At 72.2% G+C, this 57671-nt stretch carries 46 protein-coding genes and 1 riboswitch (1 of these 47 cut by a window edge); of the genes, 30 read left to right on the top strand and 16 right to left on the bottom strand.

What is annotated here, in order from left to right; genetic code table 11:
- Nucleotides 1-121: 121 nt before the first annotated feature.
- Nucleotides 122-2476 carry a chitinase C-terminal domain-containing protein gene (locus ACFWSK_RS21470; RefSeq protein ID WP_383788519.1) on the bottom strand — a complete coding sequence of 785 codons (2355 nt, stop codon included), beginning with the start codon at nt 2474-2476 and terminating at the stop codon, nt 122-124.
- 263 nt (nt 2477-2739) lie between these two features.
- Nucleotides 2740-2870, top strand: a riboswitch (FMN riboswitch).
- Nucleotides 2871-3029: 159 nt separating this feature from the next.
- Here ACFWSK_RS21470 and ribD point away from each other — a divergent pair.
- The 10 genes from ribD to ACFWSK_RS21520 all read left to right on the top strand — a co-directional run bounded on the left by ribD (nt 3030) and on the right by ACFWSK_RS21520 (nt 11667).
- The gene (ribD, locus tag ACFWSK_RS21475; protein WP_383788522.1) at nt 3030-4130 is read left to right on the top strand and encodes a bifunctional diaminohydroxyphosphoribosylaminopyrimidine deaminase/5-amino-6-(5-phosphoribosylamino)uracil reductase RibD; all 1101 of its coding nucleotides are present in this window, start codon (nt 3030-3032) and stop codon (nt 4128-4130) included.
- Nucleotides 4131-4751 (top strand): riboflavin synthase, encoded by a 621-nt coding sequence (locus ACFWSK_RS21480; RefSeq protein WP_383788525.1) that lies wholly within the window; start codon nt 4131-4133, stop codon nt 4749-4751.
- Entirely contained in the window at nt 4748-5392 is a 645-nt protein-coding gene (locus ACFWSK_RS21485) for a nicotinamide riboside transporter PnuC (protein WP_383788528.1), read from the top strand. The genes ACFWSK_RS21480 and ACFWSK_RS21485 overlap by 4 nt, the downstream gene beginning before the upstream one ends.
- Nucleotides 5389-6687 carry a bifunctional 3,4-dihydroxy-2-butanone-4-phosphate synthase/GTP cyclohydrolase II gene (locus tag ACFWSK_RS21490; protein WP_383788531.1) on the top strand — a complete coding sequence of 433 codons (1299 nt, stop codon included), beginning with the start codon at nt 5389-5391 and terminating at the stop codon, nt 6685-6687. Before ACFWSK_RS21485 ends, ACFWSK_RS21490 begins: the two co-directional genes overlap by 4 nt.
- A 29-nt stretch (nt 6688-6716) precedes the next feature.
- Nucleotides 6717-7202, top strand: coding sequence for a 6,7-dimethyl-8-ribityllumazine synthase (ribH, locus tag ACFWSK_RS21495; RefSeq protein WP_185301951.1), 486 nt, complete (start codon nt 6717-6719; stop codon nt 7200-7202).
- Between the two features lie 88 nt (nt 7203-7290).
- Nucleotides 7291-7563 carry a phosphoribosyl-ATP diphosphatase gene (locus ACFWSK_RS21500; RefSeq protein ID WP_173311201.1) on the top strand — a complete coding sequence of 91 codons (273 nt, stop codon included), beginning with the start codon at nt 7291-7293 and terminating at the stop codon, nt 7561-7563.
- A 65-nt stretch (nt 7564-7628) separates the two neighbouring features.
- Nucleotides 7629-8477, top strand: a complete 849-nt coding sequence (gene hisG / locus ACFWSK_RS21505; protein WP_383788534.1) for an ATP phosphoribosyltransferase — start codon at nt 7629-7631, stop codon at nt 8475-8477.
- A 40-nt stretch (nt 8478-8517) separates the two neighbouring features.
- Nucleotides 8518-8994 (top strand): PH domain-containing protein, encoded by a 477-nt coding sequence (locus tag ACFWSK_RS21510; RefSeq protein WP_383788536.1) that lies wholly within the window; start codon nt 8518-8520, stop codon nt 8992-8994.
- 205 nt (nt 8995-9199) lie between these two features.
- Complete coding sequence (locus ACFWSK_RS21515) at nt 9200-10567, top strand: hemolysin family protein (RefSeq protein ID WP_383788539.1); 1368 nt, start codon at nt 9200-9202, stop codon at nt 10565-10567.
- Nucleotides 10564-11667: a hemolysin family protein gene (locus tag ACFWSK_RS21520; protein ID WP_383788542.1), complete on the top strand. Its 1104-nt coding sequence runs from the start codon at nt 10564-10566 to the stop codon at nt 11665-11667. The genes ACFWSK_RS21515 and ACFWSK_RS21520 overlap by 4 nt, the downstream gene beginning before the upstream one ends.
- 111 nt (nt 11668-11778) lie before the next feature.
- Here the strand turns inward: ACFWSK_RS21520 and ACFWSK_RS21525 are convergent, their stop codons facing one another.
- Together ACFWSK_RS21525 and ACFWSK_RS21530 are read right to left on the bottom strand one after the other, a co-directional pair.
- Complete coding sequence (locus ACFWSK_RS21525) at nt 11779-13734, bottom strand: AAA family ATPase (protein ID WP_383788640.1); 1956 nt, start codon at nt 13732-13734, stop codon at nt 11779-11781.
- 310 nt (nt 13735-14044) lie between these two features.
- Nucleotides 14045-14674, bottom strand: coding sequence for a uridine kinase (locus ACFWSK_RS21530; protein WP_383788545.1), 630 nt, complete (start codon nt 14672-14674; stop codon nt 14045-14047).
- Nucleotides 14675-14848: 174 nt separating this feature from the next.
- Here ACFWSK_RS21530 and ACFWSK_RS21535 point away from each other — a divergent pair, with 174 nt between their 5' ends.
- On the top strand, nt 14849-16210 hold the full coding sequence (locus ACFWSK_RS21535; RefSeq protein WP_383788548.1) for a peptidase C39 family protein: 1362 nt from the start codon (nt 14849-14851) through the stop codon (nt 16208-16210).
- Nucleotides 16211-16548: 338 nt separating this feature from the next.
- Entirely contained in the window at nt 16549-17721 is a 1173-nt protein-coding gene (locus ACFWSK_RS21540; protein ID WP_383788551.1) for an acyl-CoA dehydrogenase family protein, read from the top strand.
- Between the two features lie 541 nt (nt 17722-18262).
- Here the strand turns inward: ACFWSK_RS21540 and ACFWSK_RS21545 are convergent.
- Nucleotides 18263-18661 (bottom strand): hypothetical protein, encoded by a 399-nt coding sequence (locus ACFWSK_RS21545; RefSeq protein WP_383788554.1) that lies wholly within the window; start codon nt 18659-18661, stop codon nt 18263-18265.
- A gap of 201 nt (nt 18662-18862) precedes the next feature.
- On the opposite strand from ACFWSK_RS21545, the gene ACFWSK_RS21550 reads away from it, so the two are divergent.
- The 4 genes from ACFWSK_RS21550 (at nt 18863) to fxsA (ending at nt 22944) form a co-directional block, all read left to right on the top strand.
- Nucleotides 18863-19303, top strand: a complete 441-nt coding sequence (locus tag ACFWSK_RS21550) for an Lrp/AsnC family transcriptional regulator (RefSeq protein ID WP_383788557.1) — start codon at nt 18863-18865, stop codon at nt 19301-19303.
- Between the two features lie 46 nt (nt 19304-19349).
- Nucleotides 19350-20990 (top strand): amidohydrolase, encoded by a 1641-nt coding sequence (locus ACFWSK_RS21555; RefSeq protein WP_383788560.1) that lies wholly within the window; start codon nt 19350-19352, stop codon nt 20988-20990.
- A 528-nt stretch (nt 20991-21518) separates the two neighbouring features.
- A complete protein-coding gene (locus ACFWSK_RS21560) occupies nt 21519-22286 on the top strand; it encodes a polyprenol monophosphomannose synthase (RefSeq protein ID WP_383788563.1) in 768 nt (255 codons plus the stop codon).
- Nucleotides 22287-22356: 70 nt separating this feature from the next.
- On the top strand, nt 22357-22944 hold the full coding sequence (fxsA, locus tag ACFWSK_RS21565; protein WP_383788566.1) for an FxsA family membrane protein: 588 nt from the start codon (nt 22357-22359) through the stop codon (nt 22942-22944).
- Nucleotides 22945-23055: 111 nt separating this feature from the next.
- Here fxsA and ACFWSK_RS21570 read toward each other — a convergent pair whose 3' ends face one another.
- The 4 genes from ACFWSK_RS21570 to ACFWSK_RS21585 form a co-directional block, all read right to left on the bottom strand.
- Nucleotides 23056-23430 carry an RNA polymerase-binding protein RbpA gene (locus ACFWSK_RS21570; protein WP_031146696.1) on the bottom strand — a complete coding sequence of 125 codons (375 nt, stop codon included), beginning with the start codon at nt 23428-23430 and terminating at the stop codon, nt 23056-23058.
- A 273-nt stretch (nt 23431-23703) separates the two neighbouring features.
- Complete coding sequence (locus ACFWSK_RS21575) at nt 23704-25068, bottom strand: MFS transporter (protein ID WP_383788568.1); 1365 nt, start codon at nt 25066-25068, stop codon at nt 23704-23706.
- Between the two features lie 46 nt (nt 25069-25114).
- Nucleotides 25115-25879, bottom strand: coding sequence for a glycerophosphodiester phosphodiesterase (locus ACFWSK_RS21580; protein WP_383788571.1), 765 nt, complete (start codon nt 25877-25879; stop codon nt 25115-25117).
- Nucleotides 25876-26544: a YitT family protein gene (locus ACFWSK_RS21585; RefSeq protein ID WP_383788574.1), complete on the bottom strand. Its 669-nt coding sequence runs from the start codon at nt 26542-26544 to the stop codon at nt 25876-25878. Before ACFWSK_RS21585 ends, ACFWSK_RS21580 begins: the two co-directional genes overlap by 4 nt.
- Before the next feature lie 101 nt (nt 26545-26645).
- Between ACFWSK_RS21585 and ACFWSK_RS21590 the strand changes: the two genes are divergently transcribed.
- Nucleotides 26646-28145, top strand: a complete 1500-nt coding sequence (locus ACFWSK_RS21590; RefSeq protein WP_383788577.1) for a PLP-dependent aminotransferase family protein — start codon at nt 26646-26648, stop codon at nt 28143-28145.
- Nucleotides 28146-28220: 75 nt separating this feature from the next.
- Here ACFWSK_RS21590 and ACFWSK_RS21595 read toward each other — a convergent pair whose 3' ends face one another.
- Both ACFWSK_RS21595 and ACFWSK_RS21600 read right to left on the bottom strand, forming a co-directional pair.
- The gene (locus tag ACFWSK_RS21595) at nt 28221-29840 is read right to left on the bottom strand and encodes a hypothetical protein (protein WP_383788579.1); all 1620 of its coding nucleotides are present in this window, start codon (nt 29838-29840) and stop codon (nt 28221-28223) included.
- A 37-nt stretch (nt 29841-29877) separates the two neighbouring features.
- Nucleotides 29878-30072, bottom strand: a complete 195-nt coding sequence (locus ACFWSK_RS21600) for a hypothetical protein (protein WP_185301971.1) — start codon at nt 30070-30072, stop codon at nt 29878-29880.
- A 315-nt stretch (nt 30073-30387) separates the two neighbouring features.
- On the opposite strand from ACFWSK_RS21600, the gene ACFWSK_RS21605 reads away from it, so the two are divergent.
- The 8 genes from ACFWSK_RS21605 (at nt 30388) to ACFWSK_RS21640 (ending at nt 46414) form a co-directional block, all read left to right on the top strand.
- Complete coding sequence (locus ACFWSK_RS21605; RefSeq protein WP_383788582.1) at nt 30388-30780, top strand: ankyrin repeat domain-containing protein; 393 nt, start codon at nt 30388-30390, stop codon at nt 30778-30780.
- A gap of 276 nt (nt 30781-31056) precedes the next feature.
- On the top strand, nt 31057-32475 hold the full coding sequence (locus tag ACFWSK_RS21610) for a HEAT repeat domain-containing protein (protein ID WP_383788584.1): 1419 nt from the start codon (nt 31057-31059) through the stop codon (nt 32473-32475).
- A gap of 116 nt (nt 32476-32591) precedes the next feature.
- Nucleotides 32592-33746: a glycosyltransferase family 4 protein gene (locus tag ACFWSK_RS21615; RefSeq protein WP_383788587.1), complete on the top strand. Its 1155-nt coding sequence runs from the start codon at nt 32592-32594 to the stop codon at nt 33744-33746.
- Nucleotides 33743-34918: a glycosyltransferase gene (locus ACFWSK_RS21620; RefSeq protein ID WP_383788590.1), complete on the top strand. Its 1176-nt coding sequence runs from the start codon at nt 33743-33745 to the stop codon at nt 34916-34918. Before ACFWSK_RS21615 ends, ACFWSK_RS21620 begins: the two co-directional genes overlap by 4 nt.
- A gap of 188 nt (nt 34919-35106) precedes the next feature.
- Nucleotides 35107-38748 (top strand): hydantoinase B/oxoprolinase family protein, encoded by a 3642-nt coding sequence (locus ACFWSK_RS21625; protein ID WP_383788593.1) that lies wholly within the window; start codon nt 35107-35109, stop codon nt 38746-38748.
- Between the two features lie 127 nt (nt 38749-38875).
- Nucleotides 38876-40402, top strand: a complete 1527-nt coding sequence (locus ACFWSK_RS21630) for a hypothetical protein (protein WP_383788595.1) — start codon at nt 38876-38878, stop codon at nt 40400-40402.
- 196 nt (nt 40403-40598) lie between these two features.
- Nucleotides 40599-41504 carry a hypothetical protein gene (locus ACFWSK_RS21635; RefSeq protein WP_383788598.1) on the top strand — a complete coding sequence of 302 codons (906 nt, stop codon included), beginning with the start codon at nt 40599-40601 and terminating at the stop codon, nt 41502-41504.
- Between the two features lie 80 nt (nt 41505-41584).
- On the top strand, nt 41585-46414 hold the full coding sequence (locus tag ACFWSK_RS21640; protein WP_383788601.1) for a hypothetical protein: 4830 nt from the start codon (nt 41585-41587) through the stop codon (nt 46412-46414).
- Between the two features lie 109 nt (nt 46415-46523).
- Here the strand turns inward: ACFWSK_RS21640 and ACFWSK_RS21645 are convergent, their stop codons facing one another.
- Complete coding sequence (locus ACFWSK_RS21645) at nt 46524-46964, bottom strand: hypothetical protein (RefSeq protein ID WP_383788603.1); 441 nt, start codon at nt 46962-46964, stop codon at nt 46524-46526.
- A gap of 474 nt (nt 46965-47438) precedes the next feature.
- On the opposite strand from ACFWSK_RS21645, the gene ACFWSK_RS21650 reads away from it, so the two are divergent.
- The 4 genes from ACFWSK_RS21650 to ACFWSK_RS21665 are packed head-to-tail and all read left to right on the top strand — an operon-like array spanning nt 47439 to nt 51683.
- A complete protein-coding gene (locus ACFWSK_RS21650; RefSeq protein WP_383788606.1) occupies nt 47439-50210 on the top strand; it encodes a nitrate- and nitrite sensing domain-containing protein in 2772 nt (923 codons plus the stop codon).
- Complete coding sequence (locus tag ACFWSK_RS21655; RefSeq protein ID WP_383788608.1) at nt 50207-50650, top strand: roadblock/LC7 domain-containing protein; 444 nt, start codon at nt 50207-50209, stop codon at nt 50648-50650. The genes ACFWSK_RS21650 and ACFWSK_RS21655 overlap by 4 nt, the downstream gene beginning before the upstream one ends.
- A 9-nt stretch (nt 50651-50659) precedes the next feature.
- Nucleotides 50660-51097, top strand: coding sequence for a DUF742 domain-containing protein (locus ACFWSK_RS21660; protein ID WP_383788611.1), 438 nt, complete (start codon nt 50660-50662; stop codon nt 51095-51097).
- Nucleotides 51078-51683, top strand: coding sequence for an ATP/GTP-binding protein (locus ACFWSK_RS21665; RefSeq protein WP_383788613.1), 606 nt, complete (start codon nt 51078-51080; stop codon nt 51681-51683). Before ACFWSK_RS21660 ends, ACFWSK_RS21665 begins: the two co-directional genes overlap by 20 nt.
- Before the next feature lie 88 nt (nt 51684-51771).
- Here the strand turns inward: ACFWSK_RS21665 and ACFWSK_RS21670 are convergent, their stop codons facing one another.
- The 4 genes from ACFWSK_RS21670 to ACFWSK_RS21685 form a co-directional block, all read right to left on the bottom strand.
- Nucleotides 51772-52962 (bottom strand): lipid-transfer protein, encoded by a 1191-nt coding sequence (locus ACFWSK_RS21670; protein WP_383788616.1) that lies wholly within the window; start codon nt 52960-52962, stop codon nt 51772-51774.
- Complete coding sequence (locus tag ACFWSK_RS21675) at nt 52959-53435, bottom strand: Zn-ribbon domain-containing OB-fold protein (RefSeq protein WP_383788619.1); 477 nt, start codon at nt 53433-53435, stop codon at nt 52959-52961. Before ACFWSK_RS21675 ends, ACFWSK_RS21670 begins: the two co-directional genes overlap by 4 nt.
- Before the next feature lie 49 nt (nt 53436-53484).
- Nucleotides 53485-53832, bottom strand: coding sequence for an Mpo1-like protein (locus ACFWSK_RS21680; RefSeq protein WP_383788623.1), 348 nt, complete (start codon nt 53830-53832; stop codon nt 53485-53487).
- Nucleotides 53833-53951: 119 nt separating this feature from the next.
- Nucleotides 53952-54758, bottom strand: a complete 807-nt coding sequence (locus ACFWSK_RS21685) for a M15 family metallopeptidase (protein ID WP_383788625.1) — start codon at nt 54756-54758, stop codon at nt 53952-53954.
- Between the two features lie 141 nt (nt 54759-54899).
- Here ACFWSK_RS21685 and ACFWSK_RS21690 point away from each other — a divergent pair, with 141 nt between their 5' ends.
- Complete coding sequence (locus tag ACFWSK_RS21690) at nt 54900-55358, top strand: NUDIX domain-containing protein (RefSeq protein ID WP_383788642.1); 459 nt, start codon at nt 54900-54902, stop codon at nt 55356-55358.
- A 28-nt stretch (nt 55359-55386) separates the two neighbouring features.
- Here ACFWSK_RS21690 and ACFWSK_RS21695 read toward each other — a convergent pair whose 3' ends face one another.
- Nucleotides 55387-57671, bottom strand: partial view of a glycoside hydrolase family 31 protein gene (locus ACFWSK_RS21695; protein ID WP_383788627.1) — the 3' portion only. It continues 55 nt past the right edge of the window; only the last 2285 of its 2340 coding nucleotides appear in the window; the start codon falls outside the window, past its right edge — the gene reads right to left on this strand; its stop codon occupies nt 55387-55389.

The following is a 57671-nucleotide window of genomic DNA, read 5'->3' on the forward strand; positions in this document are numbered from 1 at the left end:
GCGGCGCCGCCCTTGCGGCGGGTGCCCCGGGGGGGGCCCGCGGCTCCTGGGTGCGGGGCCGCCTTCGGCGGGTTCGGTCTGGGGGCCGTCCCGGCCCCCCCCACGGCGGCCGGGGCTGGCTTCAGCAGGCCCCGAGGTCCTGCCAGACACCCCATTCACCGGTGGTGCCGGGCGTTTCCCCCTTCGTCCACCACTTGGCCTTCCACTGGTGGGAGGCGTGGCTGACGGTCGCGCCCGAGCCGTACTCGGCGGTCGCGCTCCAGGCCGCGGCGGAGCAACCGCCGCCCGGGGGAGGGGTGGTGGACGGACCCGGCGTCGGGGTCGTGGACGGGCCGGGCGACGGGCTGGTGCCCGTGCCGGGTTCGACCACCGTCGTGCCGCGTGCCAGGTCACCGGCGAGGGAGTACGAGGTCCCGCCGAAGGTCACCGTCCAGTTCGACGGCGTCGAGGTCGGCAGGTAGTAGACGAAGTCGAGCTGCACCGAGGCCCCGGGGGCCAGGGTCTGCCAGGCCGGGAGCTTCAGCGAGACGCGGTTGTAGTCGCCCTTGAGCCCGCCGATGTTGTTCGCGGCTGTGTGGTCGCTGCGGATGATCGTCGTGCCGAAGCCGGACTGGTCCTTGGCGTTGGCGGGCGCCGATGTGGCGTAGTCGAACCGGAACTCCGTACCGCCGGGCAGCGTGGTCCTCGTGTTGTTGGTGATCTTCAGCTTCGGGCCGATGGGGTAGTTGGAGTCACCGAGCGGGAACTGCTCGAAGGCCACGTCGATGTCCAGCGCCTCGGCCGGCAGGTCGATCGTGGACCGCTTGGCGCCGTACGGGGTGGCCGACTTGAACTTCTCGTACATCGCCGACGTGAGCGTGGACCCGGGCTCGTACTGCCCCTTGGCGGAGTTGAACGCGTAGTCGCCCGCGAGCTCCCAGATCATCGTGCCGCCGATGCCCCGGTCGACGACGTAGTCCGCCTTGGCTGCGACGGACTGCTCGTCCTCGGTGGAGAGGAAGACCTTCTTCTCGGCGTTCCACAGCCACGGTGCGACCAGCGTCGAGTCGTACTTACGGGCGTAGCTGCCGGTCAGCTTCGTGCCGGCGGGGAATCCGTACTGGGTGACGTAGTCGCCCACCACGCCCTTCTCCAGGTTCTTCGCGTGCCACATCGGGTTGGAACCGGCGGGTGATTCCTTGCCGTTGGTGTCCAGGTCGTGCCAGAGGTTGTCGATGCCGACGGCCCCGTCACCGCACTTGGTCAGACCGGCCCCGGCCGGGCACTCGGTCGTGGCGGCCCTGCCCCAGAGTCCGTCCGTACCGCCCTGCACGTTCTTGAAGCCGCGGGTGTAGTACGGCAGACCGATGTTGATACGGCCGGCCGGCATCGAACCGCGGAAGTAGTGGTAGGCCCAGTCGGTGTTGAGGTAGCCGACCCCGCCGTACTGCGAGGTCGAGTACACGCCGCCCTGGGCGAGTTCGGCGTCCTTGCCGTCGTCGAAGAGCGAGGCGTTGGGTCCGACGTACTCGTTCCAGGCGCCGTGCAGGTCGTAGGACATGATGTTGACGTAGTCCAGGTACTTCTGGACCTGGAAGGTCTCCATGCCGCGCAGCAGGTAGCCGGAGGACGGCGCCGCCACGGTCAGCAGATAGTGCTTGCCGTCGGCCGCCGCGGCCCGGTCGAGCTTCTCGCGCAGCGTCTTCATCAGCGCGGCGTAGCCCTTGACGAGACCGGCCCTGCGCGCGTTGGCGAGGGTGTGGTCCAGCGGGTTGCCCGCGTCCTTCATCGTGGTCGGGTACTCGTAGTCGATGTCGACGCCGTTGAAGCCGTACTTCTTGATGAAGGCGACGGTCGAGTCGGCGAAGGTGTTGATGCCGGCCTGGTTGACGGAGCCGTCGGCGTTGGTCGCCATCGAGTAGAAGCCGCCGGAGTTCACCCGGTCGCCGTTGTCGCCGAAGTACCCGCCGGTCTCGGCCCAGCCGCCCACCGACACCAGGGTCTTCACGTCGGGGTGCTGCTTCTTGAACTTGCCGAGCAGATTGAAATGGCCCTTGTAGGGGAGTGCGGGGTCCATCTCGGCTCCCGCGACGCCCGGCCAGGTCATCCCGGTGGAGGCGTTCTGCGGGCTGTCGGAACCGACGGAGATCTTGTTCTGGCCGTCGATGTGCGCGAACGCGTAATTCAGATGGGTGACCTTGTCCCACGGGATGTCGGACGCGAGGTAGGCGGCCTTGCCGTCCTTGCCGGTGCGCCAGCTGGTGAAGTAGCCGATGACGCGCCGCTGGTGGTCGGCGCCCATCTTCTCGCGGCCGTCACTGTCGTAGACCGAGCAGTACGGGACGTCCACGCCGGGGGTTTCGTACAGCCCGTCCGGGCGACAGGACTCCTGGTCGGCGGCGGCCGACGGAGTGGCGGCGAGGCCGCCCACGAGCAGCCCGGCGACGGCCGCGCAGGCTGCGAGCAGGGTGGCTCTCGCACGAGTGGGGGACAGCATTTGTCGTTCCTCCTGGGGAGGTCGGCAGAACACAACTGACAAGGGGGGTGGGTCGTGTTGGGGTCCGGGCGTGCGCACACCCGGACCGAACCTCGGAGGTGACGCAGAGATTAAGAGGACTAGACCAGTGAGTCAATAGGTCTGGACCATCCGCCCCGACTGTCCCGGTGCGTACCCCTCCCGCAGGATCCTGTGAGTTACCCCACAGGTACTCGCCCGTATGGCCGGCGAGCGACCGTGGCAGACTGGTCCTGTACCAGCAGCAGCGCACTCCGGGGTCGGTGTAATTCCGAACCGGCGGTTATAGTCCGCGACCCGTCCGCATCCAGCGGCCGGTTGACCAGGTGAGATTCCTGGACCGACGGTTAAAGTCCGGATGGGAGGCAGTGCGCGGCGGGCGTCTACAGGTACGCCGCCGTCGGCGGATGCATCCGGGATCTCCCGGGACACGTGCATCCGTGTCTTCGGTTTTGGCGTTCCCCTGTTGCGTTCCGCTTCATCTGTCGTCATCGACAGGCCCCGGAGTCCGTGCCCGAAGAGGCAGGAGGACCCGGTGGACACCGCAGCCGACATCACCGCCATGCGGCGAGCCATCACGCTCGCAGCCCGCGGTCTCGGCTCCACCAGTCCCAACCCGGTCGTCGGATGCGTCGTTCTCGACGCGGCCGGGGCACCGGCAGGCGAAGGCTTCCACCAGCGGGCCGGCGGCCCCCACGCCGAGATCCACGCCCTGCGCGCAGCCGGCGGGCGCGCCCGTGGCGGCACCGCCTATGTGACCCTGGAACCCTGCAACCACACCGGCAGGACCGGACCCTGCGCCCAGGCGCTGGCCGAGGCCGGGGTGAGCCGGGTCGTCTACGCGGTCGGGGACCCGAACCCGCAGGCCACCGGCGGCGCGGACACCCTCCGCGCAGCCGGGATCGAGACCGTGCAGGGGCTGCTCGCCGACGAGGCCGAGGCGGGCAACGCCGCCTGGCTCACCTCCGTACGCCTCGGCCGTCCGTACGTCCTGTGGAAGTACGCGGCCACCCTCGACGGCCGGATCGCGGCCGCGGACGCCACCAGCCGCTGGATCACCTCTCCCGAAGCCCGCGCCGACGTCCACCGGCTGCGCGCCGAGGCCGACGCCGTGATCGTCGGCTCCGGCACCGCGCGCACCGACGACCCGCAGCTCGGCGTGCGCGGCATCGACGGCGCGCACCAGCCGCTCAGAGTGGTCGTCGACACCGGTGCCACCGCCGTACGGCCCGGCGCCCGCGTTCTCGACGGCACCGCTCCCACCCTGATCGCCGTCGCCGAGGACGCCGACACGGCCCACCTCCCCGCAGAGGCCGTGCTCCGGCTGCCCCGCTCCGCCGCCGGCACCGGTCTCGACATCGAGGCCCTGCTCGGCGCCCTGTACGCCCGTGACATCCGCTCCGTACTCCTCGAAGGAGGCCCGACCCTGGCCGGTGCCTTCGTCGCCGCGGGAACGGTCGACAAGGTCGTCGGCTATCTCGCCCCGGTCCTCCTCGGCGCGGGCCCCGCAGCCCTCGCCGACGCCGGAATCTCCACCATCTCCCGGGCGTTGCGCCTCGATGTGACCGAGACCGAACGCATCGGCCCCGATCTGCGCATCACCGCCGTCCCCGTTCCTGCTCGGAAGGGAAACTGAGTGTTCACCGGAATTGTCGAAGAACTGGGTGAGGTCACCGCCGTCGAGGAGCTGGACGACGCCTCCCGCTTCCGGCTGCGTGGTCCCGTCGTCACCGAAGGTGCCAAACACGGCGACTCGATCGCCGTCAACGGCGTCTGCCTCACCGTCGTGGACCTCGGCGAGCACGAGTTCACCGCCGACGTGATGGCGGAAACCCTGAACCGCTCCAGCCTCGGCGCCCTGGCCGTCGGCTCCCGGGTCAACCTGGAGCGGCCCATGGCCCTCGGCGGCAGGCTCGGCGGGCACATCGCCCAGGGGCACGTCGACGGCACGGGCCGCATCGTCGACCGTGAGGTCTCGGAGAACTGGGAGATCGTCAGGATCTCGCTGCCGCGGGACCTGACCCGGTACGTGGTGGAGAAGGGCTCGATCACCGTCGACGGCGTGAGCCTGACCGTCGTCGAGGCCGGGCCCGACTACTTCACCATCAGCCTCATCCCCACCACCCTCGCCCTGACCACGCTCGGCCTCAAGCAGCCCGGCGACCCGGTCAACCTGGAGGTGGACGTCATCGCCAAGTACGTCGAGCGCCTGCTCGGCGACCGCGCGGCCCAGGAGCCCGAGGAGCCGGTGAAGTGAGTGCCCTGACCTGGCTGAACTCGGAGGCGTTCACCGCCTTCGGCCAGCACATCATCTGGTCCGACCTGATCGGCAACACCATCGGTCTGATCGCCCTGACGCTGGGCTGGCTCCGCTCCGTCTGGACCTGGCCCGCCCAGCTCCTCTCCGGCCTCGTGCTCATCGCCGCCAACGTCTCCGTCCAGCAGGCCGGCAGTGTCGGCAAGCAAGTGATCGTCGTCGCCGTCGCCGTCTGGGGGTGGCAGCAGTGGACCCGCGGCAGGCAGCAGGCGCAGGACGGCTCGATCGCGGTCCGCTTCGCCACCTGGCGCGAGCGCGGCTGGCTCATCGGCGGCGCCGCACTCGGCACGCTCGCCGTGGGCGGACTCTTCACCGCGTTCCCCTCGCTCTCCTGGAGCCCGTGGGCCGACGCGTACATATTCGCCGGAACCCTCGTCGCGATGCTCGCCCAGGCGCGCGGCATGGTCGAGTTCTGGTTCGCCTGGCTGCTCGTCGACCTGGTCGGCGTACCGCTGAACTTCCACAGCGGTCTCGCCTTCTCCGGTCTCATCTACGTCGTATACGGCGCCCTCGTCCTGTGGGGCATGCGCGACTGGTGGCTGCGTACGCGGACACCCGCTCTGGAAGGAGCCACGGCATGACTGCCCAGCCCACCTGGTTGCACCCGGAACACGGGCCCCACGTCGTCGACCTCTCCCTCGACCCCGTCGAGCAGGCCATTCGCGACATCGCCGCCGGACGCCCCGTCGTGGTCGTCGACGACGAGAACCGCGAGAACGAGGGCGACCTCGTCATCGCCGCGGAGAAGGCCACCCCGGAGATCATCGCCTTCATGATGAGCGAGTGCCGCGGCCTGATCTGCGCACCCATGGAGAGCAGCGAGCTGGAACGGCTCGAACTGCCGCAGATGGTCGACCACAACACCGAATCCATGAAGACGGCCTTCACCGTCTCCGTGGACGCGTCCGCCGCGTACGGCGTGACCACGGGCATCTCCGCAGCCGACCGCGCCACCACGCTCCGCATGCTGGCGGCCGGTGAGGCGGGCCCCGGCGACTTCGTGCGCCCCGGCCACATCTTCCCGCTCCGTGCCCGCTCCGGCGGTGTCCTGGTCCGCAACGGCCACACCGAGGCCGCCGTCGACCTGGCCCGTCTCGCCGGGCTGCGGCCCGCGGGCGCCATCGTGGAGATCGCGGGCGAGGACGGCGTGATGCTGCGCCTGCCCGAGCTGGTCCCCTTCGCACGCAAGCACGGCCTCACGATCATCTCCATCGAGGACCTGATCGCCTACCGACGGAGCTCCGAGCCGACGGTCCGCCGCGAGGCCGAGGTCCGGCTGCCGACCGCGTTCGGCGAGTTCACCGCGTACGGCTACCGCTCGATCATCGACGGCGTCGAGCACGTGGCCCTCGTCCACGGTGACATCGGCGACGGCGACGACGTCCTGGTCAGGGTCCACTCCGAGTGCCTGACCGGCGACATCTTCCAGTCCCAGCGCTGCGACTGCGGCCCCCAGCTGCACGCCTCCATGGAGCGCATCACGCAGGAGGGCCGCGGCATCGTCATCTATCTGCGCGGCCACGAGGGCCGGGGGATCGGCCTGCTCTCCAAGCTGCGCGCGTACGAGCTCCAGGAACAGGGCGTCGACACCCTGGACGCCAACCTCGAACTCGGCCTGCCCGCCGACGCCCGGGACTACGCCGCGGGTGCCCGCATGCTCCTCGACCTCGGCGTCCACAGCGTGCGGCTGATGACGAACAACCCCGACAAGACCGCGGCGGTCCTGCGCCACGGTCTGGCGGTGACCGGCCGCGAGCCCATGCCCGTCCAGGCCGGCGAACACAATCTGCGGTACCTGCGCACCAAGCGCGACCGGATGGGGCACGACCTGCCCTGGCTCGACGCGATCCCCGCGTCGACCTGCGGCAACCAGTAACGATCACGGAACGAGCAGGAGAGAAAGACATGAGCGGCAAGGGCGCACCCGAACTGTCCGTACGCAACTGCGGTGACCTGCGGGTCGCGGTGATCGCGGCCCAGTGGCACGAGAAGGTCATGGACGGCCTCGTCGACGGCGCGCTGCGCGCCCTGCACGACCTCGGCATCGACGAGCCGACGCTGCTCCGCGTCCCCGGCAGCTTCGAGCTCCCGGTCGTCGCGAAGGTCCTGGCCGGCCGCGGTTACGACGCGATCGTCGCCCTCGGCGTGATCATCCGCGGTGGCACCCCCCACTTCGAGTACGTGTCCCAGGGCGTCACCATGGGCCTCACCCAGGTCACCGTCGACACCGGGGTCCCGGTCGGTTTCGGCGTCCTCACCTGTGACACCGAGGAGCAGGCGCTCGACCGGGCCGGCCTCGAAGGGTCCAACGAGGACAAGGGCCACGAAGCGGTGACCGCCGCCGTCGCGACCGCCGCGACGCTGCGCACCGTCAGCGAACCCTGGCGCTGAGTTCCCGCCCGTCGCCCGTCGCCCGCCGCCACCCTCGACCGAGGCGCTGCGCGCCCGTCTCATTGGACCCCGTATTCTAAGGACCATCATGGCGAACAAAACCTTCGAAGAGCTCTTCGCCGAGCTGCAGCTCAAGGCCGCCAACGGCGACCCCACCACCTCCCGCACCGCCGAGCTGGTGGACAAGGGAGTGCATGCCATCGGCAAGAAGGTCGTCGAGGAGGCCGCCGAAGTCTGGATGGCCGCCGAATACGAGGGCAAAGAGGCCGCCGCCGAGGAGATCTCGCAGCTGCTGTACCACGTCCAGGTGATGATGGTCGCCCGCGGAATCTCCCTCGACGACGTCTACGCCCACCTCTGAGCCGACGCACCGTCCCGCACCGCACGCCCGCAGAACACCCCTTCGCACAAAGGAAACCTGACCTCATGCTGCGCATCGCCGTCCCCAACAAGGGTGCACTCTCCGGGCCTGCGATGGCGATGCTCCATGAGGCCGGCTACCAGCAGCGCAAGGAGTCGAAAGAACTCGTCCTGGTCGACCCGGAGAACGAGGTCGAGTTCTTCTACCTGCGACCGCGCGACATCGCGATCTACGTCAGCTCCGGCCGCCTCGACATCGGCATCACCGGCCGGGACCTGCTCCTGGACTCCGGCGCCGACTCCGAGGAGATCCTCCAGCTCGGCTTCGCCCGCTCCACGTTCCGCTACGCCACGAAGCCCGGCACGGCCGAGGGCCCGCAGGACTTCGACGGCATGACGATCGCCACGTCCTACGAGGGCATCGTCGCCAAGCACCTCGCCGAAGCCGGCGTCAACGCCTCCGTCGTCCACCTCGACGGCGCGGTCGAGACCGCCGTCGAGCTGGGCGTCGCCCAGGTCATCGCCGACGTCGTGGAGACGGGCACCAGCCTGCGCAACGCCGGACTCGAAGTCATCGGCGAGCCGATCATGACGTCGGAAGCCGTCGTCATCCGCCGCACCGGCGCCCCCGACGACGACCCCAAGGTCCAGCAGTTCCTCCGCCGTCTCCAGGGCGTCCTGGTCGCCCGCAGCTACGTGATGATGGACTACGACTGCCGCGTCGAGCACCTGGAGCGCGCCGTGGCCCTCACTCCGGGGCTGGAGTCGCCGACCATCTCCCCGCTGCACCACGAGGGCTGGGTCGCCGTCCGTTCCATGGTCGCGGCCAAGGAAGCCCAGCGGATCATGGACGACCTGTACGAACTGGGTGCCCGCGCCATCCTCACCACGGCCATCCACGCCTGCCGCCTCTGACGGCCGGGGAACCACCGAACACCGGAAGACAGAGAACCTGATGACCGCCCCCGCGCCCCGGCCCGAACTGCCCGCCCTTCCGGTCACCTTCAGGCCCACCCTCACCCGGGTGGTCCTGCTGACCGTCGGTCTGGCGATGTTCGTCGTCATCACCGTCGTCGCCCTGGCGCTGGAGAAGCTGAGCGCGGCGGAGCGGACCAGCTTCGTCTTCGTGGCGCTGCTCTTCTTCGGCGTCCTCGCCCTGCTCAGCCGGCCCAAGGTAGTCGCCGACGAGGCCGGGGTCACCGTCGTCAACCTCACCCGCACCCGCAGGCTGGCGTGGGCGGAGATCCTCCGCGTCAACCTGCGGGTCGGAGACCCCTGGGTCTTCCTCGACCTCAGCGACGGCACCAGCCTGCCAGCCCTCGGCATCCAGCCCGGAATCGCCAAGGCACAGGCCATCCGAGACACCCGTACGCTCCGCGCCCTCGCCGAATCCCACGGCACCGGAGCGGACGCCGGTACGGAGAACGGCTGAGCCCCCTGCCCCGTACGGCCCCTTCTTGACTACTCTTGAGGGCGGCGGCGCCCTGTGCGCCCCGCCCCGCACGAGAGGTCCACGAGGCCGGCGGGGCTTTCCTGCGACCCAAGGAGTGACTCCCTCCAGCAATGGACGGATCGTCCGGTAGTACCTGCGCCGCCCCAGCAGAGCCTGAGTCCACGCTCTCCCCGGAGGCGGCGGTATGACCACCCCCCTGCTGCTGCTCGCCGCGGCATTCCTTCTCATCCTCGCCAACGGATTCTTCGTGGCGGCCGAATTCGGGCTCGTCACGGTGGAGCGGCCGGACGCCGAACGCGCCGCCGCCGAAGGCGACCGGCGGGCCCGTACCGTCGTCGCCGCCCTGCGTGAACTCTCCTTCCAGCTCTCCGGCACCCAGCTGGGCATCACCATCACCTCGCTGGTCGTCGGCATGCTCGCCGAACCGGCACTCGCCCAGCTGCTCGCCGGACCGCTCACCGCAACGGGACTGCCCGCCGGGGTCGTACCCGGGGTGGGCATGGTGATCGGCATGCTGCTGGCCGCCGCCGTGCAGATGGTGATCGGCGAACTCGTACCGAAGAACTGGGCGGTCTCACGGCCGCTCCAGGTCGCCCGGTTCGTCGCCGGTCCCCAGCACCGCTTCGCCACGGTCTTCCGGCCGGTGATCACCGCGCTCAACACCGTCGCCAACCGGCTCGTACGTCTGCTGGGTGTCGAGCCCACCGACGAACTGGCCTCCGCCCGCACCCCGGGCGAACTGGTCTCGCTGGCTCAGCACTCCGCGGAGGCGGGCACCCTGGAACAGGACACCGCCGACCTCTTCGTACGCACCCTGTCGCTCGCCGGACTCACGACGCAGCACGTCATGACCCCCCGGGTGAAGGTCAGCGCCCTCCAGTCCTCGGCGACCGCCGCGGACGTCCTCAACCTCACCCGCGCCACCGGCCTCTCCCGCTTCCCCGTCTACCGGGAGCGCATCGACGAGGTCGTCGGCATGGTCCACCTCAAGGACGCCCTCGCGGTCCCCGCCCGCGACCGGCTGCGCACGCCCGCGGGCCGGATCGCCGTACCGCCGCTCCTGGTACCCGAGACGCTCCCAGTGGAGCAGTTGCTGCACCGGCTGCGCAACGAGCAGCCGATCGCCGTGGTGGTCGACGAGTACGGCGGGACCGCCGGTGTCGTCACCCTCGAGGACATCATCGAGGAACTCGTCGGCGAGGTCAGGGACGAGCACGACGCCGTCGGCTCCGACCGGCCCGAATTCGTACCCGCCGTCGCCGAGGACGGACGCCCCGCCTGGGACGTCGAAGGCAGCTGCCGGGTCCTCACCCTGCGCCGGATCGGTCTCGACGTGCCCGACGGGCCGTACGAGACCGTGGCCGGTCTGGTCGCCGGCCTGCTGGGGCGCATCCCCGCCCCCGGTGACCGTGCCGAGCTCCCCGGCTGGCGGATCGCCGTCCGCCAGGTCGGCCACTACCGGGCCGAACAGGTCCGCTTCGTGCGTCTGGCCGAGGCGCCGGGACAGTCCGCCGAAGCGTTCGCCCACAGCCGGCTGGAGGCCGTGCGATGAGTCTCGTCCAGCTGCTGTTCGCCGCGCTGCTCGTGCTCGCGAACGGGTTCTTCGTCGGCGCCGAGTTCGCGCTCGTCTCCGTACGCCGCAGTCAGGTCGAACCGCTCGCGGCGAGCGGTTCGAGCCGGGCCAAGCAGGTGCTGTACGGACTGGAGAACCTGCCGCAGATGATGGCGGCCGCCCAGTTCGGCATCACCCTCTGCTCACTCACCCTCGGAGCCGTCGCCGAACCGACCGTCGCCCGTCTTGTGGAGCCGGTCTTCCACGCGACGCACGTCCCCGAAGGACTCATCCACCCCCTCGGATACGCGCTGGCCCTGGCCCTCGTCGTCTTCCTCCATCTCGTCATCGGCGAAATGGTCCCGAAGAACCTGGCGATGGCCGCCCCCGAGAAGACCGCGCTGTGGCTCAGCCCCGGCCTCGTCGGCTTCGCCCGGCTCTGCCGCCCGGTCACCGCCGCCCTGGGCGTCTGCGCGCGCCTCGTCCTGCGGCTCTTCAAGGTCGAGCCCAAGGACGAGGTCGAGGCGGTGTTCACCAGCGAGCAGCTCAACCGGCTCGTCGAGGACTCCGGGCAGGCCGGGCTGCTGGAACCGGCAGCGCAGGAGCGTCTGGAGGACGCGCTGGAGATGGGCAGCAGGCCCGTCACCGATGTGCTGCTCGACCGGGGCTCCCTGGTGACGGTCGACCCCTCGGTCACCCCGCGCCGGCTGGAGGAACTGACCGTACGGACCGGCTATTCGCGCTTTCCGGTCTGCGCGGAGGGCGGCGGCCCGTTCATGGGTTATCTCCACGTCAAGGACGTCCTGGACCTGGAGGACGTCGAACGCGCCGTCCCGCAGCAGATCTGGCGCCCGATGGCGACGGTACGCGCGGAACTCCCGCTCGACGACGCCCTGACCGTGATGCGCCGGGCCGCGACGCACCTGGCGCAGGTCGCCGACGCCTCGGGCCGGGTACTCGGCCTCGTCGCCATGGAGGACGTCCTGGAGATGCTGGTCGGCGAAGTCCGGGACCCGGCCCACCGGGTCTCGGTGCCACGCCGCCTGGTGGACGTCCCGACGGACCGGAAGGAACCCAGGGCAATGGCGGGCCGCCCCTGACACGGGGGAGAACACCTCAAGCGGCGAGCGGCGCCGTACCCCTTTCGCCGGGCGGGCACATCAAACCCGTCCGGCGGAAGAGGACGCCCCGGCGCGCCGGCGCGCACCCCGTCACACCGCCCCCGGCTCCTGAGGCCCCCGGTTCACCGGCCCCCGCCCGGACAGCACCTCGCCGTACGCCTGCATGAGATCCGGCAGCCGCAAGGTAGCGAGATCGTCCCGGGTGGGCACCGCCGCGTACCCGGAAAGACGCAGATCACGGTAGGCGCAGCTCTTCTCGTACAGGGTCCGCAGGAACCGGCCGTTGCCCAGTTCGTCGATCCACCCCTGGGCCACGACGTGCCCGCTGATGCTGCGCAGCTCCTCCAGGGACTCCTCGTCCCACACGTCCCCGTTCTCCGTGGCCAGCACCCCGCCGATCGCGGTCAGCTCCAGCGGGCGGTAGCTGGGGAAGTCGACGCGGCTGGTGAACCGCGACGAGAGTCCGGGATTCGTGGCGAGCAGCCGGTCCATGCCCTCCGGGTAGCCCGCGAGGATCACCACGAGATGGTCCCGGTTGTCCTCGGCCCGCTTGAGGAGGACCTGCAGCGCCTCGTCCCCGTACGCGTCACCCTTGCTGTAACCGGAGTTGGAGAGGCTGTACGCCTCGTCGACGAAGAGCACCCCGCCGAGCGCCGAATCGATCAACTCGTTCGCCTTGACCGCGGTCTGGCCGAGGAACTCACCGACCAGATCGGCCCGTTGGGCCTCCACCAGATGGTCACCGCCGAGCAGACCCAGCGCGTAGAAGACCCGGCCCAGAATGCGGGCGACCGTCGTCTTGCCGGTTCCGGAGGGGCCGGAGAAGACGAAGTGCCGCTTGGGCGGCTGGACGGGCAGCCCCTGCTCGGCGCGCAGACGCGCCATGTTCAGCTGGGCGGACAGGGCCTTGACCTGGCGCTTCACCGGTTCGAGGCCGACCATCCGCTCCAGCTCGGCCAGTGCCTCGGCGAGGAGTGCCGGGTCGCTGGGTCCCGCCGGGAAGACCGGGGGCCCCGACCGGCCGCCCACGGGCGACTTCTCCCGCACCCCGTCCACCGGCGGCGGCGCGACGGTCCCGGCCAGGCCCTGCGGATCGCCGCCGAGCCACGGCTCCCGGCCGTCCACCAGATCGGTGCCCAGCAGCGCGTCACCGTCGATCTGCGTCTCCGTTCCCGCACCGTCCGAGCCGAAGCCGGTCAGCGCCACGGAGGCCAGGTCGGCCGAATCGTCGTAGCCGTCGCCTTCGGAGATCGCGGCGAGCCGGGCCGAGGTGTCCATGAACGCCGGGTCGACCCGGTGCACCGCCCGGTAGAGGGGCAGGGCAGCGGCGCTGCGCCCCGTACCCTCGTGGGCCCTTGCCAGCCAGTAGCGCAGCTCCTTGCGCTGCGGCTGCTCACTGCGGCAGCGCATCAGGGCGGCCGAGAGCAGCGGTTCGGCCTGCCCGTACATCTCCAGACGCACCCGGGCCATGCCCCCGAACAGCCCCGCCTCGATGCCGAGCAGCGGGTCCTCGACGAGCTGTTCGGTGTTGCGTACGAGCTGCTCCCAGTCCTTGACCAGGTACGAGCGGCAGGCGTGCAGGAACCGTACCTGCGGGTCCGCGTCGACCGGCGGCAGCCCGGCCAGGGCCCGGTCGAGCTCGGGCACGTGCCGGCCGTCGAGCCAGTGGGAGGCGTGCGCGAGCAGCAGGTCGCGCGGACTCTCCAGTACGGGCTGCACCCACCAGCCCAGCCAGTACCAGGAGTTCAGGGTGCGGCGATGCCGGGCGCGCTGTTCGCCGAAGCGTTCGCGATGGCGGTACATGCGCAGCAGCGCCGTGGTCGTGTCGACCCGCAGGGCATGGAGGCCGAGCCAGCCGTCCGCCATGCCGGGATCGAAGCGCACCGCGGTTCTGAACTCCTCCTCGGCCTGCGGGTACGCGCCCATGGTGTAGGCGTCGACGCCGCGCAGCCAGGCTAGGTCGGCGGGGGCCTGAGCGCCCTGCGTGCCGATGTCCATCAGGTCCCCCACAAACCGTGCCCCCAGGATGTCCCGCCCGCACAGCATGCCCACCTGGGCACGTCGAATCACCGTGCCGGGGACGGGAATTGACCGCACCGCAGTGCATCGTACCCGCGAAGGCAGCAGGCGGCTGCGGGTGTGGCCGACGGCTGGCCGTGACTGTGGGTGAGTAAAAAGCTCTGTGCGGGGTCGCCGGAAGAGGGTGTGAGCGCAGAACGAAGCCCCCGGTCACGGGGGAACAACCGGGGGCTTCGCGTCTACGGGGGCTCCGAAAAGCCGCACATTGAGAACGTAGGACCTGTACGGCCCCTCGGTCAAGCCGAGTTGAGGCACTTCCGGACCGATTCCGGACCGCTCAGGGGGACGGCGCCACGCCTTCACCGTGAGTGATGAAAAGGTTCACCCCTGTGGTGGCCCGGGGTCCCTTCAACCACTCGTATCCCACCGGCAACTGCCGTATCAGCGCATCGGCGAAGGGCCGCGAGGGGTCGTCGGCGAAATGCCGTTCCTCGGCGGCCGTCCAGCCGTCCCAGAACTCCCTGAGCTCGGGGCCGTCGCGGTGCCGGCCGCGTTCCCAGGACGGGCCGCTCGCCAGCTCCATCCACAGGAGCCCCGCGAGCAGCGGCCGTACCTCCCGCCGCCCCGATCCCACGCCTTCCAACAGCACCACGGGCGCGGGCTCCAGTGTCCGCGCGGGGCCGAAGCGCCGCCCCGTCCAGTCGTACGGCGCGTAGAGCGCGCGCTCGCCGCGCGAGAGCGGGAGGAGCACCTGCTCGCGCAGTCTGTCCGTCCACGCGAAGAGCTCGTCGTGGGTCGCGAGGTCGTCCAGGTGCAGTACCGGCGCGTCGTCGAGCGCCGCCGAGAGCCGGGCCGCGAACGTGCTCTTGCCCGAACCGGCATGTCCGTCGACCGCGATCAGCCGCACCGGGCCGCAGGACGGGGGCAGGGCCCGCAGGGCGCGGGCGTGCTCAGCGAGGTCGTTCATCCGCCCATCCTACGAGCCCGGCCGGAGCGGCCGCAGGTCACGCCAGTGGACCAGACCAATATTGGTCCGGCGGCGCGAGCGGAATCGCTGGCCGAACGGTGCCGCGACCCGCGATAGTTGCCCCACCGATCGGCACCCGCAGCCCCATTCCGCTCACGACCGGGGGTCTCGCCCATGACCAGACCGACTTCGCGCAGAACCGTGCTGACCGCCGCGCTCGCGGCAGCGGCGGCCGGCGGCGCGGTGACCTCAGCCGGGCCCGCGACGGCCGCTGTCCCCGGCCCCGTCGCCCCCACCGCGGCGGCGCCGCAGGTGGACAACCGCTTCTGGAACACCTACACCGACTGGCGCTGCGGCTCCGGATCGGGCACCCGCGTGGTCGCGGGCCGCAGGCCGGGGCTCGTGATCTCCGCCCCCACCGGGCTCCGTGACTACACGGACCCGCACACCGGGACGACCAGCTCCTGGGAGTACGCGACGTGGACCTCGCCGGTCCACCGCTCCAAGGTCCCGGCCACCGAAGTGATCGCCTCCTGGAACGCCGACGCGCCCGCGGGCACGTGGATCCAGATCGAACTGCTCGGCAGTTACTCCGACGGCACCGACACCCCCTGGTACGTGATGGGCCGCTGGGCGGCGGGCGACGGCGACATCCGCCGCACCTCCGTCGACGACCAGAGCGACGGCAAGAGCTCGATCTGGACCGACACGTTCTCCGTCGACGACGCCGCGAGCGGGCTCCGGCTGGTCTCCTACCGGCTGCGCCTCACCCTCCACCGCGCGCCCGGGACCAGCCTCACGCCCACGGTCCGGCGGATCGGCGCCATGGCCTCCGACATCCCGGACCGCTTCACGGTCCCCGCCACCGCGCCCGGGCTCGCCCGTGAACTGGCGGTGCCGCGCTACTCGCAGAACGTCCACGTGGGGGAGTACCCGGAGTACGACAACGGGGGCGAGGCGTGGTGCAGCCCCACCTCCTCGCAGATGATCATCGAGTACTGGGGACGCAGGCCCACGGCCGAGGACCTGGCCTGGGTCAGGCCGGAGATCGCGGACCCGCAGGTCTGTCACGCGGCCCGGTACACGTTCGACTACCAGTACGAGGGCTGCGGCAACTGGCCCTTCAACGCCGCTTACGCCGCCACGTACAAGGACATGAGCGCCGTGGTCACCCGGCTGGGCTCGCTGACGGACCTGGAGAAGCTGATCGGCGCCGGCATCCCGGTCATCACGTCGCAGTCCTTCATCAAGGAGGAGCTGACCGGAGCGGGCTACGGGACCTCGGGCCACCTGATGACGGTGATCGGCTTCACCGCCGAAGGCGACGTGGTCGCGAACGACCCCGCGTCGCCGTCCAACGAGGCCGTACGCCGTGTCTACCGGCGGCGTGAGTGGGAGAACATCTGGCTCCGCACGAAGCGCTACGACGCCACCGGCCGGGTCAGGGGAGGCACGGGCGGGGTCTGCTATGTCTACTTCCCCGCCGTTCCGACGGCGGCACAGAGCCGCGTCCTGAAGGAGCTGGGAATCCACTGACGGCGTACGGGGCGGAGAGCTCACCCGGCTCCCCGCCCCACCGGCCCGACCGGACGGTGCGGCGCCGGGCGGATCCCCCGGACGGACCGGACCAGTTGGGTCAGAGGTTCGGACCATAACCAGGACCGCCGGGCCCGCCGTGCACTCCGTGACGGCAGCGCTCCGATCGGGCATACTCAAGCCGCCACAGCCGCTGGCCAGCGCCTCTTGTGATCCGAGAGGGCAGGATCGGTTGGGGAGTCATGTATTTCCGGGCGATGCCCGGGATCACCCGGCGGCGCCGCTCCTACCCCGCGCGTGCGACCGCCGCTACGCCCGACAGGGAGGAGAGCGCTGTCATGTCCGACCGTGCCCCGCAGCTGGTGGAACGCAGCCTGCCCACCGAGGAGTCCCGGCAGCTCGTCGCGCTCGTCCGCGACATCGTGTCCAGGGAGATCGCGCCCCGCGCGGCCGAGGAGGAGGAAGCGGGCCTGTTCCCGCGCGAGGCCTTCACCCTGCTCTCCGAGTCCGGACTGCTCGGACTGCCCTACGACTCGGACCACGGCGGCGGTGACCAGCCGTACGAGGTGTACCTCCAGGTCCTGGAAGAGCTCGCCGCGGCCCGTCTCACCGTCGGCCTCGGCGTCAGCGTCCACTCGCTGGCCTGCCACGCCCTCGCCGGATACGGCACCAAGGAGCAGCAGGCCGCACACCTCCCGGCGATGCTCTCCGGCGGCCTCCTGGGCGCCTACTGCCTCTCCGAGCCGGCGTCCGGCTCGGATGCCGCCTCGCTGCGCACCAAGGCCGTGCGCGACGGCGAGGACTGGGTGCTCACGGGCACGAAGGCGTGGATCACCCACGGCGGTATCGCCGACTTCTACACGGTGCTGGCACGCACGGGCGTCGACGGTCCCCGTGGCATCACCGCCTTCCTCGTCCCGGGTGACGCCGAAGGTCTGAACGCGGCCCTCCCCGAGAAGAAGATGGGCATGAAGGGCTCGCCCACCGCCCAGCTGAACTTCGACGGCGTCAGGATTCCCGGCTCCCGTCGCATCGGTGAGGAGGGGCAGGGCTTCGCCATCGCCCTGTCCGCGCTCGACTCCGGGCGGCTGGGGATCGCGGCCTGCGCCATCGGTGTGGCCCAGGCGGCCCTCACGGAGGCGGTCGGATACGCCACCGGGAGGCGCCAGTTCGGCCGGCCCATCGCCGATTTCCAGGGGCTGAGGTTCATGCTCGCCGACATGGCCACCCAGATCGAGGCTGGACGGTCGCTCTACCTGGCGGCTGCCCGCCTGCGCGACGCCGGCCGGCCGTTCTCCCGGGAGGCGGCGATGGCGAAGCTGTTCTGCACGGACGCGGCCATGCGGGTGACCACGGACGCCGTCCAGGTGCTCGGCGGCTACGGCTACACGCTCGACTTCCCCGTCGAGCGCCTGATGCGCGAGGCCAAGGTGCTTCAGATCGTCGAAGGCACCAACCAGATCCAGCGCATGGTCATCGCACGTCACCTCGCGGGACCCGAGACGCGCTGACGCGAGCGGGGCGGTCCGACCACACGGGCGTCGTCATGATCCGGTTCCACTCCGTGTCGTTGCGGCCCGGCAGTGTCCGCCCCGCACTCTCCCAATGACGCAGCATGGCCCGGTAGATGGGCGGGTCGGCCGAGTACGGCAGACCCGACCGGCCGGTCGCCCGGGTCGTGGGCTGGGGCTCGGGGCGCTGTTGCGGCTGCTGCTCCGGCCGGGGCAGCGGTGTCGGGCCGGGCTGCGGGCCGGGCTGCGGAACCGATTCTTCGGGAGCCGGAGCGACGAGACGGCGTCGACCGGGGCCGGCCGTGGAATGCAGCATGGTCATGCAGGACCAACGCCGGAAGCCGGGGACGGGTCACTGCCAGGCCTGTTAGAGCGCCCGTTCGCCAGGTGGATGTGCCGCTCCGGGCTGTCGCGTCCGGGCTCTTCGCCGTGCCGGCCCGATGGGGACCGGCCGGTGAGTGGCTGTCGCCGCGCGGCTGCCGGTGGTGGCTGCCGGCACCACGGCGGCCGGGCCGTCGTGGTGCGGTGCGACAGGGGTGCGTCAGGCGGCGTGACGCCGCATCTGGGGAATCCGCAGCGGGCGCGAACCGACGCCGCCGGCGTGCGAGAACGGCTGCATCCGCCAGTCGAGACCCTGGGGGAGCGTCAGCAGCAGCGCCGTTTCCTGCTCCTGGGCGTCGAGCGACTCGTCGGCGGGCCGCGCCTTGGCCGCGGAGCGGCCCGTGCCCGCGCAGACCGTGAGGACGAACGGGTTCCACGGGCTCGGGCACAGCGCGTGCTCCGGCAGGATGTCCTCGTCCGCCAGGAGCGCGATCGGCTGCGAGCAGTCCGGGCAGATCACCCGGTACATCTCGAATGTGTCGTACGCGTCGAGTGCGGCGTCGTCATCCGGATCAACAGGTTCCGGTTCGGTACGTCCGGTGAGCTTCAGGCTCTGCATGGGAATTCCCCCCTCGGGTGGGCCGGCGAGGCGCCGTGGCCTCGGCCACAGCAAGCACTTCCCGCCGTGCGCGGGCCGTAACCGTGAGGCCGTCCGCTACCCATCCGTAAACCTGTGGCATTCGTCACATGCCCGCCGCAGGTGCCCTTCCAGAGCTTTTACGGCTGTGCCGGAAGGGGCCTGGGGCATAGGTTGATCCGCATGGAGGAGCTGGACCGTCAGATTGTGGAGTTGCTCGTCAAGGACGGGCGGATGAGCTACACCGACCTGGGCAAGGCCACGGGCCTGTCCACCTCGGCCGTTCATCAGCGTGTCCGCCGGCTGGAGCAGCGCGGGGTGATCCGGGGCTATGCCGCGGTCGTCGACCCCGAGGCCGTCGGCCTGCCCCTCACCGCGTTCATCTCGGTGAAACCGTTCGACCCCAGCGCACCCGACGACATCTCGGAGCGGCTCGCCGAGGTGCCGGAACTCGAGGCGTGCCACAGCGTGGCGGGCGACGAGAACTACATCCTCAAGGTACGGGTGGCGACCCCCCTCGCACTGGAGCACCTGCTCACCCGCATCCGCACGCTGGCGGGCGTCTCGACCCGCACGACCGTCGTCCTCTCCACCCCGTACGAGGCGCGGCCGCCGCACATCTGAGGGGGCCGCGGACGGGCGCGCGCCGGACAGGCGCGAGACTGGTCCCATGACCGAGAGCACCGCCCCCCAGAGCGACCACCGCACCGTGCTGCTGCGCGGTGGAGACGTCCACAGTCCAGCCGACCCGTTCGCCACCGCGATGGTCGTCGAACGCGGGCACGTCGCCTGGGTGGGCTCCGAAGGGGCGGCCGACGCCTTCGCGAGCGGCGTCGACGAGGTGATCGACCTCGACGGGGCCCTGGTCACCCCTGCCTTCACCGACGCCCACGTCCACACCACGTCCACCGGCCTGGCCCTCACCGGACTCGACCTGTCCGGCGCCCGCAGCCTCCCCGACGCCCTCGCCCTCGTCCGCGCGTATGTGAACACGCACCCCGGGGACCGGGTTCTGCTCGGCCACGGCTGGGACGCCACGCGCTGGCCCGAGCAGCGTCCTCCCTCGCGCACCGAGCTCGACGCCGCGGCCGGCGGCCGGCCCGTCTACCTGCCCCGGATCGACGTGCACTCAGCGGTCGTCACGACCGCCCTCCTGGACCTGGTTCCCGGCGTCACCGAACTCGCCGGATACCACCCCGACGCGCCCCTCACCGGCCCCGCCCACCACGCCGTGCGCTCGGCGGCGCACGGCGCGCTGTCGTCGCGCCAGCGCACGGAGGCCCAGCGCGCCGCCCTGCGGCACGCCGCCTCGCTGGGCATCGGCACGGTCCACGAGTGCGCGGGACCCGACATCTCCGACGAGGACGACTTCACCGGACTGCTCGCGCTCGCCGCCGAGCAGCCGGGGCCGAGGGTGCACGGCTACTGGGCCGAGCGCATCAGCGACGAGAAGGGCGCCCGTCGTATCCGTGAGCTCGGGGCGATCGGGGCGGCCGGTGACCTCTTCGTCGACGGCTCCCTGGGCTCCCACACCGCCTGCCTCCACGAGCCGTACGCGGACGCCCCGCACACCGGCAGCGCCCATCTGGACGCCGCCGAGATCGCCGCCCATGTCACGGCCTGCACCGAGGCCGGACTCCAGGCCGGATTCCACGCCATCGGGGACGCGGCCGTCGCCGCCGTCGTGGCGGGCGTCAGGGCCGCGTCCGAGACCCTCGGGCTCGCCCGCGTCCGTGCCGCCCGGCACCGCGTCGAGCACGTCGAGATGCTCACCCCGGAGACCATCGCCGGCTTCGCCGAGCTCGGCCTCACCGCCTCCGTACAGCCCGCCTTCGACGCCGCCTGGGGCGGCGAGGACGGGATGTACGCCCAGCGCCTGGGCGTCGAGCGGGCCAGGACCCTGAACCCGTACGCGGCGCTCCTGCGCACCGGCGTCCCCCTGGCCTTCGGCTCGGACAGCCCGGTCACCCCCCTCGACCCGTGGGGCACCGTCCGGGCGGCCGCGTTCCACCGGACGCCCGAGCACCGGATCTCCGTGCGGGCCGGATTCACCGCCCACACCCGCGGCGGCTGGCGGGCCGTCGGCCGCGACGACGCCGGCGTTCTCGTGCCCGGCGCCCCGGCCGACTACGCAATCTGGCGTACGTCCGAACTGGTGGTCCAGGCCCCCGACGACCGGGTCGCCCGCTGGTCGACCGACCCCCGGTCCGGCACCCCTGGCCTGCCGGATCTCACTCCCGGTGCCGAGCTTCCGGTCTGTCTGCGCACCGTGGTCTTCGGACAAACTGTCTACGTACGGCCGAACGAGTGACGTGCGGACATTTCGTACCGCCGACCGAAGGCCGGTCCGCTCTGCCGCGACCTGCGGATCTTCGTCACTGACCAGCCGGTTTGGTTAAAAGGCGCAGGTCAAACGGCTATTGACAGAACGCGCCCACCGGCCGGTAGGTTCGGCCGAGTCCACCACAGGACGTCCGTCCGGTTAAACGTCCACGCAGTCGTCGAACGCCGCTGGGTCATGAGGTGGTGTGCCGCACCGGCGCACCATCACTGACAGCCAGGTTCAGCGCCCGCGCCTCGGGGGCGAGGGAAGGTTTCAGCCGGACGGAGGGTGCGACCCGGGTGGGGCCCGGACGTTCAGTAGACAACGGCTTTCGGTCGACCCGCAGCCAGCGGGTCCCAGGCCGGCCCGAAGGACACCGGGCCCCGATCCGCAGTTCTGTCCGTAGTTCCGTGCTTCTGTCCGGTCCCGCGTTCCGGCGCCCCGCGACCGCGTCGGCGCCCGGCGCCGGGGCGCTGGATATGGTGGTCACCTGCGTACGGACTTTAAGGGGCAGTTGTGAACGACGGCGGTCAGCGGCAGTACGGCCCGCTCGGCAGAGTCCTGGTCATCATTCCGACCTACAACGAGGCCGAGAACATCGGGCTCATCGTTGGCCGGGTGCGCGCCGCCGTTCCGGATGCCGACATCCTGGTCGCCGACGACAACAGCCCCGACGGCACCGGCAAGGTCGCCGACGAGCTCGCGGCGGGCGACAGTAACGTGCACGTCCTGCACCGCAAGGGCAAGGAAGGGCTCGGCGCCGCCTATCTGGCGGGTTTCGGCTGGGGCACCGAGAACGGCTACGGCGTCCTGGTGGAGATGGACGCCGACGGCTCGCACCAGCCCGAGGAGCTGCCCCGGCTGCTCACCGCGCTGAAGGGCGCCGACCTCGTCCTCGGTTCCCGCTGGGTGCCCGGCGGCCGGGTCGTGAACTGGCCCAAGCACCGCGAGGTCATCTCACGCGGCGGCAGCCTCTACTCCCGGATGCTGCTGGGGCTGTCCGTGCGGGACGTCACGGGGGGCTACCGCGCCTTCCGTACGGAGACGCTGGCCGGCCTCGGACTCGACGAGGTCGCCTCGCAGGGCTACTGCTTCCAGGTCGACCTGGCCAGACGCTCCGTCGAGGCGGGCTATCACGTCGTCGAGGTCCCGATCACCTTCATGGAACGCGAGATCGGCGACTCGAAGATGAGCCGCGACATCCTCGTCGAGGCGCTGTGGCGGGTCACCGGCTGGGGCATCACGAGCCGGGCGAACAAGGTCCTGGGCCGCAAGGCAACCTGACCGCACGCCGTCGCGGCGTCATGATCACCCCCTTACGCCGTTTGCACGTCCGTACGGGCACACTGGGGGCATGACGACCGGCACACCGCCCCCCAAACGTCCACGGCGCTCACGCGCCCGCACGCTGCTGCCCCTGGCCCTCGCCGCCTGGGTGGTGCTGGAGATCTGGCTGCTGACCGTGGTCGCGGAAGCGGCCAGCGGTTTCGTCGTGCTACTGCTCCTGGTGGCCGGGGCCGTGTTCGGTGCCGTGGTGATGAAGAGCGCGGGCCGACGCGCCTTCCGCAGTCTCACCGAGACGCTCCAGCAGGTGCCCGGCGGGCCGGGAGCCTCCGCCGTGACGCCCGGCCCCGCCCCGGGCCGCAAGGGCAACGGCTTCCTGATGCTGGGCGGGCTGCTCCTGATGATCCCGGGCATGATCTCGGACGTGGCCGGCCTCCTCCTGCTGCTGCCGCCCGTCCGGACCGCGCTCGGGCGCTACACGGAGAGGTCCCTCGAACGCCGTATGCGGGCAGCGTCTCCGGGCAGCCTCTCGGACGCCTTCCAGCAGGCCCGGATGCACCGGCCGGACGGCAAGGTAGTGCAGGGCGAGGTCATCCGTGAGGACGGCACTCGGGCCCGGCCCCGCGACGAGGGGCCCAGGCCGCCGCTGACTCCCTGATCCCCTCACTGCCCGGCCCCCCGGGGTGTGGGCAGCGCCAAGAGCCGAGGGCCCGGACACACACTGTGTGTCCAGGCCCTCGGCTCTTGCTATCTGTGCGGCTGTACGCGGTCAGGCAGACTTCCTGCTGTCCCGCGGGTGCACGGCAATGTTCATGGCTCCGGAGCGCAGAACCGCCAGCCTCTCGGCCAGCACCTCCTCAAGCTCCTCGCGGGTGCGCCGCTCCATGAGCATGTCCCAGTGCGTACGCGCAGGCTTGCCCTTCTTCTCCTCGGGGCCATCCCCGTCCACCAGGAGTGCCATGGCGCCGCACGCCTTGCACTCCCACTCCGGCGGAATGTCCGCCTCTACCGAGAACGGCATCTCAAATCGATGTCCGTTCTGGCATGCGTACTCCACCGCCTGGCGCGGGGCCAGATCGATGCCGCGGTCCGTCTCGTAGCTGGTAACCACGAGTCGCGTGCCGCGGAGAGCTCGCTCACTCATGAATCGTGCCTCCCGGGCTTGTCGCCCACAGGACAGGTGTCGCTGTCGTCGTCATCCGGTCAACGTCCGGTCGGCGGTAAAGATTCCCGTTGCCGGTCTGCGTCGCCCGTCGTGCCGCTGCTTGTACTGGGTTTCCAGGGTTTAGGTACCCACCAATGCCCGGTTTGTCACATCTGGCAGAAGTTGTCACCCAACAGTTTGGCTTCTTCCGCTCGCAGTAACGGTCCTCCGGGCAGGCCAAAGGCGTACACTACCGGCCTTTCACTTCAACGTCTAAATCCTGGCCGGAACGGGGTTGCCCGCCGCCGCCACAGCGGCCCGCACCGGCACCCGCGCCAACAGCACCGTACCGAGCGCGAAGAAGATCAACAGCGAGAGCAGCGCATCCCGATAACTGCCGGTCAGCTGGTACGCGAGGCCGAACACCAGGGGCCCCAGCCAGCTCAGCCCGCGGTCGCTCATCTCGTACGCGGAGAAGTACTCGGCCTCCTTGCCGCGCGGCACCAGGTGGGAGAAGAGCGAGCGCGACAGGGCCTGGCTGCCGCCGAGAACCAGGCCGATGGTCGCCGCCAGGGAGTAGAAGAAGACCGGTTCACCCGCCGGAAGGACATACGCGGCGAGAAGGATCAGCGTCCAGACGATCAAGGAGGCGAGGATCGTGCGCTTCGCGCCGTACACCCGGGCGAGCCGCCCCATCCCGAGCGCGCCCGCCACCGCCAGTACCTGCACCAGCAGTACCGCCGTGATCAGCGTCGTCTGGTCGAGGCCCAGCTCCTCGGAGCCGTACAGCGACGCCTGCGAGATCACCGTCTGGATTCCGTCGTTGTAGACGAGATAGGCGAGCAGGAACGACAGCGTCATGGGGTGCCGCCGCATGTCGCGGAGCGTCGCCAGCAACTGCTTCCAGCCGGAACCGACCGCGCCCCGGCCGTCGGGGCGCACCTGCCGGTCCCGCAGCCGCCGCAGGGGTACGACGGTGAAGGCGCCCCACCAGACACCGGCGGAGGCGAGGCAGATCCGCACCGCCTCGGACTCGGAGAGGCCGAAGGAGTCGTGCCCCGTGTAGAGGACGAGATTCAGCACCAGGACGAGTGCGCCCGAGGTGTACCCGAAGGCCCAGCCCCGGGAGGAGACGGCGTCCCGCTCGTCGGGTTCCGCGATCTGCGGGAGGTAGGAGTTGTACAGCACCATCGACACCGAGATCGAGGCGTTGGCCACGATCAGGAGGAACGCCCCGAGCAGATAGCGGTGGCCGTCCAGGAAGAACATGCCGGCCGTGGCCGCCGCGCCCGTATAGGCGGCGACGGCCAGCAGGGGCTTCTTGCGGCCCGTGCGGTCCGCTGCGGCACCCACCACCGGCATCAGCAGGACGGCCACGACCACGGACACCGAAACGGCGTACGCGAACAGCGACCCGGCCCGCACGGGTATGCCCAGCGGGTGCACGTAGCCCTCGGCATCGGAGGCCGCCTTGGCGACCGACGTCAGATAGGGGCCGAGGAACACGGTGAGGACGCTCGTCGAATAGACGGAGCAGGCGAAGTCGTAGAAGTACCAGCCGCGTTGCTCGCGGCGACGGTCCTCGGCCGCCGCGGGCCGCTCCGCCGGATCGGCCGTTCCTGCGGTACCGGTGCTCACACCGCGCCCCCTCGCTCGTCGCCGTGCCGTCGCGGACGGCCCGGCGTCAGGCCCAGGCCCCCCGCTCGCTCAGTACCGTGCGCAGCGTCTCGATGTGATCGGTCATGATGCCATCCACTCCGAGGTTGAGGAGAGCCGCCATCCGTTCCGGGGCGTTCACCGTCCACACGTGCACCTGGAGCCCTCGCGCGTGCGCCGTCCGGACGAAATCGCGGTCCACCACCCGGATGCCGTACTGGCTCTCCGGGACCTGCGCGCACACGGCGCCCGCCCGGAGCGCCGCCGGGATCCCGTACGAGAGCAGCCGCAGGCCCAGGATGCCTCGCACGCCGTACGAGGTCGCCAGGCGCGGGCCCGCCAGGCGGTGCGCCCGGGCCACCCGGGACTCCGAGAACGAGCCGACGCACACCCGGTCCCAGGCGTCGGTCCTGCGGATGAGGTCGATGAGCGGGACGAGGGCGGGTCCGGCCTTGATGTCGACGTTCCACCGGGCGTCCGGGAACTCCTCCAGCAGGTCCTCGAAGAGCGGCAGGGGCTCGCGGCCCGCCACGCGGGCCCGGGACACCTCGCTCCACGGCAGCTCGGAAATCCGCCCCCTGGTATCCGTCACCCGGTCGAGCGTGGCGTCGTGGAAGGCCACCAGCCGGCCGTCCGACGTGGTGTGCACATCCGTCTCGAAGTAGCGGTAGCCCGCGTCCGCGGCCCGGCGGAAGGCCGCCACGGTGTTCTCCAGGCCCTCCGCCGCTCCGCCGCGGTGGGCGAACGGAATCGTCGAGGGATGGTCCAGGTAGGGGTGGCGTCCTTGGGTCACTGCGGCAGTATCGCCTGCTCGGGTGACGGCTCGGCGGCCCCGGTGGTGACCTTGGTGGGCTCGGGGGTGGCGAACAGGCCCAGGAAGAACTGGGCGAGCGGGCCGATCGCCAGGGCGTAGAGGACCGTCCCGGCACCCAGTGAGCCGCCGAGCAGGAATCCGGTCGCCACGACGGCCACCTCGATCGCCGTACGGACCAGCCGGACGGAGCGCCCGGTGCGGCGGTTGAGGCCGGTCATCAGCCCGTCGCGCGGGCCGGGGCCGAACCGGGCGGCGATGTACAGCCCCGTCGCCACACCGTTGAGCACGATGCCGGCGGCCATCGCCGGGATCTGGGCGCCGAGCCCGTGGATCGACGGAACGACGGCGAGCGTGCCGTCGATCGCGAGGCCGACGACGAGGACGTTGGAGACGGTGCCGAGGCCGGGGCGCTGCCTGAGCGGAATCCACAGGAGCAGCACGACCGCGCCGACGACGATCGAGACGACGCCGATGGAGAGGCCGGTCAGCTCGTTGAGGCCCTGGTGCAGCACGCCCCACGGTTCCAGACCCAGTTCGGCACGGACCAGGAGCGCCGAGCTCGCCCCGTACAGGGCCAGACCCGCGTACAGCATGAACAGTCGCCGAGCGATATGGGTGCGGCTCCGGCCGGTGGTACTGGACAAGTGGTGCCCCTGGTGTGGTGGAAGTGGACTGCTGCATGTCACTCTGTGGCGAGGGATTGGCTGCCAACTATGGCCAATCTGAGGAAGGTGGACTGATTTCCATGGCGCAGTGGACCTCAACGGTCGGCGCGGCGCAGCTCGCGCGGCAGCTTCAGGCCCAGCATGACCGGCCCGCCGGGCCCGGCAGCCGCAAGCAGCCCGCCTACCGCGCGCTCGCCGACGGCGTACGGCTGCTCGTCCTCGAAGGCCGGGTCCCGGTCGCCGCGCGTCTGCCCGCCGAACGGGAACTGGCGCTCGCCCTCTCCGTCAGCCGCACGACCGTCGCCGCCGCCTACGAGGCACTGCGGGCCGAAGGCTTCCTGGAGTCCCGCCGCGGCGCCGGCAGCTGGACCGCGGTGCCCGCGGGCAACCCGCTGCCCGCACGCGGCCTCGAACCGCTGCCCCCGGAGTCCCTCGGCTCGATGATCGACCTGGGCTGCGCCTCGCTGCCCGCGCCCGAGCCCTGGCTGACCCGGGCGGTGCAGGGCGCCCTGGAGGAACTGCCGCCCTACGCGCACACCCACGGCGACTACCCGGCGGGGCTGCCCGCCCTGCGTCAGATGATCGCCGCCCGCTACACCGAGCGCGGCATCGCGACGATGCCCGAACAGATCATGGTCACCACCGGGGCGATGGGCGCCATCGACGCGATCTGTCACCTGTTCGCCGGGCGGGGCGAACGGATCGCGGTCGAGTCGCCCTCGTACGCCAACATCCTCCAGCTGATGAGGGAGGCAGGCGCCCGGCTGGTGCCGGTCGCCATGGAGGAGGGCCTCGGCGGCTGGGACATGAACCGCTGGCGTCAGGTCCTGCGCGACGCGGCGCCCCGCCTCGCGTACGTGGTCGCGGACTTCCACAATCCGACCGGGGCGCTCGCCGACGAGCAGCAGCGGCGCGACCTCGTCGACGCGGCACGCTCCGCCGGTACGGTCCTCGTCGTCGACGAGACCATGAACGAGCTCTACCTCGACGCGGACGTCGACATGCCGCGCCGGGTCTGCGCCTTCGACCCGGCGGGCAGCACCGTCCTGACAGTCGGTTCCGCGAGCAAGGCGTTCTGGGCCGGGATGCGGATCGGCTGGGTGCGCGCGGCGCCGGACGTGATCCGCAGTCTCGTGGCGGCCCGCGCCTACGCGGACATGGGCACCCCGGTACTGGAGCAGCTCGCCATCAACTGGCTTATGCGGACGGGCGGCTGGGAGCAGGCCGTGGAGGTCCGGCGCGCTCAGGCCCGGGAGAACAGGGACGACCTGGTGCGGGCCCTGCGCCGGGAGCTGCCCGAGTGGGAGTTCGAGGTGCCGCGCGGCGGGCTCACCCTCTGGGTGCGTACGGGGGGACTCTCCGGATCGCGGCTGGCCGTGGCGGGGGAGCGGGTCGGCGTGCGGGTGCCGTCCGGGCCCCGGTTCGGGGTCGACGGTGCCTTCGAGGGCTATGTGCGGCTGCCGTTCACCGTGGGTGGTCCGGTGGCGGACGAGGCGGCCCTGCGGCTCGCGGCGGCGGCGGAACTGGTCGGCTCGGGCGCGAGTGCGGGGGCCGAGGCGCCGAGGACGTTCGTGGCCTGAGGGGCGGGAACGGCCGGTGGGCGGGTGGCGGACACACGGTCCCCACCCGCCCACCAGCCGTTCGTCGTGCCTGCGTCACCCCTCGGCGATCGCCGGCGCGCCGATCAGCGGGTCCCGGGGCGCGGGCTCGGCGGGGGCAGCCTCGACGGCCACGGGGACGGCCGCGGTCGCGGACTCGTCGTCGGCGGCGGACTGCCGGCCGGGCAGCAGGCCGAGTACGGCCTTGCGATGGGCCTCGCTGGTGGCGTCGTCGTACGGGTCGGGCGTGGCGGGCACCTGGAGCCGCAGGACCGGTCCCGTACCCAGACGCACGTAGCCCCGGCCCGGGGGGACGTCCGGGGTCGGGGTCGTGTGCGGCTCCGCGCCGAGTACGGCCTCGATCTGGTCGCGCGCGGCCGGGCCGAGGACCGCCCTGGCGCGGGTATGGGTCCGTACGGTCTCGGACAGTGAGCCGGTGCTGTCGAACTGGTCCGCCAGGACGACGGTGACCCCGGCGGCCCTGCCGTGCCGGAGCGGTACCTGAAGGAGCTCCTGGGGGTCGGGCCTGCCGTCGGCGGCGGCCAGATGGCCGAGGACGCTCGGCCGGTCCAGCAGGATCCACAGCGGACGCTTGGTGTCCTCGGGTGCGGGATGTCCGGCCTGGCGGGCCCGGTTGGCGGCGATCAGCCGCCGCTCCGTCTCGTGGGCGGCCCATTCGAGCGTCGCGAGCGCCCCGGCGAGGCCGCACTCCACGGCCAGCACTCCGGTGCGCCCGGCCAGGCAGCCGTACTCGCCGGTGCCGCTGCCCTCGACGACGATGAGGTCGCCGTGCTGGAGCGCCTGGAGCGCGATGGAGCGCATCAGGGTGGTGGTGCCGCTGCCGGGCTGTCCCACAACGAGGAGATGGGGCTCGGTGGAGCGGGCTCCGGTGCGCCAGACGACCGGTGGCGCGTCCCGCGTGCCGTCGCCGTCCTGCACGGGCACGGTGCGCTGCACGGAGTCGGCGTCGGTGAAACCCAGCACGGTCTCACCGGGTGCCGTCACGAAGCGCTGGGCGGCGATCGAGACGGGCAGGGCGTCGAGCACGGTCATGACGAGGTGGTTGCTCTCCTCGTCCCAGGCGAAGTGGTATTCGCGGCCGCGGCCGGACTTGGCCTGGAGCAGCTGCTCGATCCGGGTGCGGGAGGCCGGCTCGCTGTCGGTGAAGTACGGGGGATAGTTCACCTGGAGGCTGGTGAGGCGCCCGTCGGCGTCGAAGGTGTGACTGCCGAAGCCCTTCTCCCAGTCGCCGCCGTGGGAGAACAGCGGACTGGGGTCGTCGGCCGTCGAGAAGTACGGCACGAGCGCCTCGTACAGGGCCTGGAGCCGGCCGGCCTCCGCCTCGTCGGGGCCGGTCTTCGCGGGCGCACGGTCCCGCCCCTTCCACGCAGCGGCGCTCATCACCGTGATCACGGCCAGCAGAGGCCCGTACGGGATGAGCGCCACCACGAGTACGCAGGCCGCGGCGAGGAACAGCGTGGGACCACGCCGGTCCTTGGGAGTCGCGGCCCACTTGTGCCGTCCTGCTGCGGCCAGCAGCCGCAGACCACGAGCGATCGTGATCAGCGGATGGAGGACGTCGGTGGCGTTGTCGGCGGCCGTACGCGCGATCTCTCGACCGCGAGTGATCGATGCGCTGCCGCTGCTCAGAATGCGGGGGAGTGGTCGCCGGGCCACGTCGGTCTCCTGAAGGGGTGGGAACGGTCGCTGAGCGTCAGAACTTGATCCCGCCGAGCAGGCCGGCGAGGCTCGCCCCGCCCGCCGTGATGCTCGGTGCGATGGCGGTGCCGGCCAGATAGAAGCCGAACAGGGCGCAGATCATGGCGTGCGATGCCTTGAGGCCGTCCTTCTTGAAGAACAGAAAGACGATGATGCCGAGCAGTACGACGCCCGAGATGGAAAGGATCATGAGTCGTTCTCCTGGTTGGAGGGGACAGTCACCATGAGTCCTTCCAGGATTACGGGAAGTATCTATACGATAAAAGGTGCAATTGAGTGAAAAGCTGGCATTTTCACTTGACTGGCGGACAAGAGATGGTTCTCCCCGCGGAACACATTGACGTTCCGTGACCGAAACGGGCCGCTCACGGTGATCCTTTGCCTCATGGGGGCCGGGTCATGTCGGCACGGGAGCAGTACCCTGTCGATTCACTCGTACGGCCCCCCGCCGTACTCCCCACCAGGTCAACGGCAGTGACAACGGTTATGGAAGGCGGTCCGTCCGATGAGCGAAACCCCCGATCCCGAGGTGGTCGAGCTGGCGGCCAAGGTCTTCGACCTGGCCCGCCGCGGTGAGACCGACGCGCTCGCCGCGTACGTCGACGCGGGCGTGCCCGCGAACCTCACCAACGACCGCGGTGACTCGCTGCTCATGCTCGCCGCCTACCACGGGCACGCCGACGCGGTCACCGCCCTCGTCGGCCGGGGCGCCGACCCGGACCGGGCCAACGACCGGGGGCAGACCCCGCTGGCGGGCGCCGTCTTCAAGGGCGAGAACGCCGTGATCGAGGCACTGCTCGAGGCGGGGGCGGACCCGGCGTCGGGCACACCGTCCGCGCTCGACACGGCGCGCATGTTCGGCAAGGCCGACCTGCTGGAACTCTTCGGGGCCCGCTGAGGTGAGCGCGCAGGTGCCTGCCGGGGCGCTCACCGGCGCATTCGACGACCGTTGCGCCGTAAATGTGGTCGCGGTGGCGAAATGGCTGGGTCATCATGACGTCGCGGGTCCGCTCAGGACCACCGACGAGAGGCAGAGGAAGATGGTCTACACCAGGCAGAAGACGGCGGTCGGCCGATCATGTTGCTGCGCGGCCTAGGGCCGGCCCCGGTGCCCCCCGGCACCTGGAACTGCACAGTCCCGGTTGCGTCGACAGCTTGATGTGAGGCTTTTTCCATGTTTGATCCGTTCATAGCGCCGAGCGGCACCCTGCTCGGCCTGCTGCAGAGGGGCCGCGGCGACGGCACGCTCCACGCACTCGCCGCACCGCGGCCCGAGGCCCTGGCGGCTCTCAACCACTGTGTCCTGAGCGATCCGCGTCACGACTGGCAGGTCGAGAACCGCTCCCTCTACTACGCGCGCCTGTACCTCGACCTCGACGGCGGCATCGAAGAGATCGAACGGCACCTGTGCGATCTCGAGGACCACCTCGACACCGATGACTCCCGCACCGGCCTGGCCCTCGCGGTCCTCGGCCACCTCGCCTCGTACGGACGCGAGGACGCGCTCGCCCTGCTGCGGCGGTACGCGGCCACCGGCTCCAACTGGGCCTGGGCACTCGACGAGCTCGCCCTGCGCGACGACGACGCCGGGCTGCGCTCCCTCGCCGTGCCCGTACTCGGCCGCTTCCCCACCACCCCCGAGGGAACCGCCGAACTCGCCGCGGTCGTCCGCGACGCCTTCGAGCCGCGCCCCTGGCGGCTGTGGGCCGACGACCCGCGGGACGAGGTCGGCGCCCGGGTCCGGGCAGCCTCCGAACAGGGCTCGTTCGACCGCTGGCAGCGCCAGATGCGACCCGGCGGCCCCCGCCCCGGCTGGAGCGTCCAGGCCGTGTTCGACTGGGCCCAGCAGGGCCTGGAGCGGGGCAGCGTCCTCCACGTACCGGCAGCCCGCTGCCTGTCCGCCGTCGCCGGCCCCGACGACCGGTCCCTGATCGTGGAGGCCGCCCGCAGCGGCCCCGAGGGCGCCCGCTGCGCCTCGCTCCACTACCTCGCCGAGGCCGGGGACCCCGCCGTCCTCGACCTGATCGAGGCCGCCGCCGCCGACCCCTCGCGCACCGTCGCCGAAGCCGCGGTCGGCGCCTTCGAGCGGATGTGCGGCGAAGCGGCGGTGGGCCGGGCCCGCCGCTGGGCACACCGGCCGGACGCGCTCGGAGCCTCGGCCGCCGGAGTGCTCGCCTGCCGCGGCGGGTCGCAGGACGCCCCGTTCGTCCTCGGCGCCCTGCGCGAGGCGGTACGGGGCGAGGGCCCCGACACCCCGCGCCTGTGGACCCTCGTCGACGGCACCGGCCGGCTGGGCATCGCCTGCGCCGCGCCCGTACTGCGCCACGTCTACCGCGAGACGTCCTCCTCGCACCTGCGCGGACGGGCCGCCCGGGCCCTGGCCGCGACCGACCCCTCCTTCCCCACCGGCTTCGCCGTCGAATGCCTGTGGGACTGCGAGGAGACCACCCGGGAGGTCGCCGCCCTGCACGCGGAGACCGGTGACATCAGGGTGGCCGAACGCCTGCGGCGGCTGGCCGCTGACCCGGCCGAGGAGGCCGAGGTGCAGACGGCGGTGCGCAGCAGGATCGGGCCCGACGCCCCCGCCGTCTGACGGAGCACCCGCCGGCGGGCGCGTCGGCGGGGCGCGGCGCAAACGCTCATAGGACGTTCCCCGGGCGGAAAGATCCAAGTCGGCCCAGGCACGTCCGGCGCGGCGACAACACGGGTATGCGTGTCGTCATCGTCACCGAGTCCTTCCCGCCCGATGTCAACGGGGTGGCCCACAGCACCCTGCAGACCGCACGGCACCTCGCCGCCCGCGGTCACCATCCGCTCGTCATAGCCCCGGCCACGCCCGGGGCGACGGCCTCCGCCAGGAACCCGGCGGAGCCCGGCACGCACGAGCCCGGCCCGCCGTGCCCCGTGGTGAGCGTGCCCTCCCTGCCGCTGCCCGGCTATCCGCAGGTCCGGGTGGCCCTCCCCAGCCGCCGCCTCGCGGCCGCCCTCACCGCGCACCGCGCCGAACTCGTCCACCTGGCCGGGCCGTTCGTGCTCGGCGTGCGGGGCATGGCCGTCGCCACCCGGCTGGGGCTTCCGACCGTGGCCGTCTACCAGACCGACCTGGCCGGCTACGCCCGTACGTATCTGGGCACCGGCGAGAACACCGCCTGGCGCCGGATGCGCGCCGTGCACAGCGCCGCCGACCGTACCCTCGCCCCCTCCACCGCCGCCCTGCGCGACCTCACCGAGCACGGAGTGCCCCGGGTGCACCTGTGGCCGCGCGGCGTCGACACCGTGCGGTTCCGGCCGGAGCTGCGGGACGAGGCACTGCGCCGGACCCTCGCTCCGGCCGGCGAGAAGCTCGTCGGGTACGTCGGACGGCTCGCCCCGGAGAAGCACGTCGAACTCCTCGCCGGGGCCTGTGCCCTGCCCGGCGTCCGGGTCGTGGTCGTCGGCGACGGACCGAGCGGGGCGTCGCTGCGTACGGCCCTGCCCGGCGCCGCGTTCCTCGGCCGCAGGACCGGTGACGAGCTGGCCCGGCTCTTCGCCTCCCTGGACGTCTTCGCGCACACGGGTCCGTACGAGACCTTCTGCCAGACGGTGCAGGAGGCCATGGCCTCCGGTGTACCAGTGGTCGCACCGGCGGCGGGCGGGCCGCTCGACCTGGTCGACCACGGGCGCACCGGGCTCCTGGTCCCGCCGCACGACGCCGGCGCGGTCGCCACCGCGGTCCGCTCACTCCTCGCGGACCCCGTACGCGCCGCGGCCTTCGGACGGGCTGCACGGGCCACCGTCGAGGGCCGCACCTGGGAGGCCGTAGGCGACCGGCTCCTGGGCCACTACGACGAGGTGCTGCGCGAGCGGACTGCGGTGGCCGCGTGAACTCCCGTGGCGCACACGGCCCCGAAGGACTGAGGATCGTACGGCTGGCCAACTTCGTCACGCCCGCGTCCGGCGGTCTGCGCACGGCCCTGGAGGAACTGGGCCGTGGCTACCTCGCCGCCGGACACGAGCCCGTACTGATCGTGCCGGGCGCCGCCACCCGCGACGAGCGGACACCGCAGGGCCGGGTGATCACCCTCCCGGGCCCCGTCCTGCCGGGCACCGGCGGCTACCGCGTACTGGCGGGCCGCCGACGCCTCACCGGCCTGCTGGAGACCCTGCGCCCGGACCGGCTGGAGGTGTCCGACCGTACGACGCTGCGGTGGACGGGCGAGTGGGCGCGGCGAGCCAGGACGCCCGCCGTGATGGTCTCCCACGAGACGGCGGACGGGGTCCTGCGCACCTGGGCCGTCCCCGCCGCGGCGGCGGCACGCACGGCCGACGGTCTCAACGCCCGCAGCGCCCGCGCCTACACACGGATCGTCTGTACCACGCGATGGGCGGAGCGCGAGTTCGTCCGGATCGGCGCACGCAACGTGGTGCGCGCCCCGCTCGGTGTGGACCTGCTGCGCTGCCGCCCGGAGCGGCGGAGTACGGCGGTGCGTACCCGGCACCTGCACGGCCAGGACGTACTGCTGCTGCTCTGTTCGCGCCTCTCGGTGGAGAAACGGCCCGGCCGGGCGTTGGACGCACTGGCGGTGCTGCGGGACCTCGGTGTGCGGGCGGCGCTGCTCGTCGCCGGAGACGGGCCCCTGCGGGCGGGGCTGGCACAGCGGGCCCGGACCGAGGGCCTGCCGGTCGAGTTCCTGGGACACGTGTCCGACCGGGAGCGGATGGCGGACCTTCAGGCCGCCGCCGACGTCTGCCTGGCGCCGGGCCCCGCCGAGACGTTCGGCCTGTCGGCGCTGGAGGCACTCGCCTGCGGCACCCCGGTGGTGGTGAGCGCCGCCTCCGCCCTGCCGGAGGTGGCCGGCGCCGCCGGACCGGCCGCGGCGGACACGGGTGAGGCATTCGCCGGAGCGGTTCGCGCCCTGCTGGCCGGCCCGGAACAGGAACGCCGTGCGGCGGCCCGCTCCCGGGCCGAACTCTTCGGCTGGGACCGCTCGGTGGCCGCCTTCCTGGCGGCCCACGAGGTGCCGGGGCACCACGAGCGCGCCGGGGCGCGGCGGTGAGCGGGGCGGCCGGGCCGGTCTCGGGGAGGTGAGGGCGGGCGCCCTCCCGGTGCCGCGGGACCCGGGCCCCGCCGCTCGGATCGTGCCGGGGCGGCGGTCTCCGGCACGCACCTCCGGAGCGTCGTCCCCGCCCGGATGGCTGCCGCGCCGCCCGCCCCCTCGCGCGTGCCGCGCGCCAGAATGGAGGGATGACCGGACGCTGGGAGTTCTGGATCGACCGGGGCGGCACCTTCACCGATGTGGTGGGCCGGGACCCCGAGGGCCGCCTGATCAGCCACAAACTCCTCTCGCACGACCCCGGCCGCTACCGGGACGCGGCCGTGGCCGGGATCAGACGCCTGCTCGGCCTGGGGCCTGACGAACCCGTCCCTGCGGACCGGATCTCCGTCGTGAAGATGGGCACCACCGTCGCGACCAACGCGCTCCTGGAGCGGACCGGCGAGCCGACCGTCCTCGTCATCACGGAAGGCTTCCGGGACGCTCTGAGGATCGCGTACCAGAACCGGCCCCGCCTCTTCGACCGGCGCATCCTGCTCCCTGAGGCCGTGTACGAGCGGGTGATCGAGGTGCCGGAGCGCGTCGGCGCACGCGGCACGATCGTCGAACCGCTGGACCTCCCGGCCGTGACCGAGCGGCTGAGGGCCGCGAAGGACGACGGGATCACCAGCGCGGCCGTCGTGCTCATGCACGGCTACCGCCACCCCGGTCACGAATCGGCCGTCGCCGCCGCCGCCCGCGGCCTGGGCTTCACGCAGGTCAGCTGCTCCCACGAGGTCAGCCCCCTGATCAAGCTCGTGCCGCGGGGCGACACCACGGTCGTCGACGCGTACCTCTCACCGATCCTGCGCCGGTACGTCGACGAGGTCGCCGGTGAACTCCGGGGCATCCGCCTGATGTTCATGCAGTCCAACGGCGGACTGCGGGAAGCCGCTCACTTCCGGGGCAAGGACGCCGTGCTCTCCGGCCCCGCGGGAGGTGTCGTCGGCATGGCCCGCACCTCCGAACAGGCCGGGCACGACCGCGTCATCGGCTTCGACATGGGCGGCACGTCCACCGATGTGTCGCACTACGCGGGCGAGTTCGAGCGCGAGCTCGGTACCCAGGTGGCCGGTGTGCGGATGCGCGCACCCATGATGAGCATCCACACCGTCGCCGCGGGCGGCGGTTCCGTCCTGCACTTCGACGGCCGTCGCTACCGGGTGGGACCCGACTCCGCGGGCGCCGACCCGGGCCCCGCCTGCTACCGCCGCGGCGGACCCCTCACCGTCACCGACGCCAACGTGATGCTGGGGCGAGTGCAGCCCGCGCACTTCCCCGCCGTCTTCGGACCCCGGGGCGACCAGCCCCTGGACACCACGGCCGTGCGCGAGCGCTTCGCGGCACTGGCCCGGGACGTGGCGCGGGACACCGGGAGCAGGCGGACGGCGGCCCAGGTCGCGGCCGGCTTCCTGGAGATCGCCGTGCTGAACATGGCCAGCGCCGTCAAGAAGATCTCCGTACAGCGCGGCCACGACATCACGCGCTACGCCCTGGCCGCCTTCGGCGGTGCGGGCGGCCAGCACGCGTGCGCGGTGGCCGACGCCCTGGGCGTCGACACCGTCCTCGTGCCCCCGTTCGCCGGGGTGCTCTCCGCGTACGGCATCGGTCTCGCCGACGCCACCGCGATGCGTGAGCGGTCCGTCGAGGCGGAACTCGACGAGGAGTCCCTCACCCGTCTGGAGACCCTCTGCGAGGAACTGGCCGGCCGGACCAGGGACGACCTCCGCGCCGACGGCGTACCGGATCGTGCCGTCACCACCCGGGCCCGCGTGCTCCTGCGCTACGCGGGGACGGACGCGAGCCTCCCCGTCGACTTCGGCACGGTGCCCGCCATGACCGGGACGTTCCTCGCCGCACACCGGGCACGCTACGGCTTCACGATGGACAAACCGCTGGTCGTCGAAGCGGTCTCGGTGGAGGCCACGGGAACTGCAGGCCCCCGCCCCACCGCACACCCCGGGGACCCGGCACACCCGGCGGACCGTGGTCAGGGGGCGCAACCCCACGACACCGTGAGGATGTTCACCGAAGGACGATGGCAGGACGCCCGTCTGTTCCGTCGTACGGAGCTCCGCACGACGGACACCGTCACCGGCCCCGCGATCATCGCCGAGAACGACGCCACGACCGTCGTCGACCCCGGCTGGCAGGCGTCTCCCGGCCCCACCGGACACCTGGTGCTGACCCGGGTCCGGCCGCGCCCCGACCGCACGGCCGTGGGGACCGGAGTGGACCCGGTCATGCTGGAAGTGTTCAACAGCCTCTTCATGTCGATCGCCGAGCAGATGGGCGTACGCCTGGAGAACACCGCCCACTCCGTCAACATCAAGGAGCGGCTGGACTTCTCCTGCGCCCTCTTCGACGCCGACGGCAACCTCATCGCCAACGCCCCGCACATCCCGGTCCACCTCGGCTCGATGGGGGAGTCCATCAAGGAAGTGCTGCGGCGCAACGGGAGCACCATGCGCCCCGGCGATGTGTACGCGATCAACGATCCGTACCACGGCGGAACCCACCTGCCCGATGTGACGGTGGTGACGCCCGTGTTCGACGAGCCGCCCGGGGAACCCGGGAGCGGGCCGCGTTTCCTGGTGGCCTCACGCGGCCACCACGCCGAGATCGGCGGCATCTCCCCCGGTTCCATGCCCGCCTTCAGCCGCACGATCCACGAGGAAGGCGTCCTGTTCGACAACTGGCTGCTCGTACGCGACGGGAGGCTGCGGGAGGCCGCGACGAGGGAGCTGCTGACGACCGCCGCGTACCCCTCGCGCGACCCCGACACCAACCTCGCCGATCTCCGCGCCCAGATCGCCGCCAACGAGAAGGGCATCAGTGAACTGCGGCGCATGGCGGACCGGTTCGGACCGGCCGTCGTCGAGGCGTACATGCGTCACGTGCAGGACAACGCGGAGGAGTCCGTCCGCCGCATCGTCGCCGGTCTGGACGACGGCTCGTACCGCTACGAGACCGACAACGGCGCGGTGATCGAGGTGAAGCTGACCGTGGACCGGGCGGCCCGCAGTGCCGTACTGGACTTCGCCGGCACCTCGCCGCAGCAGCCCGGGAACTTCAACGCACCGAAATCCGTGGTCATGGCCGCCGTCCTCTACGTCTTCAGGACGCTCGTGGCCGAGGACATCCCGCTCAACAGCGGCTGCCTCAAGCCCCTGGACGTCCGCGTGCCCGAAGGATCGATGCTGGCCCCCGCCCACCCCGCGGCGACCGTCGCGGGCAACGTGGAGACCTCCCAGGCCGTCACCGGCGCCCTCTACGCGGCGCTCGGCGTCCAGGCCGAGGGCTCCGGCACGATGAACAACCTCACCTTCGGCAACGAGCGCGTCCAGTACTACGAGACCGTCGCCTGCGGATCGGGAGCGGGGGACGGCTTCGACGGCACCGACGCCGTACAGACCCACATGACCAACTCCCGGCTCACCGACCCCGAAGTGCTGGAATGGCGCTACCCGGTCCTGCTGGAGAGCTTCGCCGTACGGACGGACAGCGCCGGGGCGGGCCGATGGCACGGGGGCCAGGGAGTCGAGCGCCGCATCCGCTTCCTCGAACCGGTCACCGTGGCGCTGCTGTCGAGCCACCGCCGCGTGCCCCCGTACGGAATGGCCGGCGGTGAACCGGGCGCGCTGGGCAGCCAGCACATCGAGCGCGCCGACGGTACGACGGTGACCCCCCTGGAGGGCTGCGACACCACCGGTCTGGCGGCCGGGGACGTACTGGTGCTGCGCACTCCGGGCGGTGGCGGTTACGGGCTCCCCGAACCACCGCAGGACCGCTGATCCGGGTCCTGGCCCACGGGACGGGGCCCCGCACAGGGACCTCCGGAGGCTCCCGGCCGCCCCAGGACGGTCGGTCGCTTCTGCGCCGTTTCGACCGTTGTCGGTGCGAGGACCTAATCTGTGCAACGTGACTTCGCCTGCCTACACGGACAACGCTGCGCCCCAGCTCAGCGGGGGACCGCGGCCCGCCCCGGGCCCCGCCGCCGATGAGGGGCTCTCGCGACGGCTGCGCGCGCTCGCCTGCACGGCGCCGCTGCACGACCTCGACGTGCGCAAGGCGAATCTCGCCGGTGAGTACACGGTCTACTCGATGGCCGAGGTCGCCCTCGCCGCCATCGACCTGGTCACGCTCAACATGGACTTCGACACGGGCGCCGACCACGAGCAGATAGTGGCCAGACTCCTGCCGCGGGTCGGGGCACAGGCCCCCCGGCGCCCGGTCGCCGAGCACGAGCGGGTCGCCCGCTGGGTGCTGGAGAACCTGATCAACGTCGGGAGCGTCGACCGCGGCTTCCGCGCGGTGTACGGCACGTTCGGACCCGACGGGGTCTACGTCCGCAGGGACTACGACTTCAAGCTCATCGAAGAAGTCCCCGGTTACGGCGGCAGCGTCTACCTCCGCGCCACCGACGAGGCGGTCAACGTCCTGGTCGGCGCCCTCGACACGGACGTCACCAGCGCACAGATCGCCGCGGAGGTGAAGCTGGAGGTCCTGATCAGCCGCGGGCGTCTCGCCGACGCGCAGCTCGCCGCCGAACAGGCCCGCTACCGCACCGTGCAGTACGCGGAAACGCTCCGCAGGACCCTGGAGGCGACCCGGCGCAACGTCCGCGCCGTCGACTGGCTGAACACCGTCCCCGACATGATCGCCGAAGCGCTGGACCACGTCGCCGACCGCTACCGCCACGAGAACGCGATCCTCACCAACATCCGCAAGTCGCGCGACGAGGCCGAGGACCCCGAGCACAAGCGGCGCGCCGCCGAGCTCGTCGACATCGTCAAGGACTGCATCCGCCGCCACACCCAGCTCCAGTCCAGGCTGCTGGAGGCCGGGCCGCTGTTCCGCGCCGAGCAGGACCGGCAGGCTTTCGCCGCCCCCACGGCACGGACGGGCCTCGATCTGTACGGACAGCTGGTTACGCCGCTGCTGCCGCTCCCCGTCGAACAGGCCATCCGCGCCACGGACGCCTTCTTCGCGAACGGCACAGGGCTGCGTACGCCCACGTCCGTGCGGGTCGGTGACCTCGTGGACATGCTGCTCTCGCCGCCCGTGGAACGCGAACACCTGGGCGCGGAGATGCCCGAGCCGGACCTGATCGCCACCCCCGACGACAGCAGGTTCAGCGAGGAGCAGCTCGCGCACGCCATGGCGCTGCTCGACCTGGAGCACGACGCACCCCGCAGGCTCTCCGGACTCCTGGCCGAGGCCCGGCTCAGCGATCCCGAGCTGCCCTATCTGGTCGCCCTGCTCGCGGTGCACGCGGCGAGCCCTCCTGTCGGCACCGCCTACCGCCAGGGCGAACGACGACTGCTGTTCGCGGTGGACGACGGTACGGAGCTGGACGACCCGGAGTTCGGCGGCGCCGACCTGATAGTGGGCACCGCGCTGCTGGACACGGCCGCGGCGACCGCGGAACGCAGGGAGGCGTCATGAACGCCCGCGCCATGCCCTGCGTCCCGGCCCGTCTCCCGGTCCGATTCCCGCCCCGCGCCACGACTCCGTCGGCCCCGGCCTTCGCGCGCCGGCAGCGCACCGGCACCCTCCCCGGCGTCCCGGACCCACGGGCCGACGGCCGCCACCCCTCCGTACCCCGGAGTTTCCGCAGTTTCCGCACCGAGGAGCCCCAACCGTGAGCGAGTACCACGCCGAGCACACCGACGCGTGGAGCGAGACGGCAGACCCGGCCCCGGCGGCCGGGACGGGCGCCCCGGCATCCGTAACACCGGCCGACGCAGCCGACGCCGCGCGCCTCGTGTCCTTCGGGCTCCAGCCCAAGCTGCTGCCCGCCCGCGACGCCGAATACGCCGAACTGCTCCGCCGCTACCGGGAGGAGCCCGCCTTCGCGCGGCTCGCCGACGCCGTGGCCACCGGGCTCGGACTGATCGTCATGGAGGTGTCCACCCGCGCCGGGATGGCCGTCACCGCGGGCGAGGACTCGGTCTTCGCCGTACGCATGGGCGACTACGCCCGACGCGCCTCGTCCGACTCCGCCGACCGCTTCCTGCACGGCCTCGCCCACCTCGCCGTCGCCGCCATGGCCTTCCCGCGCCCCGAGGACCTCGCCGACAACGGGTACATCGGCCGCATCACGGTCAACGGCGTCGACGCGTTCGTACGCCAGGCGTGCCACCGCCTGGAGGAGCGGGCGGAGGAGGAAGGCGACAACACCGACCCGGCCACCGACGCCCCCGGCCTCGAAGCCGGGTGGCGGGTCTACGCCCGGCGCAGTGCCACCGGCGCGACGAAGGACGCCCGGCGGCTGGCAGGCTCCACCACCGGCATCATCGGCAAGGCCGTCGCCTTCCTCACCGACTCCGGCTTCCTCCAGCGCACCGGCGACGACGCCGGAGGCGCGTACCGCACCACCGCCCGCTACCAGCTCCAGGTCCGCGACATGGCGGGCAGCGCCGCCATGGCCGAACTGCTGGAGCTCGGAGTGGTCCCGGTCTCGGACGGCACGGCCACCCTGCTGCCCCCACCGGACGCCGACAGCCCCGAGCTGGCCGCCGACGAGGGCCTGCCCTTCCACGCCTGACCCGCCCGCGGACCCGGCCCCCACCGGGCCCCGCCCCCGACGTTTCCCTCCCGCTGCCTGAACGACGAGAGTCCGCCGCCATGTACGAGTTGTCCCGGGTCCGCCTCTACTCCATCGGGCCCGCCGGTGCGCGCTACGCCGACACCGTGCTTGACCTGCGCGGAGTCGGTGAGCCCGTACCCAACCCCGCGCCGGCCCAGGCGGAGTTCTTCGAGGACGAGCCGGTCGGCCCGCCACGCCGCCCCGCGCCCGCCGGTGTGCTCTTCCTGGAGAACGGCGGCGGCAAGTCCGTCCTGCTCAAGCTGATCTTCTCCGTGATGCTGCCCGGCCACCGCAACACCCTGGGCGGTGCCAGTTCCGGCGTCCTGCGCAAGTTCCTGCTCGCCGACGACTGCGGCCACGTCGCGCTGGAATGGCAGCACACCCTGACCGGCGAGTGCGTCGTCGTCGGCAAGGTCAGCGAGTGGCGTGGACGCCAGGTCTCCAGCGACCCCCGCAAGTTCGCCGAGGCGTGGTACTCCTTCCGCCCCGGGCCCGGCCTCAGCCTCGACTCGCTGCCGGTCGCCGAGGCCACCTCCGTCGGCCGTCCCTCCGAAGGCGTCTCCGGGGCGCGCGGCAGGCGCCGCACCATGAAGGGCTTCCGCGACGCCCTCACGGACGCCGGCAAGTTCTACCAGCACCTCGACGTGCACTGGGAGGAGATCCACGACCGGTGGAACGAGCACCTCGGCGACCTCGGGCTCGACCCCGAACTCTTCCGCTACCAGCGCGAGATGAACGCCGACGAGGGAGAGGCCGCCGGTCTCTTCGCCGTGAAGAAGGACTCCGACTTCACCGACCTGCTGCTCCGGGCCGTCACCGACACCCGTGACACCGACGGACTCGCCGACCTGGTCAGCGGCTTCGGCAACAAGCTGGGCCGCCGTGCCGAGCTCACGGCCGAGCGCGACTTCACCGCGGGCTCCGTCGATCTGCTCGGCCGGATCGTGGACGCGGCCGACACCCGCGCACGCAGCAGGGACGTCCACGCCGGCGCCGAACGCCGTACACGCACGCTCGCCCGCAGGCTCTCCGCCCGCGCCACCGAGGAACGCGCCCGCACCGGCGAGCTCGCCCAGCAGGTCACGGCCGCCGCCCACACCGTCACCGAGGCCGAGAAGGCCCGCGGCAGCCGCGCCCTGATCGCCGCCGAACTCGCCTACCGGCACGCCTCGCTGGCCCTGACCGCCGCAGAGAAGAGCGCGGCCGCCCAACGCCGCGAACTGGCCGAAGCGCGGACGCTGCACTCCGCCTGGCAGGCCGCCGAAGCGGTGCTGCGCCACCGTGCCGCGGCCGACCGCTCCGCACGGGTCGCCGTCGCCATCCGCGAGGCCGAGCGCGACGCCGCCCCGGCCCTCGCCGCACGGGCCACGGCCGCCGCCGACCTCGTACGCGCCCTGCACACCGCCGCGGAGGCGGGGGAGCGAGTGGCGAACGAGGAGGAGGAGCGCTCCGACGTCCTCCAGGAGACGGGCGAGCGGGCGCACCGAGACGCCACCACCGCCGCCACCGAGGCCCAGCGGGCCCGTAGCGAGGCGGGCCACCTGCGTCAGCGCCTGGCGGAGGTCGAGCAGGAGACCGCGGAAGCCGTACGAGCGGGCTGGCTCGACAACACGGCGCCCGACGCGGACCCGGCCCGCGCGGCCCTGGCCGCGAGCGAGTCGGAGCAGGCGGCCGTCGCCGCCTGGGACACCGCCAGGGAAGCGGCCAGGGCGGCGGCGGACCGCGCCAGGGAAGCGGGGGCGGCCGAGAGCCGGGCCGAACTCGCCGCCGCCCGGGCCTCCGACGGGGCGCAGGCGGCCGAGCAGTCGTACGAGGCGGAACTCAGGGCGGCCGAGTCCATCGCCGCCGACCACCGCCTCGCCGATCTCCTCGGCCTGCCCTCGGCGCAGTCCGCGGGCGTGCCCAGGCCGCGTCAGGGAACCGGCGGCGACGCCTCCGAGCCGGACGAGTCGCACGGCAGCGGTACACAGGAAGGCCGTCCGGTTCCCGGGGACGCCTCCCACCCCGCCGCGTCCGGCCCCGGCGGGCAGGTCGCCGTCGCCGAACCCGTCACCACCGGACAGGTCCGCGCCACCGGACAGGCCCTCACCGCCGAGGACTTCGACGGCAGCGCGGACGAACTGCGCGAGCTGCTCGATCAGGGCATCACCGCCGCCGAACGCAGGCTCTTCGAGCTCCGCACGGCAGCCGCCGACGACGCGCGGATTCTCGGCGCGCTCGGCGACGGAGGTCTGCTGCCGCCCGGCCCCGACGTTCTGGCCACCGTCGAGTACCTGGGCGAGCACGGCATCCCCGCCCTCCCCGGCTGGCGCTACCTCGCCCAGGCCGTCGACCCCGCCGACCACGCGTCGGTTCTCGCGGCCCGCCCCGAACTGGTCGACGGCGTCGTGATCACCGACCCCGAATCCCACGCCCGCGCCCGCGAGGTGCTGGGCGCCGCCGCCCTGCTGCCCCGCTCGGCGGTGGCCGTCGGTACGGCCGCCGCGCTCCTCGCCCCCGTCCCCGCCCCGGGAGCCGGCGACGCCACGGACGGGGTCTTCCTCGTCCCGCCGAACCCCGCGATGCACGATGAGCACGCGGCGGACGAGGAGCGGCAGGCGCTCAGGCACCGGACCGCCGCCCGCGACGAGGACATCCGGACCCTGGCGGCCCGGCTCACCGCCGACCGTTCCCTCGCCGCCCGCATCGGCTCCTGGCGGTCCGACTGCCCGCCCGGCAGGCTCACCGAACTGGCCGAGGCCGCACACACGGCCCGTACGGCCGCCGAAACCGCCCAGGCCGCACTCGCCGAAGCCCGCGCGGTCCGCGCAGAGGCGGACGAAGCCGCCGCCGACACCGCCCGCGTCCGTGAGGAACGCCAGGAGACCGCCCAGCGCGCCCGCCGGGCGGCCGACGCCCTCGCCGGCCTCGCCCACCGCCTGCGCGAACGCGCCCGCTGGCAGACCCGGCTGCGTGAACTCGTCGACGAGGCAGCCGAATCCGAGGCCCGGGCCACGACCTGCCTGGACCTGGCACGCGCCGCCGACGAGGACCGCCGCGCTGCCCAGCGCGCCGGCGACGACGCCCGGCGTACCGCCCGCGCCCTGCGCGCCGAGCGTGCCGAGATCGCCGGTGCGCCGGAGCAGCTCCCGGAACCGGAGGGCGAGGCCGCCCGTGCCTCGCTGCCCGCCCTGCGCGAGGCGTACCGCGCGGCCTCCCAGCTGTACGAGAAGGTCGGCGTCGGCGCCGATCTGCGCGCCGAACAGGCCCGCGCCGAGAGCGACGAGAGTGCCGCGCTCGCCGAGCTCGACCGCCTCACCAACAAGGTCCGTACCCGCGCCGCCCAGCTCCTCGAAGGCACCGACGGCGCCGACGGCCCGTCCCGGCAGGCCGCGGCCTCCCGCGCCGAGTCCCTGGTCCAGCTCCTGGAGACCCGGGCGTCCGCGGCCAGCGAGCAGCTCGGCCGGTTCCGCGGCGAGGCCGAACGGCTCGCCCCCGTCGACGAGGAGCCCCACCACACCGAACTGCCGGACGAGCTCGTCCCGGCCGATGCCGAACAGGCCCAGAGCCTGCTCCGCACGGCCACGGCCGAACTGGCGTCCGCCACCGGCGCCCTGGACACCGCCCGCGCCGCCCACTCCGAACTGCTTCACGCGCACCGCACCGCGGAGGACTCGGCCGGCGGTTTCGAGGAGACGGCGGCCCTCCTGCGCGACCTGCTCCGGGACCACGGCACCGACGACGAGACCGACGGCCCCGAGCCGTACCCCGGCACCCTCGACGAGGCCCGGCAGTCGGCCGCCGAGGCCCGCCGCTCCCTGCGCGGCTGCGCCGCCGACCTGTCGGCCGCCGAGACCGCCGTACGGGAAGCGAGCGACGTGCTCGTACGGCACGCCAACTCCACCCGGTACGAGCAGGTCCGCACCCCCGCGCGCCAGCAGATCCGGGAACTCCCGGCTTCGGCCCTGCCCGAGCACGCGGAGAAGTGGGCCGCCGCCTTCGCGCCCCGTCTCCGCGTCCTCACCGACGAGATGGCCCAGCTGGAGCGCAACCGCGACTCCATCGTCGACCGCCTCCGCGGGCTCGTGGAGTCCGCCCTCGCCACCCTCCGCTCGGCGCAGCGGCTGTCCCAGCTCCCCGAGGGGCTGGGGGAGTGGTCGGGCCAGGAGTTCCTGCGGATCCGCTTCGAGGAACCCGACCAGGCCACACTCACCGAACGGCTCGGCGAGGTCATCGACGAGGCCACGCACGCCGCTCTCAAGAAGAACTCCGACCTGCGCCGGGACGGCATGTCCCTGCTGCTGCGCGGAGTTCAGGCAGCCCTCGAACCCAAGGGCATCGCGGTGGAGATCCTCAAGCCGGACGCCGTGCTGCGTGCCGAACGCGTCCCGGTCGGACAGATGGGCGACGTCTTCTCCGGGGGCCAGCTGCTCACGGCGGCGATCGCCCTGTACTGCACGATGGCGGCGCTCCGCAGCAACGACCGGGGCCGGGACCGCCACCGGCACGCCGGCACCCTGTTCCTCGACAACCCCATCGGCCGCGCCAACGCCACCTACCTGCTGGAGCTCCAGCGGGCGGTGTCGGACGCGCTGGGGGTCCAGCTGCTCTACACGACCGGCCTGTTCGACACCACGGCGCTCGCCGAATTCCCCCTGGTCATCCGTCTCCGTAACGACGCCGACCTGCGGGCGGGGCTGAAGTACATCAGCGTGGAGGAGCACCTGCGGCCCGGACTGCCGCAGCAGGACCCGGACGTGGAGACGGTCCACGGCGAGATCACCGCGACCCGGATGTTCAAGCGCAGCCCGCAGGCCGCCGAGGCAGCGGCCCAGGCACAGGCGATCCGGGCCGAAGCACGGAAGGAAGCCCTGAAGGGCTCCGCCTAGTCCCGGAAGGGCTCCGCATACTCCCGGCCCGGCCCGGCCCGAAACTCGGCCGGGGCCCGTGGCCCGGGGCAGGGGGTCCGAGGCCCGGGGGCCCGGGGGCCCGGGCCCGTCAGGCCCGGGAAAGGCCGCCCGCGCCCCGGCGGCGTATCCGCGTGGCCTGTCGCGCCGCGCTCCTGGCCGTCCGCCGGGCCCGGCGCCGCTCACGGCGCATCCGCCGCGCCGTGCTGCTCGGCACGGACACCACACCGTTGCGCTGGTTCCACACCTGCCGCGTGACCCACACGTCCAGGACCGACCACGTCGCGACCACCGTGCTGCCCACACTGCTGAGCATCATCGGGAAGGCCAGCCAGGAGCCCGTCATGGTGCTCAGGAACGCCACCATCGCTTGTATGAGGGTCACCGACGTGATGAGCACGGCCCGCACGGCAGCCGCGCGCACCGGGTCCGGCATTCTCCGCCGCACCGCGGGCTCCTCCACCCAGAGCTGCCGCGGAATCCGAGCCGACCGCTCCGACGACTGCTCGCTCCGACGCTCTTCCGTGTCCAAGAAACCTTCAACTCCCCACCGCTGTCCGACTTCAGGGTGGCTGCCCGGATCACGGACGTTCTACGCGGGCGGAACCTGCTGCCCTGCCGTACGCACCCATATAACTCCCTGCCCCGTACAGAGGGACGAATGCCAGGCCGTGAAGATTCCCGCGGAAGTGAGTCATCAGGCCCTGGAGGCCGGGAAACGAAGAATTCCAGCCAACTGCCCGTGTCGCGCACGGGTCGGTCCACACGGGGCCAGCTGTCGCTTTCGTGAATTCCATCTCCGGGAATACCAGGACAACTCATGATCAAGTCATGTTAGGGCGGCCGAAATTCGTCCGGACACGCCTTCGAGTTGTCAGGGTGTCAGTAGTAGGCTCGCGCCGTTTGTTGACGGATGCCGACGGAACGCCGACCGGTCAGCGACAAGGACCTGGCGAGCCACCGACGTAAACCACCCCCGCGACGCGGGGCCGAGCTGGGGGAGGCCATGCGCTTTCGCGGGAAGTCCATCCGCAGGAAGATCGTGGCGTTGCTCATGGTGCCGCTCGTCTCCCTCACGGGCCTCTGGGTGTTCGCCACCTACATCACGGGCCGTGAAGCCGGCGAGCTCATGGGCGCCGGTTCCATCATGGAGAAGGTCGGCCACCCGCTGGAGGACACCGTCCGTGCCGTCCAGAGCGAACGGCGCCAGACACTGATCTTCCTCGCCGATCCCCGGGCCTCCGACGCCCTGCCCCTCCTGCGCCGCCAACGCGCCGCCACCGACCGCGTCGTGGCGGACGTCAGGGAGAGCGCGCACGAGAAGGACATCCGCGACGCGCTGCGCCCGGACGCCGAGAACAGGCTCGACTCGATCCTCAGCGCCGTCGACGGCCTGGACGCCCTGCGGCAGTCGGTCGAGCGGCGCACCATCGACCGCGACCGGGCCCTGGACTTCTACAACCGGCTCATCGACCCTTGCTACCGCTTCCTGAACGGTCTCCACACGATGGAGAACGTGTCGATGGACAAGCAGGTCAGGGCGCTGATCGGGATCTCCCGCGCACGCGAAATGCTGTCCCGCGAGGACGCGTTGATCGCTTCCGGACTCATCGCGGGCCGGCTCGACGCCGGAGAGCTGCGCGCGGCCTCCGACCTGGTCGCCGGCCGCAAGCTGCTGTACGAGGTGAACCTCGAACTCCTGCCCTCTTCCGAACGCCGCCGCGTGGAGCAGTACTGGGGCAGCCCCGGCACCGAACCCCTGCGCAGCGCCGAGAAGACGCTCATCGGCGCGGGCCCCTTCAAGCGGCCGGGCAGCGTCGACGCGGAGCGGTGGCAGCAGGTGGCCGAGCCGGTGCTGGACCGGCTCGGCAACGACACCACCGAGATGACCAACCGCTTCCAGGACCGCGCCGAACCCGCCGGCTACCGGGTCCTGATCCAGGCGGGGATCGCCGGTGTGCTCGGCTTCCTCGCGCTGCTCGTCTCCGTCTTCGTCTCCGTACGCATCGGCCGCGAGCTCGTCCGCGACCTCTCCCGGCTCCGCAAGGACGCCCACGAGGTCTCCGGTGTGCGACTGCCCAGCGTGATGCGCCGGCTCGCCGCGGGCGAACAGGTGGACGTCGAGACCGAGGCCCCGCACCTCCAGTACGAGCGTGACGAGATCGGCCAGGTCGGCCAGGCGCTCAACACGCTCCAGCGGGCCGCCGTCGAGGCCGCGGTCAAGCAGGCCGACATGCGCCGCGGCGTCTCCGAGGTCTTCGTAAACCTCGCCCGCCGCAACCAGGTCCTCCTGCACCGCCAGTTGACGCTCCTGGACGCCATGGAGCGCCGCACCGAGAACAGCGACGAACTCGCCGACCTCTTCCGTCTCGACCACCTCACCACCCGCATGCGGCGGCACGCCGAGGGCCTCGTGATCCTCTCCGGGGCCGCCCCCTCCCGCCAGTGGCGCAAGCCGATCCAGCTGATGGACGTGGTACGGGCGGCGGTCGCGGAGGTGGAGGACTACGAGCGCATCGAGGTCCGACGACTGCCGCGCATCGGCGTGGGCGGCCCCGCGGTGGCCGACCTCACCCACCTGATCGCCGAACTCCTGGAGAACGCCACCGTGTTCTCGCCCCCGCACACCGCGGTCCAGGTGCACGGCGAGCGCGTCGCCAACGGCTTCACGCTGGAGATCCACGACCGGGGCCTCGGCATGGCACCCGAGGTCCTCCTGGACGCCAACCTCCGGCTGGCCGAGACCCCCGACTTCGAGCTCTCCGACACCGACCGGCTGGGGCTCTTCGTGGTCAGCCGGCTCGCCCAGCGGCAGAACGTACGCGTCTCGCTCCAGCGGTCCCCGTACGGAGGGACCACCGCGGTCGTGTTCATCCCGGCCGCCCTGCTGACCGACGCACCGGACACCCACGGCACCGGATTCCGCCTCGACCGCCGGGCGGAGCGGGCGATCGGCGCCGGGCGCCCGCGCATCGACGCCGCGGGCGATGGCCGGTCCCCCAAGGACGGCGCACCGCAGGACGACGTCTCCGGCAGCGGTACGAAGGAGGGCGCCCGCTCCTCCGCCCTGTCCCCCGTACCCACCGGACTCACCGGACCCTCCGTCCTCGACGGCCCCGTGGAACTCGAAGGACCGCTCGACGCCCTGGGCTTCCCGCAGGGGCCCGGCCGGGCCGTCGACCCGGAGTACGATCCGGCCCTCGGCCCCGTACTCGACGGCGTCGCCGACCTGGAGGACACCGAGAGCGAACGCGGCGGCATCTTCCGGGCACGGGACCTGCGCCGCGACGCCGACCGCGAGCAGCACCAGCAGGCCGCCGACCAGACCGGCACACGCGAGGCCGATGTCCGCCCGATGCGCCCGGCGGGCCCCGTCCCCCTGCCGCGCCGCAAGCCGCCGACCCTGGTCACCGACCGGGGCCGCCTGGTGGATGAGGAGGGCCGCTCCCACCCCGACGGCTTCCCCGCACCGCCCCCGACGACGGACCGGCCGGCCGCCCCGGCGGCGGAACCGGTGCGGGAGACCGTGGGCGGTCTGCCCCGCCGGGTCCGGCAGGCCAGCCTCGCCCCCCAGCTCCGGGAGGAATCCGGGCACCGGACTCCCGGCCACGCCCCCGCGGACGCCGCCGACGATCTCGAACGCGACGCGGAAGAAGTACGCAATCGCATGGCTTCGCTACAACGTGGCTGGCAGCGTGGCCGGCGAGAGAACGCCGAAGACGTGGCCGGCCGCGGCGAGGCAGCACCAGGAACCACTCCGGGAGGGGACGGTCCATGACCGCACCGAACGCCGCAGCATCCAACGGGAGCCGCCACGGCTCCGGCGAACTCAACTGGCTCCTCGACGAACTCGTCGATCGCGTCGGCAGCATCCACAAGGCGCTGGTGCTCTCCAGCGACGGTCTCGCCACCGGCACGTCCAAGGACCTGACCCGTGAGGACAGCGAGCACCTGGCAGCGGTCGCGTCCGGGTTCCACAGCCTCGCCAAGGGCGTGGGCCGCCACTTCGACGCGGGCCGGGTGCGCCAGACCGTCGTCGAGCTCGACGAGGCGTTCCTCTTCGTCACCGCGGCAGGCGACGGCAGCTGCCTCGCCGTCCTGGCCGACTCCGACTCCGACGTCGGCCAGGTGGCGTACGAGATGACGCTGATGGTCAAGCGCGTGGGGGCCCACCTGGCCAACGCCCCCCGGACGACCGGTCTGCCCGCCGGAGGGTGAGTGGATGGCATGAGCGCTGACTCCTCCCGGGGCGCCGCCTCCGGACCTCCGGCCGCGTCCACCGTCTCGCAGTCCTCGCGTTGGTACGACGCCGACGCGGGGCCGGTGGTCCGCCCGTACGCGATGACCCGGGGGCGTACCAGCAGCGCGTCCCGCCACCGCCTCGACCTGATCGCGATCGTCGTCCCCGAACCGGCGGCCGACGATCCCGGCCGGGACCAGACGCTCTCCCCGGAACACGTGGAGATCGTCGAACTCTGCAGTGACATGCCCCAGTCGATCGCGGAACTCGCGGCCGGTCTCGATCTCCCCGTGGGGGTGGTCCGGGTCCTGGTCGGTGATCTCGTGGAGGACGAGCTGGTGCACGTAACCCGTCCCGTTCCGCCGGCCGAGCTGCCGGACGCGAACATTCTTCGCGAGGTGATCAATGGCCTTCGGGCGCTCTAGCCGCAAGAGGCGGCCCGTCGAGCCCGTTACCCTGAAAATCCTGGTGGCGGGCGGCTTCGGAGTGGGCAAGACGACCATGGTGGGAGCGGTCAGTGAGATCAGACCGCTGCGTACGGAAGAGAGGCTGAGCGAAGCAGGCCGTCCGGTGGACGACCTCGCGGGCGTCGAGGCGAAGACCACCACCACGGTGGCCATGGACTTCGGCCGCATCACGCTGCGCGAGGACCTGGTGCTCTATCTGTTCGGCACGCCGGGACAGGACCGCTTCTGGTTCCTGTGGGACGAACTGTCCCAGGGCGCCCTGGGCGCCGTCGTCCTCGCGGACACGCGACGGCTGGAGGACTGCTTCGCGGCGGTCGACTACTTCGAGCGCCGGGCGATCCCGTTCGCCGTCGCCGTCAACTGCTTCGAGGGTGCCGACCGGTTCCCCATCGAAACGGTGCAGGCGGCGCTCGACCTCGACCCCGAGGTGCCGGTGCTCCTGTGCGACGCACGCGACCGTCCGTCCGTACGGGACGTGCTGGTCGCGGTGGTGGAGCACGCGATGGCCCGCGCCGACAGGCTCCGGGAACCCGCGACCACCTGACACCCGGCGCCGCACGCGGCCCGTACCCCGACCGGGGTACGGGCCGCGCGGTCGTAGGGGGTACGGGCCGCGCGGACCCGCCCCGGTGTCAGCGCACCGCGATCACGGCCGAGCCGTGCCCGAACAGCCCCTGATTCGCCGTGATCCCGGCGCGGGCGCCCGGCACCTGTCGCCCGCCCGCGGTCCCGCGCAACTGCCACGTCAGCTCGCAGACCTGGGCGATCGCCTGGGCCGGCACCGCCTCCCCGAAGGAGGCCAGCCCCCCGCTCGGGTTGACCGGAACGCGCCCACCGAGCGCGGTCACTCCCTCGCGCACGAGCTTCGCGCCCTCACCCGGTGCGCACAGCCCGATGTCCTCGTACCACTCCAGTTCCAGCGCGGTGGAGAGGTCGTACACCTCGGCGAGCGAGAGATCCTGCGGGCCGATGCCAGCCTCCTCGTACGCGGCCCGGGCGATCGACGCACGGAAACTCCCGGGAGCGGGTTCCACCGCCACCGCGGAATCCGTCGCGATGTCCGGCAGATCCAGCACCTCCCTCGGAAACGTCGGGGTGACGGTCGAGACCGCGCGGATACGGACCGGGTCGACGGCCCCGTGGCGTCTGGCGAAGTCCATGCCGGACAGGACCAGGGCCGCCGCACCGTCGGACGTGGCGCAGATGTCGAGGAGCCGCAGCGGATCGGCGACCACGGCGGACGCCGCGACCTGCGCGGTGGTCACGGGAGCGCGGTACCGGGCGAGGGGGTTCAGGGCGCCCGCCGCCGCGTTCTTGACCTTGACCAGGGCGAAGTCCTCGCTCGTGTCCCCGTGCAGGGCCATCCGGCGCCGGGCGTGGAGCGCGAAGTAGGCGGGGTTCGTCGCTCCAAGAATGCGGAAGCGCAGCCAGTCGGGATCGTCTGGCCGGTCGCCGCCCGCCGGAGCGAAGAAGCCCTTCGGCGCAGCGTCCGCCCCCACCACGAGCACCACGTCGGCCAGGCCCGCGAGGATCTGGGCGCGGGCGGCGTTGACGGCCTGGGCCCCCGAGGCGCAGGCCGCGTACACACTGGTCACGCGCGCGCCCTGCCAGCCGAGCGCCTGCGCGAACGTCGCTCCCGCCACGTACCCCGGATAGCCGCCGCGCACCGTCTCCGCGCCGACCACCGAGCCCACGTCCCGCCAGTCGAGGCCCGCGTCGGCGAGCGCGGCCTTCGCGGCGACCCTGCCGTACTCGACGAAGTTGCGCCCCCACTTGCCCCACGGATGCATCCCGGCCCCGAGGACCGCCACGTCGCCGGTCATGCCGAGCCGCCCGGGGCCGGGACGGGCCGCCAGTTCCACGTCGCCCGTGAGGCCCCGCTCCCGGTTGCCCCGTCATGCCCACCGAGTACGCCGGGCACCGCCTCGACCGTCATCCCGACCGCCAGATCCGCCACCCCCACCCCCGGTGCCGCCTGCCCCAGCACGACCATGCGCTCGGCGGCCAACTCGACGGCGATCAGTGTGCAGGGCTCCCACGGAACATCGGGATCGGAGACGTACGGGGCCGGGGGCCGGTACCGGCCGTCGGTGAACGACCAGACCGTGCCCCGCTTGGAGAGGGGCACCTCGGCCAGTTCCCCGCCGGCGCAGCCCGGGTTGCGGCAGAAGCGGTCCTCGCGGGGGAAGAAGACCGTCCGGCAGCCCGAACAGCGGGTCCCCAGCAGCCGGAAGTCCTCATCGGTGCTGTCCTCGGTGAACCAACCGGCCACCACGGGTGTGCGCGTGCGCGACAAAGCCCCTCCCCGACACTGGATCTGACGGAACGTCAGAAGTGTGCCACGGTCAGCGGTTCCCGGCGAGCCACTTGGCAGCGGTCTCGGCCAGCTCCGCGTCCCGGCCCGCGAGCATCATCCGGATCATCTGCACGTCACCGCGCAGCGACCACGCGGGGTGCCCGAACGTGGCCGGGTTGTTCTTCTCGATGAAGAAGTGCGCCGGCCAGGCGGTCCCGTACCCGATGAGCGGCAGCGCCGCCGCGTACCGCCGTTTCCCGCGTGCCAGCCCGTAGGCGGCGATCGTGAGACCGGTCAACGTGCCGGTCAGATGCACCCAGCGGGTCGCGGCCCGGGAGTGCATCGCCACGTAATAGGGCCAGAATTCCTCGTACGAATCGAACGTCTGCTGTGACATACGGGCACCGTAATGGCTGGAAAGGCAACCGGATACGGCCCGTCCGCGTCCGAAGAGGAGAACGGACGGACCGGAGCCCACGGGGGTGGTCCCGGCCGTCCGTTCGACGGAGCCGGGACTCAGTGCCCCGCGATGGAGCGCTTCGATACCGGGAAGTCGAAGTAGGTGTCGGGGAAGAGCTCCGGCTTGAAGGTGAAGTGCCACCATTCCTCGGCCAGATTCACGAAGCCCAGACCGGCGAGCGTCTGCTTCAGCAACTGACGGTTGGCGCGCTGGACCCCCTGGATCCGCGGGTCGTCGGTGTGCGACAGGGTGTCGAAGCAGTCGTAACCCGTCCCCATGTCGACCGAGTTGTCGGGGAAGCGCTCGGCCTGCGGCGCGTAGCAGGGCGTCAGCGCCTCGCCAGGCAGATACGGCCTGGTGGGCAGCGCCGGCAGCTTCACCAGGGTCAGGTCCACGGTGCTGCCCCTGCTGTGGCCGGACTTCTCCGCGATGTAACCGTCCTCGAACAGCCGCGTCTTGTCGACCAGCGGGTAGAACTCGTCCTTCATCGCCTGATCGTCGAGATCCTTCGCCCAGCGAACGAAGTGGTCCACCGCCCGCTGCGGCCGGTAGCAGTCGTACACCTTGAGCGAATAGCCCTGGCGCAGCAGCCGCGTCTGCGCCTCGTGCAGCGCGCGGGCGACGGGCCGGGTCAGGATGCAGACCGGCTGCCGGTAGCCGTCGACGGGCGCCCCCAGGAAGTTGTGGGCGGTGGTGTAGCGCATCTCCTGAATGATCGTCGGATCGACGGAGCGCAGCGAGGCGAACTCCCGTGGGGCCTTCGGTTCGGGTGAGGCCCCGGCCACCGGGGCGGCGACGGTCACGGCGAGCAGGGTGGCGGCCGTGGCCGCCAGAACGCGGAAAGTGGTGCGAATTCCTGTCATGGCCACATCGTCTATCAGCTCCCGTGCCCCCGCGGAAGAGTGATCGGATACAGTCCGCCCGTGTCCGTACCCACGAACCCGCCCACGACGGCCGCCCGGGACTCGCACTGCGGCAGCTGCGGTACGCCGTACCCGGCGCGGATGGCCGCTGCCTGGCCCCGGACCTGCGCGGCATGCGGCGCCACCGCCTACCGCAATCCGCTGCCGGTCGCCGTGGCCCTGCTCCCCGTCACCGACGCGCACGGCGGCGGACTCGTCGTCATCACCCGCACCATCCCGCCGCAGCAGGGCGGAACGGCGCTCCCCGGCGGCTTCGTCGACCACACGGAGGACTGGCGCCACGCGGTGGTACGGGAGCTCCGCGAGGAAACCGGCATCGAGGCCCCCGAGCACGATGTCCGCCTGGCCGACGCGATGAGCAGCCCCGACGGTCACCTGCTGCTCTTCGGCCTGCTGCCCCCACGCCCGGCCGCCGCCCTTCCGCCCTCCGTACCGACCGACGAGACCGACGGCTACGAAGTGCTGCGCGCCGCCCGGGAACTGGCCTTCCCCCTGCACACCCGGGCCGCCCGAGCCTGGTTCGCCGGCCAGTACGGCTGACCGCCCGGCACCGGGCGACGCACCCCCGCTACAGCCCCCGCACCCGCAACGGAGGGACAGCCGCCCCCTCCTCCCCACCGTCCCGCTCGACCACCACGTGCCCGCCCGCCATCCGCGACGTGTACCGCTCGACCGCCGCCCGCGCCCATCCGTCACCCGCGTCCCGCACCACCAGGCCCCCGCCCGTACGGCCTGCCGGCGGAGCCCACACCTCCAGTTCGAGACCGCCCTCGCCACCCCGCACCGGAATCACCGCACCGGCCCGCGCCAGCACCGGAATCCGGGACAACGGCGCGTCCACCAGCACCTGCCCGGGCCCCTCGTACGCCTCCCCGGTCGCCGTGTCGTACCAGCGCCCGCGCGGCAGCCGCACCGCACGCCGCTCCGTCCCAGGCTCCAGCACCGGCGCCACGAGCAGCGCGTCGCCCAGCAGGAATGCGTCCTCGCAGTCCCGCAGCGCCCGGTCGCCGGGCGCACCCCACCACACCGGCCGTACATACGGGGCGCCCGTCAGCCGGGCCACCTGAGCCAGCGTCACGAAGTACGGGCGCAGCCGCTCACGCCCGCCGAACGCGGCCCGCGCGTATTCAAGGACCTGCGCCCGGGACTCCCACGGCTCCCGCCCGCCCCGGCCCACGGCCGCACCGGTGCGGAACAGCGGCAGAAAGGCATCCAGCTGGAGCCGGCGCACATACAGCTCGTCCGACTCCTCCGCCCCACCCCCCTCGGACCCCGAGTACGGCACTCCGCACAGCCCGAGACCCAGAACCAGGGCGAGCGAGGCCCGCAGCCCCGGCCGGCCGCCCGCCACCTCACCGGACCGGACGCCCCCGTACCGCTGAACCCCCGCCCAACCGGAACGCGAGACCACGAACGGCCGCTCGTCCGGCCGCAGCCGCCGCAGCCCCTCGTACCCGGCACGCGCCATGGCCAGGCCGTACACGTTGTGCGCCTCGCGATGATCACCACCGCGACCCTCCAGCGCGTACCGCGCCGACAGCGGAAGCGCCGGACCGCGCCCGTCCGACAGGGCACCCGGCTCGTGCCACACCCCGGAGAACCCCTGTTCCAGCCGCTCCTCGTGCAGCGCACCCCACCACTCCCGCACGAGCGGATCGGTGAAGTCCGGATAGACGCACGCGCCGGCCCGCCCCGTACCCCGCACCGCACCCCCGGCGGCGTCACGGACGTACGCACCGGCCGCCCCGATCCGCCCTCCGCCGTCGAACACGGCGTTCCCCGGCTCCACCGGCACCTCGGGCTCCACGGCAGACACCAGCCGGACACCGTCATCCCTCAGCTCCTTCGCGAGCCGGGGCAGACCCGGAAACCTTCCGGGACCGACACCGGACACCTGCCGACTCCCGCCCTGACCGGCATCCAGGTGGAGTACGGACAGCGGCATCCCCCGCTCCCGGTAGCCCGCCACGATCCGGCGCACCTCCTCCTCACCGCCGGAGCCCGGTCCGGCATGCTGCGCACCCAGCGCCCAGGACGGCGGCAGCGCCGGAGCGCCGGTCAACGCCGTCCAGCCCCGCAGCACCCGAGCCGGGGTCCCCGCGACGACCCAGCACCGGAGGGGACCACCGTCCATCCGCACCTCACAGGTCCCCGGCCTGTCATGCCCGGAGCCCGCACCCTCCTCGCCCTCACCCAAGGTCACCTGACCCGCCCACGCGTTGTCGTGGAACATCAGGTGCGTGCCCGCGTCGGACACGACCAGGTGGACGGGCATCGTGAGACCCCCCGGACCGTCACCGGGCCCGGAACCCCCGCCCGGACCGGGATTCCACAACGGGTACACGCCCGCAGGCAGCCGTGCGCCACGAGCCCGCCCGCCCAGCCCGAAGAAGCGTGCGTCGGCCGGCACCTCGGACCGCTGGACCCACCGCGCGGCACCTCCCGCCACCGGCTCCCACCAGCGCGGCGGCAGCTCCCGCCGGAGCACGAGCCCACCGGGCGTACGCAGCTCGACCGCCCCGTGCCGCGACACCGCCACCGTCAACCGCTCCGAGACCACCTGCCAGCCGCCGTCCTTGTCCGGCTCCAGCGCGGCCCGCGGGTCCGGTTCCGGCTCGGGACCGGGCAAGGCGTACGACGGCAACGCCTCCGCCCCGTCCCAGGCCCAGAACACCGCACCGCCCGCCGCGACACGTATCCGCAGCTCCGAACGGGCGAACCTCACGACACCCCCGCCGGGCCCCGGCTCCGCCCCCGTCAACAGGCCCGGCACCCTCGCCCGCTCCGCCCCGCGCGGCGGCAGCGCCCGCGCATCCGCCCGCCGGTGCCGCCAGGCCGTGCGCACCGTGCGCA

The organism is Streptomyces sp. NPDC058620, assembly GCF_042717135.1.
Lineage (GTDB): Bacteria > Actinomycetota > Actinomycetes > Streptomycetales > Streptomycetaceae > Streptomyces.

Bases quoted from the DNA above. Each gene is read 5' to 3' on its own strand.
- ACFWSK_RS21550 (WP_383788557.1), top strand. From the start codon at position 18,863: ATGGAGGAGCTGGACCGTCAGATTGTGGAGTTGCTCGTCAAGGACGGG.
- ACFWSK_RS21690 (WP_383788642.1), top strand. From the start codon at position 54,900: ATGGCCGCTGCCTGGCCCCGGACCTGCGCGGCATGCGGCGCCACCGCC.
- ACFWSK_RS21515 (WP_383788539.1), top strand. From the start codon at position 9,200: ATGACCACCCCCCTGCTGCTGCTCGCCGCGGCATTCCTTCTCATCCTC.
- ACFWSK_RS21540 (WP_383788551.1), top strand. From the start codon at position 16,549: ATGTCCGACCGTGCCCCGCAGCTGGTGGAACGCAGCCTGCCCACCGAG.
- ACFWSK_RS21660 (WP_383788611.1), top strand. From the start codon at position 50,660: ATGAGCGCTGACTCCTCCCGGGGCGCCGCCTCCGGACCTCCGGCCGCG.
- ACFWSK_RS21685 (WP_383788625.1), bottom strand. From the start codon at position 54,758: ATGACAGGAATTCGCACCACTTTCCGCGTTCTGGCGGCCACGGCCGCC.
- fxsA (WP_383788566.1), top strand. From the start codon at position 22,357: ATGACGACCGGCACACCGCCCCCCAAACGTCCACGGCGCTCACGCGCC.
- ACFWSK_RS21545 (WP_383788554.1), bottom strand. From the start codon at position 18,661: ATGCAGAGCCTGAAGCTCACCGGACGTACCGAACCGGAACCTGTTGAT.
- ACFWSK_RS21610 (WP_383788584.1), top strand. From the start codon at position 31,057: ATGTTTGATCCGTTCATAGCGCCGAGCGGCACCCTGCTCGGCCTGCTG.
- hisG (WP_383788534.1), top strand. From the start codon at position 7,629: ATGCTGCGCATCGCCGTCCCCAACAAGGGTGCACTCTCCGGGCCTGCG.
- ACFWSK_RS21600 (WP_185301971.1), bottom strand. From the start codon at position 30,072: ATGATCCTTTCCATCTCGGGCGTCGTACTGCTCGGCATCATCGTCTTT.
- ACFWSK_RS21500 (WP_173311201.1), top strand. From the start codon at position 7,291: ATGGCGAACAAAACCTTCGAAGAGCTCTTCGCCGAGCTGCAGCTCAAG.
- ACFWSK_RS21665 (WP_383788613.1), top strand. From the start codon at position 51,078: ATGGCCTTCGGGCGCTCTAGCCGCAAGAGGCGGCCCGTCGAGCCCGTT.
- ACFWSK_RS21590 (WP_383788577.1), top strand. From the start codon at position 26,646: ATGGCGCAGTGGACCTCAACGGTCGGCGCGGCGCAGCTCGCGCGGCAG.
- ACFWSK_RS21530 (WP_383788545.1), bottom strand. From the start codon at position 14,674: ATGAACGACCTCGCTGAGCACGCCCGCGCCCTGCGGGCCCTGCCCCCG.
- ACFWSK_RS21470 (WP_383788519.1), bottom strand. From the start codon at position 2,476: ATGCTGTCCCCCACTCGTGCGAGAGCCACCCTGCTCGCAGCCTGCGCG.
- ACFWSK_RS21640 (WP_383788601.1), top strand. From the start codon at position 41,585: ATGTACGAGTTGTCCCGGGTCCGCCTCTACTCCATCGGGCCCGCCGGT.
- ACFWSK_RS21535 (WP_383788548.1), top strand. From the start codon at position 14,849: ATGACCAGACCGACTTCGCGCAGAACCGTGCTGACCGCCGCGCTCGCG.
- ACFWSK_RS21510 (WP_383788536.1), top strand. From the start codon at position 8,518: ATGACCGCCCCCGCGCCCCGGCCCGAACTGCCCGCCCTTCCGGTCACC.
- ACFWSK_RS21655 (WP_383788608.1), top strand. From the start codon at position 50,207: ATGACCGCACCGAACGCCGCAGCATCCAACGGGAGCCGCCACGGCTCC.
- ACFWSK_RS21625 (WP_383788593.1), top strand. From the start codon at position 35,107: ATGACCGGACGCTGGGAGTTCTGGATCGACCGGGGCGGCACCTTCACC.
- ACFWSK_RS21525 (WP_383788640.1), bottom strand. From the start codon at position 13,734: ATGCTGTGCGGGCGGGACATCCTGGGGGCACGGTTTGTGGGGGACCTG.
- ACFWSK_RS21490 (WP_383788531.1), top strand. From the start codon at position 5,389: ATGACTGCCCAGCCCACCTGGTTGCACCCGGAACACGGGCCCCACGTC.
- ACFWSK_RS21650 (WP_383788606.1), top strand. From the start codon at position 47,439: ATGCGCTTTCGCGGGAAGTCCATCCGCAGGAAGATCGTGGCGTTGCTC.
- ACFWSK_RS21555 (WP_383788560.1), top strand. From the start codon at position 19,350: ATGACCGAGAGCACCGCCCCCCAGAGCGACCACCGCACCGTGCTGCTG.
- ACFWSK_RS21520 (WP_383788542.1), top strand. From the start codon at position 10,564: ATGAGTCTCGTCCAGCTGCTGTTCGCCGCGCTGCTCGTGCTCGCGAAC.
- ribH (WP_185301951.1), top strand. From the start codon at position 6,717: ATGAGCGGCAAGGGCGCACCCGAACTGTCCGTACGCAACTGCGGTGAC.
- ACFWSK_RS21605 (WP_383788582.1), top strand. From the start codon at position 30,388: ATGAGCGAAACCCCCGATCCCGAGGTGGTCGAGCTGGCGGCCAAGGTC.
- ACFWSK_RS21615 (WP_383788587.1), top strand. From the start codon at position 32,592: ATGCGTGTCGTCATCGTCACCGAGTCCTTCCCGCCCGATGTCAACGGG.
- ACFWSK_RS21680 (WP_383788623.1), bottom strand. From the start codon at position 53,832: ATGTCACAGCAGACGTTCGATTCGTACGAGGAATTCTGGCCCTATTAC.
- ACFWSK_RS21670 (WP_383788616.1), bottom strand. From the start codon at position 52,962: ATGACCGGCGACGTGGCGGTCCTCGGGGCCGGGATGCATCCGTGGGGC.
- ACFWSK_RS21570 (WP_031146696.1), bottom strand. From the start codon at position 23,430: ATGAGTGAGCGAGCTCTCCGCGGCACGCGACTCGTGGTTACCAGCTAC.